Here is a 57671-nt window from a genome sequence, read left to right as displayed (position 1 = left end):
ACCGCCTGCTTCATTATTTCCCTGTTTATAACTTACAAGTCTTTCTTTAAAACTTCTACCACTCTCACCTATTTTAAAAATCTTACCTTCTATAACAAAAATATAAACAAGACCTTTTTCTTTATATCTTTTTTCATTTATTATTTCACTTATTTCAAGCCCCCCTTTTTTTTATCTCCTTTCTCTTTATTAGGTTTTTTGTTAGGTTTAATCTTACAGATAAGCTCAAAATAGTCCTTGTATTCAAAATCTTTAAAATCTACTTCATTTCTAAGTTTATCAAAGCTTTCAATTGGAATATTTTTATTTTCTAACATTATATTTTCCTCCTTTAGGTTATATCATTTTCTTTAAAAGAAAATGATATATTTACAAAGCTACCTAATTTGGCTTTATACCTAAGCTTTTTTCTAACTTTTCTATTACTCTATGAGTAGCAATTACAGAATCTGGATTTAAAGAAATAGAGTTTATACCCTCACGCACTAAAAATTCTGTTACCTCTGGGTAATCACTTGGTGCTTGTCCGCAGATTCCACAATATTTATTATGCTTCTTACACGCACTAATAGCCCTTTTAAACATTTCAAACATTGCAGGATTTCTCTCATCAAAAATAGAGCTAACCAATTCACTATCTCTATCTACGCCTAAAGTAAGTTGCGTCAAATCATTTGAGCCAATGGAGAAACCATCAAATAATGCTAAAAATTCATCTGCCAATATAACATTTACAGGAAGTTCACACATTACATATATCTCTAATCCGTCTTTTCCAGATTCTAAGCCATTTCTTCTCATAATTTCTAATACTTTTTTACCCTCTTCAGGAGTTCTTAAAAATGGCACCATAACTTTCATATTTGTTAATCCCATTTCATCTCTAACTTTTGCCAATCCTTGACATTCCCATTCAAAAGCTGTTCTATAAATATCAGAATAGTATCTATTTGCTCCACGATAGCCTAACATAGGATTTTCCTCGTGTGGTTCGTAAGCAGCTCCTCCTATCATACCTTTATATTCATTTGTTTTAAAATCACTTGTTCTAACAATTACAGGCTTTGGATAAAACGCTGATGCTATCATTCCTATACCCTCGGCTATTTTACTTGTAAAAAAATCTTTTGGATTATCATATCCACATATTATTTTTTTAATCAAATCATAGTCTTGTATATCTGTTTTACCATTTTGCATATCTACTAATGCAACGGGATGAGCCTTTATATTATTAATTGCAATTAGCTCCATTCTAGCTAAACCTACACCACTATTTGGAAGTTGAGCAAAACTAAATGCTTTCTCTGGATTCCCAACATTCATATAAATTTTTGTATGAGTTTCACCTAAATCTGAAATATCAATAATCTCTTTATCATATTCAAAGATTCCATTATATACAAATCCCTGCTCTCCTTCAGCACAAGATACAGTTGCTTTTATTCCATTTGCTAACTTCTCAGTAGAACCTGATGCACCTACAATTGCAGGAACTCCAATTTCTCTAGCAACAATAGCTGCATGACAGGTTCTACCACCTCTATTTGTTATTACAGCGGCAGCCTTTTTCATTGCAGGCTCCCAATCTGGGTCAGTATTATCTGTTACTAAAATATCACCCTCTTTAATTTCATTCATATGCTCTATATCTTGGATTATTTTTATTTTTCCATGACTTATCTTATCGCCTATTGCCATACCTTTAACTAAAGTGTGTATTTTATCCACAGGTTTTTTAAAACTAAATTTTTCTATTACATTAATATTATTTGTTTTTTGCTTTTGACTCTGAACTGTTTCTGGACGAGCTTGAACTATAAATATATCTCCACTTTTACCATCTTTTGCCCATTCCATATCCATAGGGCGATATTCTCCTGCCTCTTTGGTATAATGTTCTTCTATTAAAATAGCATATCTTGCAAGTGTTAATATATCCTCATCAGTAATTGAAAAACTATTTAGCTCCTCTATTGTAGTAGGGATATTTCTTGTTGGTTTATCACTGCCTGAAGGAGCATATACCATTTTAATATCTTTTTTACCCATTTCTTTTTTAATAATAGGTCTTTTACCTTGCTTTAATGTTGGCTTAAACACATAAAACTCATCTGGATTAACAGTCCCTCCAACGATATTTTCACCCAAACCCCAACTACTTGTTATAAATACTGCATCTTGGAATCCCGTCTCTGTATCAATACTAAACATAACGCCAGAACTTCCTATATCACTTCTTACCATTTTTTGTACACCAACACTCAAGGCAATTTTAAAATGGTCAAATCCTCTACTTGCTCTATAACTAACAGCTCTATCTGTAAAAAGTGAAGCCATACAGGATTTAACATAATGTATTAATTCTTGCTCTCCTTTAACATTTAAATATGTATCTTGTTGCCCTGCAAATGATGCATCTGGTAAATCTTCAGCAGTAGCAGAACTTCTCACAGCAACATCTGCTAAATTCATATTATATTCTTTACTTAATATCTTGTAAGCCTCAAGTATTTCATCTTTTAAATCTTTTGGAAAAGGGGTAGTAAAAATCAATTCTCTTATTTTTTTTGACCTTGCCTTTAAAACATCTATCTCTGAAGTATCTACATTATGAAGTAAATCAACTATTTTTTGCCTAATATTTCCACTATCAAGCAAATACCAATAAGCATCACTTGTAATTGCAAAACCATTTGGAACTTTAATACCAACCTCTATTAGCTCCTGAAACATCTCTCCTATACTTGCATTTTTACCACCGACAATTGAAACATCTTTATTGTTCAACTCATTAAAAAACTTAATATACTTCATAATAACTCCATATCAAAAATTTAGTAATATTATAAAACAATATATTAGTTTTTTTTACTTAAAATTATTAAAGAATTTAATTTATTTTTAAAAATATTATTCAATATAAAAATATTACTTAAGGACAATAAAAAACTTATGAAAAAAAAAATATATATCAAAACAGAATCTAAAGAGGTAGAAGCTAGCTTTTATAATGATATTAATATCAACTTATTTATTAATGATTATGTAAAAATTACATTTCTAACAATACCAAATGAAATAAAAGAGCTTGTATATGGATATTTAAATAACTTTGATATTGATAAAATTAAAATTATTAATATAAAAGAAAATGATATTTTTATAAAAATCGATATTAGCAAAGATGAATTTTTAGATAGACTAGATTCCAAAGAGATTATAAATACTTGTGAGCAAATAATATTAAATGATAAAAAAACATCAAATCACCAAATAATTATGCCATTTAATAGTAGCAGAAGTACACTACATAATAGCATACTAAAAAAATATACAAATTTCTTTAAAGATACTAGTGTATATAAAACTAGAATCTCATTTTATATAAATTATAATGAAATTAATGACATAGAATCATTTGATACAAATATTAAAAATAGTATTTATAAAGCCATTGGTAAAGCAAAACTGCATACAAAAAATGATTTATTTGACTGCATTGCTTTACTTAACTTTCGACTTGATATTGAAGTTTTAAAAATAATAATTTTACAAAAAATTACTTTTATAGTTTTTACTCAAAAACCAAGCTTTTCAGTGCTAAAGTATGCACAAAAATTTGGAATTACATTAATAGAATATGAAAATAATAATTTTTATATTCTAACGCACCAAACAAGGATTGTATAACATATAGTTCTTTAAATATAAACTTCAATTTAGTTTTGCTATTATTTTAAAAATTATAGAGGTTGGTAATATGGATTTTATCAGTATAATTATGGGAAGTAAGAGTGACTGGGAAGTAATGAGTGAATGTGTAGAAGTATTAAAAAAATTTGATTGCTTATATGAGGTTATTATTTCATCTGCCCATAGAAGCCCAGAAAGAACAAAAGATTATATAAAAGATGCACAAAATAGAGGTGCTTGTGTATTTATAGCAGCGGCAGGAATGGCTGCTCATTTAGCAGGAACAATAGCTGCTCAAACTTCCCGTCCTGTTATAGGAGTGCCTCTTAACTCAAGCCCATTAAATGGTTTAGATGCCCTACTCTCAACAGTTCAAATGCCAAGCTCAATGCCTGTAGCAACGATGGCAATAGGTAAAGCTGGAGCAATAAATGCAGCATATATGGCAATGCAAATTTTATCTCTTAAAAATGAAGAATTAGCAGGAAAACTAATAGAAGACAGAGTAATAAAATCCAAAAAAGTAGAATTAGATTCTAATGAAATTGAAATTAGGATAGTTTAGATGCGTGAAAATTGGATTAAGATAGAAGAATTTCTAACAATTACAGGGCTTAATATAGAAAATATTAAAGAGTTAATTACAAAAGGGCAAATTAGTGCAAAATATATTAATAATATATTATATGTCGATAGCGTAAGTGGAACAAATGCCCTTGTAAAAAGCACACAAAATACTTTAGTATCAAAAAATATTGATTCTGATTTTATAGAACAAAGCATAGGGACAATACTAAACTTACATGATAAAGTTGTAGAAGCAAAAGATGAAACAATAGCATCAATTAAAAATGAAAATCAATTCCTAAAAGATTCTCTCCTTAGTGTAAAAGAAAGTCAAATTGAAGATAAAAAAACAATAGAAAACCTAAAACTAGAAATAGAAAATAAAAAACAAGAATTAGAAGCAATACAAAGAAAGTATAAGCTAATGTGGGGAAAAATGCTAAATAAAAACCATTAAAATTCTAATCATATAGTTACAAAAATACCACTTATTTTGCTATAACTTCAAGTTATGCTTTAAAAATTATGTTTATATTTCATTTACTTTTAAGATTTATTTAAATCTATAACTTTATTTAAATCTATAAAGGAAATTTATTAAAATTATAAATTAAAGGACAATATAATGAAAAGAAATGCTTTTAGTATGATAGAGTTAGTATTTGTTATAGTAATACTAGGAGTTTTAGCAGCAGTAGCAGTTCCAAGATTTGTTGCTACAAGGACAGATGCACAAGTTGCAACAGCAAGAAGTGATTTAGCTTCAGTTCAAAAGGCAGTTGTTGCTAAAGTTTTTGCAGATAATATTGACCCTACAGCAAGCAAAGTTCCAGCTCCAAATGACCCAACAAAAAGTAATATGATTACTTGGAGTGAATGGTTAATTGAAGTTGGTGGATTAGATAGAAGTAGATGGAGAATTATTGGAAATGGTAGTGGGAACAATAGTATAGGTTTAACTGCAAATAATGCGATTCAATCAATTAGGAAATGTAAAAAGTCCTTCTGGAAGACAAACTTTTAAAGGCGGATGTGGGGCAATAACTAGGCATTAATGTAAATACAGGAACATTGGAGTTTCATCCACAAAATATAGGTGGAAGAAAAGGGTCATTTTGCACATTATTAAAAGATTCTTATGCTACATCTTCAAGCAATGGAAATAATATTCTTTTAGCTTCAACAGGAACTATTGATTAATTTAATTTTTAAGAATTTAAGTCCTATTATTTTTAATATTTAACTTATTATATTATAAATTTGTATTTGACAAATATTTAATTTTGAATAGAATCTTTAGTTACAAAGAATAATGCAATAACTCCAAACATAATAGAAACTAATGAGGCAATTAAAATTGATAACTTAGCTAGAGTAACTTGAGCTGGGTTAGAAAATGCAAGATTTGCCACAAAAATTGACATAGTAAATCCAACACCTCCCAAAATACCAACTGCTAAAATATGCCCATAGGTTAATCCAGATGGTCTAACTGCAACATTTAACTTCTCTCCCAAAAATGAAAACAATAATATACCAAATGGTTTTCCTATAACTAGACCTAAAATGGTTCCAAGTAAGATTCCATCTACATTAAAATTCATACTAGATTCTAAACTTATGCCTGCATTTAAAAATGCAAAAATAGGCACAATAAAATACGCACAAATAGGCTGTAATATGATCTCCATTTTTACAAGAGGATTTTGTGCATATAAAGAATATTTTGCTATTGTATCTAGCATATGAACTTGTTTGCTTGTTTCTTCAATATCAATTTTTTTATTTTCATCAGATTTAAAAAAGCTAAAGATTCCATTAAAAAAATCATAAAAAAATCCCTTTTTCTTAAAATCCTGCTTAGGTAAAGTGCTAGGCTTTTCTTTTAAAAGCACATTATTCCATTCTTCTAGCATATTTAAAATACTTATAAAATACTTTTTTCTTATATTTGAACGACCAGGTATCGCAAAAGCCAATATAACTCCTGCAATAGTTGCATGAACTCCACTATGAAAAATAGCAATCCAAAGCAAAATACCAATAAAGACATAGCTAGAGAGATATTTTGTATCCCTATAATTTAAATATATCAAGATACAAACTAAAACAATAGCTATATAAATCCAATACATATCAAAATGATTCGTATAAAGAAATGCGATAATTAAAATTGCACCTAAATCATCAAAAACAGCTAAAGTAACTAAAAATATCTTTACAACTCTAGGTATTCTTTTTCCAAGCAGTAAAATAGCACCAAGTGCAAATGCTGTATCTGTACTCATAGCTACACCAAATCCGTGTGCTGAAGGTGTATCGTGATTAAAATATAAATAAATAATAATAGGAACTGTAATTCCACCAAGTGCTGATAAAATAGAAAAACTAACTCTCTTAAATCCTGCTAACTCACCATATAAAACCTCTCTTTTCATCTCTAGCCCAACCATTAAAAAGAAAAGCGACATTAATACATCATTTACAAAGTGAATAATGCTAATTTTCACATAACTTCCTCCTACAAATGCACCAAATTCGCTATCCATTATCCTAAAATATAAATCTTTGTAACTACTATTTGCTACTATAACTGCTAAAACTACACAGAAAAATAATAAAACACCACCAAAAGATTCGTGATTAATAAAGTTATTTAAACCTCTTTGAAGCTTTTCTTTAACATATAAAGTAGTTTGTAGTGGATTTGTATTTATATAATGATTTTTTTTATTATTAGTATCCATCTATAGTCCTTGGAAGTATAAAAATAATTTAAGATTCTACCAAAAAAATATTTTTTAAACTAATTTTTAGGATTTTTTTCATAGTGTTTCAGCTCTTATTTTTAAGTAAAAAATTAAAAGGATAAAAATGGAAAAAATTGGTATTTTTTATGGAAGCACCACAGGAAAAACTCAAGAGATTGCAGAAAATATTGCATCAAAATTACAAAATTGTGATTTAATTGATGTGGCAAAGGCTTCTAAAGATGATATATCAAAATATACAAATTTAATACTTGCATCTTCAACATATGGTGATGGAGATTTACAAACAGATTGGGAAGATTTTGCTAACAATATTAATGAAGATGATTTTATTAATAAAATTGTTGCAATAGTAGGATTAGGAGACCAAGATGGATATAGCGATACATTTTGTGATAGCATAGGCATATTAGCAAATTTAGCAAAAAAAGCTACAATAATTGGAAAAACTAAAAATGAAAATTATGAATTTTCTCAATCTAAATCAATTAGTGGAGATGAATTCTTAGGACTAGCCATTGATGAAGATAATCAAAGTGATTTAACTGAATCTAGAATAGATTTATGGATAAATAATATAAAAGAAAAGTTTAAATAGCATTAAGTAAGCAAAGCTTACTTAATCAAAATTTTATACACAACCTATTTGATTCCTACCAGCTTGCTTAGCTAAATATAAACCTTCATCAGCCTTTTTTAATAAGTCAATATAAGTTTTTGTAGAATCATCTCTTTGTGCTACACCAAGAGATATGCTACCCTCCCAAACATCACTAGGAAATTCCAATCTTATTTGAGATATTTGTAGTCTGATATGCTCTGCTAATTTCATAATATAAGTAAGGTTGGTATTATTAGATAAAACTACAAATTCATCCCCACCCAATCTACAAACAAAATCATCATTTCTAACAGAATCTCTAATAGCTCTAGCAACTATTTTTAAAACTTTATCTCCACATTCATGTCCTTGAGTATCATTAATATGCTTAAATTTATCAATATCAATCATAATGCAAGTTATGGTAACTCTATCATCAAATGGTTTTTTCCATTCATTTTGAAGATATGCGACTGCTGCTCTTCTATTTCCTAACTCTGTTAGAGAGTCAGTTAAAGCCATTGCTTTGAGGGTATTATTCACTTTTTGTAATTCTTCTGTTCTAGCTTTAACTTGCTCTTCAAGGGATTTATTTAAACTCATAATTCTATGATTCATATTCGTTGTTCTTGAAAAAAGCTGATTAACTGCATATAAAAGTGGTGCAACTGTTTCATCAACTATTTCTTGCACGCTATCAAAAGCATTTTTTGGACTTTTTCCTTGCTTTATAAAATTAATTTGTTTTGCTAAAATTTTATCTGTACCTAAGATATGTATAGAAATCCAATTTGCCAAAAAATGGAATAAAAATTCTGGTCCAATTAAATCATTTTTAACAGCTTCATAAAGTTTTGCAGCTTCCTGTAAAAACATATTATGTGCGTGTTTGTGTGCATTTTGATGTCTCTCATCTACATTAAACTCACTCATATACACTTCTTCATCTCTAAAATGAACTTTTGCATATAAAGCAAGATTCTCAAAATATTTGTCTAAAATATCTACAGATAATCGTTCTTTTGAAAAAATACTCTCACCTAATTTATTAATCATATTAACAAGCATTTTATGTTGCTCATCTATTGTATCTATATTAGTTACATATGATTTATTCCACTTAAAAGTAAGCATATACTTTAATTTCCCCCACCAAAAAATATGTGAATTATATCACATATTTTATTTTTTAAAGAGAGAAATTATCAATTAGATTAAAATTCAGGTATGTATAAATTTGGTCTTTTTTATCAATTTTTTTATTAATAATATCTAAATATTCTTCTTTATTTGGAATCTTGCCCATTATAGCACATACCGCAGCTAACTCTGCACTACCCAAATATACTTTTGCACCCTTACCCATTCTATTATCAAAATTTCTTGTGCTAGTTGAAAATACTACTGAATTATCTTTTACCCTTGCTTGATTCCCCATACATAAACTACAACCCGGGGCTTCCATTCTAGCACCACTTGTTCCAAATATAGCATAATAGCCTTCTTGCATTAATTGTTTTTCATCCATTTTTGTAGGAGGAGCAACCCAAATTCTACTGTTTAACTGCCCTTCACCTTTTATTACTTCACCAAAAGCCCTAAATAGTCCTATATTTGTCATACAGCTACCTAAAAATACTTCATCGATGAGATGAGGACGATTTGTATTAGACAACACTTCACTAAGAGTAGCAACATCATCTGGGTCATTTGGACAAGCAACTATTGGTTCTGTAATTTCTTTTAAATCAATTTCAATTATTTCTTCATATTGAGCATCACTATCAGCTTCTAATAGAATTGGGTTATCAATCCAATCCTGCATTTTTTTAGCCCTTCTTTGTAATGTTTCTTTGCTTTCATATCCATTATTAATCATTGCATTAATCAATGCAATATTTGATTTTAAATATTCTATTATTGGCTCTTTATCTAACTTTATTACACAGGCAGCCGCACTTCTTTCAGCACTAGCATCACTTAATTCAAATGCTTGTTCTACCTTTAACTTCGGTAATCCCTCAATTTCTAAAATCTTACCATTAAAGATATTTTTCTTATTCTTTTTCTCAACACTTAATAATCCTTTTTTAATAGCATAATACGGTATTGCATTTACTAAATCTCTAAGTGTAATTCCCTCGTTTAATTCACCCTTAAATCTAACCAAAACAGAAGGCGGAACATTAAGAGGCATAATACCATTTACAGCAGCAAACGCTACTAATCCACTACCTGCTGGAAAACTAATACCTATTGGGAATCTAGTATGAGAATCTCCACCTGTGCCTAGGGTATCTGGAAGTGTAAATCTATTAAGCCAAGAGTGTATAACCCCATCTTTTGGACGCAAGGAAACCCCACCACGACTTGTTATAAAACTAGGTAATGTTGCTTGAAGGGAAACATCTGCATCTTTTGGATAAGCAGCAGTATGGCAAAAACTTTGCATAACAAAATCTGAGCTAAATTTTAATGCAGCCATTTCTTTAATCTCATCTCTAGTCATTGCACCAGTAGTATCTTGCGATCCAACAGTTGTAGTTATTGGCTCACAATATTCCCCTACTCTAACACCTTTTTTACCACAAGCCATACCTATTATCTTTTGCGCTAATGTATATCCATTAGTAGAATCTCTTGGAAAAATTGGTTTTGCAAATATATTTTCTTCTCCCATTTTTAAAAACTCTCTAGCTTTATTTGTTAGTTTTCTGCCTATAATTAAGTTTATTCTACCACCTGAACGGATCTCATCAAATATAGTATTTGGCTCTAAAGTAAATTTAGTAACCTCTTTACCATTACATTCTATAATTCCTTTATATGGATATATTATTAATTTATCACCTTCTTTGATATTTTCTACATTTGCAACTATAGGAAGGCATCCACTATCCTGACAAGTATTAAAAAATATTGGTGCTATGACTCCCCCTATTACAATTCCGCCACTTTTTTTATTAGGAATAAATGGTATTTCATCTCCGAAATGCCACATTATAGAATTACAAGCAGACTTTCTAGAACTTCCTGTTCCTACAACATCTCCTACATAAGCTACTTTTCCAAATTTTTTAATAGAATCTAATCTTTCTTTTGAATTTGTAATTCTATTTTTAAGCATAGCTTGTGCGTGAAGTGGTATATCACTCCTTGTAAATGCATCTCCTGCAGGACTTAAATCATCAGTATTTGTTTCTCCATCAATCTTTAATGCAACAACTTCTATCTTCTCATCTAGAGGCTTTTTATTTAAAAACCATTCTGCATTTGCCCAAGATTCTATAACTTCTCTTGCAAAACTATTATTTTTGCTTAATTCTGCGATTGTATCAAAATTATCATAAACAAAAATTAGATTTTTAAGAGCATTAGCACACTCCTTAGCAATAACAAAATCTTTATCACTTAAACCTATAATTAAAGGCTTAATATTATATCCACCGACCATAGTGCTTAAAATTTTAATTGCTTCTTGTTTAGAAATAGAATCTACTTTTATTCTATCTTCCAAAATATCTCCTAAAAATTCTGCTTTGATCTTAGCACTTTCATCAACACCCGGTGAAACACGATTAATTAATAGATCTTTAGCAAAATCTACATCTTTATTACTTTTTATCAACTCTATTATATTTTTTATCTCATCTGTATTTATTGCTAATGGAGGGACATTATCTCTTGCTCTTAATTCTTTTTGATTCAAATACTTAGCTTTAAATTCCATAAAGTTTCTCCTTAATTAATAAAATATCTGCTTAAAATTTCCTTTTACATAGTATAATATATTCTTTTTAAAATATGAATACACTAAATAAGGATTAACTATGAAAATTTATCAAAATGTAACTGAATTAATAGGTAACACACCAACACTTAAGATTAATAATATAAACACTCAAGCGAATATTTTTGTAAAATGTGAATTTATGAATCCAACAGGGTCTATAAAAGATAGAATATCTTATTCAATGATAAAAGATGCTTTAGATTCTAATAAAATTACAAAAAATACAACCATAATAGAACCTACAAGCGGAAACACAGGTATTGGACTTGCAAGCATATGTGCATCTCTTGGACTAAAGTTAATTATAACAATGCCAGAATCTATGAGTATTGAAAGAAGAAAAATAATATCAATATTTGGAGCAGAATTAGAACTAACTCCTAAAGAAAAAGGTATGAAAGGAGCGGTTGAGAGAGCAAAAGAACTGCATAATGAGATAAAGGATTCAATAATATTAGATCAATTTAGCAATCCAAGCAATCCAAATATACATAGAAATACCACAGCAAAAGAAATTTTAGAAGCACTTGGTGATATTAAAATTGATGTTTTTGTAGCTGGAGTTGGAACAGGAGGGTGCTTAAGTGGGGTTGGAGAAATATTAAAAAACAAGAATCCAAGTATAGAAATAATAGCAGTGGAGCCAAAAGATAGTCCCGTGTTAAGTGGAGGAAATCCTGGAGCTCATAAAATTCAAGGAATTGGGGCTGGATTTGTGCCAGATAACCTAAATACAACAATATATAAAGAGATAATAAAAGTAGATTCTAATGACGCATATATTGCTGCAAGAGAATTAGCGGAAAAAGAGGGATTATTAGTTGGTATTTCATCTGGAGCTAATTTTTATAGTGCAAAACTACTAGCTAAAAAATATCCAAATAAAAATATTTTAACTATTCTAAATGATACAGGTGAAAGATATCTTAGTACAGAACTATTTGACATATAGTTATTTGATATAAGGGGCTAAAGGGGCTAAAAATGAAAAATATATTTATTATAAATGTAAATTATAAAACTAGTTTAGAAGAAATTGAGAAGAATTTAGCAAGCCATAGAGAATACTTAAAAATTGGCTATGAAAAAGGTATATTATTAGCATCAGGTCCTCAAAATCCAAAAACCGGTGGTATTATAATTGGTATTTTTAATAATATTAATGAAGCTAAGGAATTTAGCCTCAATGACCCTTTTATTAAAAACAATCTAGCAGAATCTAGCATAATTGAGTTTAATCCAATTTTGCACTGCAAAGAAATACAAAACAAGATTTAATAAATATCATATATTACTATAAAACTAGAGGCTTGGTGATAAAGATAAAGAATAATAAAAAGTAATTTTTTATAAAAACTTTAAAAATATCATCAAGCTTATAATTATTTTGATTGCTATTATGAAAGTTTGGCTAATTTTAGTAGTAAGTTAAATACTAAGATATATCTTTTAAAGTATATTTAAAATATTAAATTCTTCTAACGTATATTTAAGCAATTATAAATTTAGTGATAGGAATTCTAAATAATTTTAAATTTAATTAATTTATATTTAACTAAATCAATGCTCATTCCTAACATATTTGCAGTTTGTTCAATATCTCTATGATTTTCTAAATAAGCTTCTTTAATATATTCTTTTTCTAATTCATCTAATTTTTTTGGTTTTTTTTCAATCCTAGGCTCTAAAAATAAATCATCTTTTGATATTATCTCCCCTTCACTTAAAATTGTAGCCCTCTCAATAATACTTAATAATTCCCTAATATTACCAGGCCATTTATAGCTTAATAAATATTCTTTTGCTTCTTTTGATAATATCTTGTTACCACATTTATAAGTTTTAGCAGTATTTTTTAGATGAGATTCTGCTATGTTTATAATTTCATCTTTTCTTTCTCTTAATGGAGGAATTCTAATTGGTATTGTTTGAAGACGATAAAATAAATCCTCTCTGAAATTATGGTTATAAACCTTATCTTCTATATTTGCATTTGTCGCAGAAATAAATCTAACATCAATCTTAATACTTTTTACTCCACCTAACCTTGTAATCTCTCTTTCTTGAAGCACACGAAGAAGCTTTGCTTGTAGGTTAAGTGGCATTTCACCTATTTCATCTAAAAATACACTTCCTTTATGTGCTACCTCAAATAAACCCATTTTAGAATTACTTGCATCAGTGAAAGCTCCTTTTTCATATCCAAATAATTCAGATTCTAGTAAATTTTCTGGTAAAGCTGCCATATTTATAGCAATAAATGGATAATCTTTTCTCTCTGAATTATCGTGAATAAACTTTGCAAAAACTTCCTTTCCAACACCGCTCTCACCTAATAACAATACATTTGCATCACTTTTAGCACTCTTTAAGGCTAGATTTTTAATAAATACTAGATTCTTGCCCTCCAAAACTATTTTACTTGGTTGCTTTTTAGTAGAAATCTTAGATTTAATTATTTTTTCTTTTTGTGAGCGTTTTATTGCCTCAACTAATAAATCAATATCAAGTTCTGTTTTTATAAAAAAATCTTTTACGCCAAGCCTTAAGGCTTCAATAGCTATATTTATAGAGGCATAACCTGTTATTATTATTGCCTCAAATTTTGAATCTAGTTTTTTTAAAAAATCTATACCATTCATATCTGGCATATTTATATCTGTAATTATTAAATCACAACTATCATCAATATTTTTTAAAGCATCTTTTGCATTTTTATAACTTTTAATTTTAAACTCTTTATACTCACTAAGAGATATTTCTAAGGATTTTCTTAAATTTATATCATCATCTACAATAACTATATTCATACTTTATCTCTTAATAATTTTAATATTAATTTTACCATCTTTAAAATACGCTATAACCCTTTGTGGTTTTATACTAAATGAGATTTTAGAATGTATTGCATTATTAATATACTTTACATCATCTCTAATATTATTATCAATAAATTTATTAAAACATTCTAAGATTTCATCTTTATTATCCTTTAATGCTAGATATATAGCATTAGCAGAATCTAAATCAAACTTAGAATCTATCAAATTACATTCCCCAACAACTTCATAAGACTTGCTTTTAGAAAGTGCTTTTGATACATTATATTCTTCTCCCATTAAAATATGATTCTTAACAATTGCTCTATATGAGATGATATATTCATTCCCAAAAGATAGAATAAAGCTTAAGAAAAGAAAAAATATAACCCTCATAACTCTTTATACATTAAATTCTTCTAAATCATCTAAATCTTTTTCTTCTTTTTGACATTGTGATATATGAACTACCTTATCTTTTTTATCAAGAGATATTAGCTTAACACCACTCGTATTTCTGCTTGTATCACGGATTTTATCAGCCTCTACACGAATAATTTTTCCACTACTTGTAAGAAGCATTAAATCTAAATTATTATTATTAAAACTTAATACATTTACTAAATTGCCTGTTTTTTCTGTGAGCTTCATTGCAATAACACCCTTACCAGCACGATTTGTAAGGCGATATTCTTTAGCTAGTGTTTGTTTGCCAATACCAAGCTCACTAACACTAAATATTTTATCATCATCATTTTCTAACATAATAGCACCTACAACAAAATCATCTTTGAATTTAAATTTAATTCCTGTTACTCCTCTGCTAACTCTTCCTTGTTCCCTAGTCTTTTCAAGCGGAAATCTAAGAGCATATCCTTTATATGTAGCAATTAAGACATCTTTTGTTTGTGGATTTGCAATATGTGCTGTAATTAATTCATCATCATTATCTAAATTAATTGCCTTTATACCATTTGAACGAATATTTTTATACTCACTTAGGTTTGTCCTTTTTATTACCCCTTTTTTAGTGAAAAATACCAAAGACTTGTCATCATTAAAGTCTGTTGTAGTGATAGTTGCCATAATCCTTTCACTTTGTTCTTTATTAATTAAATTTACCACAGCCTTACCAATAGCAGTTCTACTTGCCTCTGGAATTTTATACACCTTTAACCAATATAACTGACCTGTATTTGTGATAAACATTATTGTATCGTGAGTATTTGCAATGAAAAATGATTCTATAAAATCATCATCATGCGTATTGCCACTAATCTTTCCTTTGCCACCTCTATTTTGCTTTTCATAAACTTTTAGCTGAACTCGCTTTACATAACCTCTATGGCTCATTGTAACTACTACACTCTCATTTGGTATCAAATCCTCAATATCAATAGTTTCATAATCATCTTCAATTCTAGTCTTACGCTCTGTGCTAAACTTATCTTTAATTTCTTTTAACTCATCTTTAATAATTCCATTTAATTTATCTTGACTTTTTAAAATAGCACTTAAATATTCTATTTCTTGCAATAGTTGCTTATATTCAGATTCAATCTTATCTCTTTCTAATCCTGTTAATCTTTGCAATCTCATCTCTAATATTGCTTTTGCTTGTGCTTCACTAAGGGAAAAATTTTGTATTAATCCATCTTTTGCTACCTGTGTATCACTAGAACTTCTTATTAGCTTAATTACAGCATCAATATTATCTAATGCTATTTTTAAGCCCTCTAAAATATGTGCTCTAGCCCTTGCTTTTTCTAGCTCAAAAAGACTTCTTCTAATTACAATAGTTCTCCTATGATTTAAAAAAAGATGTAATAATTCTAGAAGAGTAAAGACCTTTGGCTCTTTATTATTAATTGCAAGTAATATTATCCCGAATGTAATTTCCATTGTAGTAGTTTTAAAAAGATGATTTAATACTATCTCATACATTGCATCTTTTTTAAGCTCAATTACTACACGGATACCGTCTCTATCACTCTCATCTCTAACTTCATAAACACCATCTATAACTTTTTCTTTTGCAAGATCATTAATTTGTTCTACAAGCCTAGCTTTATTTACTTGATATGGAAGTTCATCAATTACTATAATATCCCTTTGTTTTGTTTTTTCAATATGAGTTTTTGCACGAATCTTAATTTTACCCTTACCACTTTCATAAGCTTCTTTAATTCCATTTCTACCGAAAATAATTCCGCCTGTTGGAAAATCTGGTCCTACTATAAATTCCATTATATCTTCTAAATTTGCATTATTATTATCAATTAAATAAATCAATGCGTCAATTACTTCATCAATTCTATGAGTTGGTATATTTGTTGCCATACCAACAGCTATACCACTTGAACCATTAATAAGAAGATTTGGGATTCTAGTAGGCATAACTTCTGGTTCTTTTAGTGTGTCATCATAATTAGGGATAAAATCAATAGTATCTTTATCAATATCCCTCATTATTTCTTCAGCTGCTTTTGTCATTCTAGCTTCAGTATATCTCATAGCTGCGGCACTATCACCATCTATTGAACCAAAGTTCCCTTGTCCATCAACAAGCTCTAATCTCATAGAAAAATCCTGTGCCATTCTAACTAGTGCGTCATATACAGCAGTATCTCCATGTGGGTGGTATTTACCTATTACATCACCTACAATTCTTGCACTCTTTTTATAAGCAGAATTAGAAGTAACACCTAAATCATTCATAGCATAAAGAATCCTTCTATGAACAGGCTTTAAGCCATCTTTTGCATCAGGCAATGCCCTACCTACAATAACACTCATAGAATAATCTAAATAACTATCAGTAATAGAATCTTCAATATTAACATCAATAATATCTGTATTATTTAACAAATCTTCCATAATCTATTTAATAATCTCCCTTTGGATTAAATCAAAACAATAATTTTATAAAAAATTTTCTTAAACCTTTAAAAATATTTTAAATTAGCTTTGTTATACTTTAAAAATTATCAATGATAAAAAAGGAAAGTCTTGCAAAAATATAAAGTAAGAATCTATTATGAAGATACTGATTGTGGCGGAATAGTTTATCATACAAACTACATTAAATATTGCGAAAGAGCAAGAAGTGAAATATTTTTTAGCTCTAACAAAACGCCAAATATAAAAACTATTGGTTTTGTAGTTAAAAGTTTAAATGCAAATTTTATATCTAGTGCAAAACTAGGAGATTTATTAGAGATAGAAAGTAAAATCTTAAGGCTTGGTTATAGCAGTGTTATTCTAAAGCAAAACATTTTTTTAAAAAATAAACTTATTTTTGAATGTGATGTAAGATTAGCTTGTATAGATATAATAAATAAAAAAATTGTAAGAATCCCTGATGAGATTCTTAATATCTTAAAAGGTGAATATAAATGAATGAAGAAATAATATATCCAATTATTTGGGAATATTTAATATTTACAACAAACAAAGATGAATTATATGAAAATATAAAAAATAAATTTAAGAATTTAGAATATAAGTTAGAAGACTCTAAAAAAAGCAAAAATGAAAAATATAGTAGTCACAATTTTACTATTAAAGTAATAAATCAACAGCAAAGAGATGAAATTTTTAAAATTATCTCTAAAATTAATGGCGTGAAATTTATATTATAACTATTTTATATAATTTTATCTAATTTTAAAAAAACTTAAACTAGAATTTCAAGCTTAAAACTACAAAGAGCGGGAATGGCGAAATTGGTAGACGCACCAGACTTAGGATCTGGCGCCGCAAGGTGTGGAGGTTCGAGTCCTCTTTCCCGCACCACTTCTAAAATTTTATTTAATCAATATTTTTAGGAATTAATAGTTATGGAAATATCAAATCAAGCAAACCTTCCAACGAAATTTGGAAACTTTATTATTCAATCTTTTAAAGAAGATAATTTAGAACATTTAGTTATTATGACAAAAGAATTAAGTAGAACTCCATTGGTTAGAATTCATTCTGAATGCTTAACAGGAGATGTATTAGCTAGTAAAAAATGTGATTGTGGAGATGAACTACACATAGCAATGAATAGGATATCTAAAGAAAAAGGTATGATTATTTATTTACGACAAGAAGGAAGAGGTATTGGACTATTTAACAAAATAAATGCTTATGCTCTACAAGATAAAGGTTATGACACAGTTGAAGCAAATGAGGCTTTAGGATTTGCTAGTGACAATAGAGATTATAAAATAGTTGGCAAGATACTTAAACATTTTAACATTGATGAAATTTGCCTACTTACAAATAATCCTAAGAAAATAGAAGCTATATCTAAATTTGTATCTGTTAAAAGAGATAGCATAATTGCTACTCCGAATAAATATAATAAAAAATACCTAATGGTTAAAAAGCAAAAACTAGGTCATCTTTTATGAAATGAAAAATAACTATTTCATTTATAATCTAAAAGCTATTTTAAGAAGTCTCTATCCTTCATTGTTACTTCCTAAGAATAGAGAAAAACTTTTAAAATCATTAGATAAAAGAAATGACTTAGAATACATTAAAAATAGAGTTAATTATTATTGCAGATTAAATGATTTTAAAACTTTAGGAGAAGATTCTAAAGAACTTTCATTTTTACGCTTTACTATAAAGAAAACTGTGTATTTTTTTGATACTTATGAATATGCTATGTATTTTCCAAAAGATTTTAAAGCCTATTTTGCATTTGGTGATATTAATTATTTTTTAGATAAACCATCTATTACAAAATCCCGTCCAATAACAAATGGGGGGGGGTATAATAAAAATCAAAATTCTATTTTATTAAACCTTGATAAAATAAGACATTTTACTTTTATCAATGATAGATTTAATTTTGATGATAAAAAAGCTTTACTTTTTTATCGTGGTGGAATCTATCAATCACATAGAATAAAATTCTTTGAAAAATACTTCAATAATAAAATATGTGATATAGGACACACAGGCTCAAAATCTATAAACAAGCAATGGCTAAAGCCAAAAATTAGCATTGCTAAACATTTACCATATAAATTTTTATTATCATTAGAAGGCAATGATGTAGCAAGCAACCTTAAATGGGTGATGAGCTCAAACTCACTTTGTATAATGCCAAAACCAAAATTTGAAACTTGGTTTATGGAGGGAACACTAGTTCCAAATTATCATTATGCTGAAATTAATGATGATTATAGCAACTTAGAAGAAGTATTATGCTATTATAGGCAAAACCCAACAAAAGCAAAAAATATTATACAAAATGCCCAAGAATACACTAAACAATTTTTTGATAAACAAAGAGAAGATATAATTTCCATTTTAGTTTTAGAGAAATATTTTTACTATACAAAACAGCTATATAAAATTAGAATCTAAGTTTAAAATAGTAATATTTTATAAAAGGAAAATTATGAATATATTTTTTTCAAAAAACTTTATCAATACAATAAAAGCCATATATATATGGCTACTTGGGCTTAGTATAGGTATTATATTTTCAAGTGGTGCATTTATTGCTAGTGTATTATTTTATGCAAAAGATTTTGGAATAGAACTAGAGAAATTTGAAGCTGGTATCTTGATGACAGAGATATTTTCAAGAATTAATATTTTCTTGTTAATTATAGCTTTCATAATAACATTTTATGAGATTCTATCACTTAAACTTGAGAGTGGATATAAAGCCCAAAAAAGCATATTATTTATAAGCAGTTTAATTAGCGTAATTTGTATATTTTTGTTTAGTCTCTATTATACACCATATATTATAGAGCAGCAAAAGATAGGCGAAATAGCAATAAATACAAATCAATTTCTTTCAATGCACAAACAAAGTGAATGGGTGTTTAAAATATTATTTTTTACATTAAGCTTTAATTTAATTTATAGAATCTTAAAGAAATAAAATGTGGCTTACAAAATATAATGCAAGTGGAAATGATTTTTTAATTAGCATAGGATTCATTAAAAAAAATCGCTCTAAACTTGCAAAAAAGTTATGTAATAGATTTAGTGGTATTGGAGCTGATGGATTTGTAGTGTTACTTCCTAATAAAAAATTTGCATATGAATGGGAATTTTATAACTCTGATGGAAGCAATGCTAATATGTGTGGGAATGCCTCAAGGTGTGTAGCCCACTATGCTTATAATAATAAACTAGCCTCAAAAAATCATACTTTTTTAAGTGGTGCAGGTGAGATTAAGGCAAATGTGTCTAATGATATGGTTGAGATTAATTTAGGAAGGGTTGCAATTCTAAAAGAAAATATAATTGAAGATAATCTTAATTTTTCTTTATTGGATTCTGGAGTGCCTCATCTAGTTTCATTTGTAAAATCTAAAAATAATTTTAATGATTATGAAATTAACTTCTTAAGAAAACTACGATTGAAATATAATGCAAACGTAAATCTTGCATGTATTTTAGATAGAGAAAATATATCTTTATTAACTTATGAAAGAGGTGTTGAAAATATTACTCTTGCCTGTGGAACAGGTATGGGAGCAGTATATTTCCTAGCACGATATAACAATAAAATTAATAATAATGCTGTTTTAACCCCGCCAAGCAATGAAAAATTATACTTAAGAAAAATAGAAAATGAAGTATATTTTAAAGGTAAAGTGCAAAAGATTGCTGAAATTTTTATCTAAAAATTAGACTTATTTAATGGAATACTATAATTCTCTAATCTATCTAATATCCTTTTATATCCTTTAGTAAATTTATCATATATTAATGGCTGATAATTATTATAACTATCTTTAGAAGAAATGCTAGCAGGTATTATATTATGGACTATTGTAATATTATTTTCTAAAGTATCAATAGACGATAAATTAGAAATATAAGTAGAATCTAAGCTACTTTTTCCATTAAAGACAAATTCTGCTTGGTATATTATAGTATCTTTATCTTTTGGATTCTTAGCTCCACCATATATAAAATTACCTAAACTATATACTATTTTTCTACCCTTATATTCCTCTATACCTTGTAAAACATGTGGATGATGACCTATTACTAAACTAGCGCCATTATCAATAGCAAAATGTGCTAGTTCTCTTTGAATATTATTGGGGATATTTTCCCTCTCCTCTCCCCAATGAAATGTAAAGATAACAATATCAGCACCCATACTATAAAGCTTTTTAATCTCATCTCTTACTTTGTTTTTTATATTAAGATTCCACCCACGATGACCACCAAAACCAAATTTCTTTCCTTTAATTTCTATAATATTTAAATTTCCTTCACCAAAATACTCGATATTGGCACTATTTAAGGAATGCAAAGTATCTTTAAAGCCCTCAACTCCATAATCTCTAGTATGATTATTTGCAATATTTACAATCTCAATACTAGCCTCTTTTAAAATATTTGCATATTTACTAATACCTTTAAAACTAAATTGTTTTTTAAAAGCATTATTAAGATTTTTATCGCTTAGCACTCCCTCTAAATTTCCAACACTTAAATCATCTTTACTAAGAACATCAATAACACCTTTACTAAAATACTTATAATCTCCATTTACCTCATAAAATTTTTTATTAAAAGTAGCTCCTATTGCTCCTTTATAATCCCCTAATACATTATCCCCAATAAAACTAATTTTAATAGATACACTAGGCTCTTTTATCTTAATATCATTAACATTATTATCAATATAATTTTGATTTATTTTATTTTTTGTATTTTGTTGTTGAATATCATTTTGGTCTATATTACTATTTTGTCCTATATCTTGTATGGCACATCCACTAAAAATAAATATAAAGATAAATAATTGTATTCCTAAAATATTAGTTAAATAGCATTTAAATTTGAATAGTTCAATAAACATATTTTTTCCTTAATATAAGTGTGCTAAATTTTCTTTATACTAAATTATTATTCATAAGCTCTAATTTATATTTAAAGAGTGTATTTTCTAAATTATGAAGTGTTAAAATTTTAACGCTATTTTCAATTAAGGCAATAGTTTGTGCTAAATGAAACAAATCTCTACCATATACATAAATTCCAAAACCTTTTACAACAATCACATTTGTATTATTTTGCTTTAAAAAATTACATATTTCTACATCAGCTCTATCTTCCCAACTACTAAATTCCTTTGGATCATAAATTGATATTTCTCTAAATTTTTTATATCCATAATAATCTTTTGGGATAATTTTAAAATGATTAATAGAATAAGCTGTGGTAAATGGTGGCAATGTATATGCTATACATCTTGCTTCGCTTATTTCCTGATAAATATTAGAATGTATTACTGCATCAGCACTTGCCTCTTGATAACTATAATCTCTCTTGTGGGATAAGATTATAAGATTCTTTAGTGAAATATCATCAAAAATTGCATTACTTGTATTAATAATGAATTTATTTTCATTTATTTTATGAGAAATTGCCCCGTGAGATATATCAAAAAAGTTTTTTCTAAACATAGCTAAAGATACATTCTTAAGCTCTTTTATAATTTTTTCATCTACATTTTTTATCATTATGTCATTTTAACATAAATTTAGAATTTTAATTAAATAAATTTATATTATATTACAATATATATCAAAATAATTAAATAATTTATGTTAGAAAAGTTGATATTATTAGACTAATATTTATATTAAATTCTATATAAAATAGCAATATTTTTATTTGAGTGCTAATTTTTTAAAAAATATGCTATAATTAATTTTGAATTTCTTAACTTAAGGAGATATTTTGAATAAAAGGCAAAGACTATTAGACGAAATGATTGCTATTTATATCAAAGATGGTGAGCCTATTGGTTCAGAATCTTTGCGTCTTATGGTAGATATCAAAATATCATCTGCAACTATAAGAAATTACTTTAAAGTCTTGGTTGATGAGGGTGTATTATCACAACCTCATATAAGCAGTGGTAGGATCCCTACAAATAACACACTAAAGGAGTATTGGAGAAAAAAACTTTCTATAAAAAATACTTTAATTATTAATAATTTAAGCAAAATAGAATTTGCTAGTAAAAAATATGAAATTTTTTGCAATATTAGATTTAAAAAAAGTGGTATTTTAAAAAAGGTGTTAAATTTTGAAAATGAATATAGTATTTTAGTTTTTGATAATAATGAAGTGGTAGTTCCATATTCAACACATTTACATACATTTATGCAAGAATTAATCCATCAAGATATTGATGATATTAAAAACATAGCAAAGAGTGTATGTGCAAATACTTTATTTAAAAAACTAGAATATATATCAAATATAGAAGTTTTTAATTTTGGCTATGAATTTTTAAACATCACAAATGGAAGTCTAATACTAGAAATTATTAATAGTCATATTTATTATAGATTAAAAAATGGTTTTTATTTTGATTTATTTCCAGATGGCTATTTAGGTATTATACAAGATATTAAGCTTGATGATAACTATGGAAAAATATTTATCTTTGGAAAGTTACGTTGTAATTATGAAGAATTTTACAATGAAGTTGCATCTTAAAAAAAGGAGGTTAAATTGAGCGAAAAAAACGAACAAAATAATGATGAACAAAATGAAGAATTGCAAGATTCTAATGCTAATTTAGATTCTGCTAACGAAAGTTTAGATGAAGTAGAATCTAATGAAGAAATCAACAAAGATTTAAAAATAAAAGAACTAGAAGATAAATATTTGAGAGCTTATGCAGAATTTGAAAATATAAAAAAGAGATTAGAAAGAGATAAGTATCAAGCTTTAGAGTATGCAAACGAGAGTATATTAAAAGATTTTTTACCAATCTTAGATACACTAGAATCTGCACTAAAAGGTATTGATACTTCCAAAGAAGATTCTGCAATAAATAGTATTATAGATGGCATTAAACTTACCATCGATAATTTTACAAAAGTATTTAATAAGCATAGCGTAGAGGTTATATCCACTGATGGTGAATTCGATCCTAATCTTCATAATGCAATTATGCAAGTTAATGATGAAACCAAACAAGATGGAGAGATAGCACAAGTTATTCAAAAAGGTTATAAATATAAAGATAGAGTAATTCGCCCATCTATGGTTGCAATTACTAAAAATAATTAAGGAGATTAAAATGAGTAAAGTTTTAGGAATAGATTTAGGAACAACAAATTCAGCAATGAGTATTTTTGAAGGTGGAGAAGCTAAAATAATTACAAACAAAGAGGGTAAAAATACTACTCCTTCAATTGTAGCCTTTACAGATAAAGGAGAGATTCTAGTAGGTGAGAGTGCAAAGCGTCAAGCTATAACAAACCCAGAAAAAACAATTTATTCCATAAAAAGAATTATGGGACTTATGATTGATGAAGATAAAGCTAAAGAAGCACAAAAAAGGCTTCCTTATAAAATCGTTGATAGAAATGGAGCCTGTGCTATTGAGATAAATGGTAAAGTTTATACTCCTCAAGAAATTAGTGCTAAGATTTTAATGAAGCTTAAAGAAGATGCTGAAGCTTATCTTGGTGAGAGCATTGGTGAGGCAGTTATAACTGTTCCAGCATATTTTAATGATAGCCAAAGAAAAGCTACAAAAGAAGCAGGGACAATAGCAGGATTAAATGTATTAAGGATTATCAATGAGCCTACTTCTGCTGCCCTTGCCTATGGATTAGATAAGAAAAATTCAGAAAAAATAGTAGTTTATGATTTAGGGGGTGGAACATTTGATGTTACTGTCCTTGAAACAGGTGATAATGTTGTTGAGGTTTTAGCTACTGGTGGAGATGCCTTCCTTGGTGGAGATGATTTTGATAATAGAATAATTGATTGGGCAACAAATGAATTCAAAGATGAAAGTGGGATTGACATAAAAAAAGATGTTATGGCTCTACAAAGACTAAAAGATGCAGCAGAAAATGCCAAAAAAGAGTTAAGTAGTGCAAGTGAGAGTGAAATAAATCTACCATTTATTACAGCTGATGCAAGTGGTCCAAAACATTTAGTTAAAAAACTAACAAGAGCTAAATTTGAAAGTTTAATTGATGATTTGATTGAACAAACAATTAGTAAAATTGATGAGGTTATCAAAGATTCTGATTTATCAAAAGCAGATATTAGCGAAGTTGTTATGGTAGGAGGTTCTACTAGAATCCCAAAAGTCCAAGAAAGAGTAAAAGAATTTACAAATAAAGAACTAAATAAATCTGTAAATCCTGATGAAGTAGTAGCAATAGGGGCAGCTATACAAGGGGGTGTGTTAAAAGGTGATGTAAAAGATGTTCTTTTACTTGATGTAACTCCTCTTAGCTTAGGAATTGAAACTTTAGGTGGTGTAATGACAAAGGTTATTGAAAGAGGTGTAACCATACCAACCAAAAAAGCACAAGTTTTCTCAACTGCTGAAGATAATCAACCTGCTGTATCAATACATGTTCTTCAAGGTGAAAGAGAGCTTGCAAAAGATAATAAATCCTTAGGTAAATTCGATTTAACAGGAATTCCATCAGCTCCTAGAGGTGTTCCTCAAATAGAAGTAACATTTGATATTGATGCAAATGGCATATTAACTGTTAGTGCAAAAGATAAAGCAACAGGCAAATCTCAAGAAATTAAAATAACAGGAAGTAGTGGATTAAGCGATAGTGAGATTGATAAAATGGTAAAAGATGCTGAACTTCATAAAGAAGAAGATACTAAGCGAAAAGAAGTAATTGAAGTTAAAAATACTGCAGATTCTTTAATATATCAAACTCAAAAAAGTTTAGACGAGATAAAAGAAGGATTGAGCGATGATGATAGAGCAAATATAAATAAAGCAATTGAAGATTTAAAAGAAGTATTAAAAAATGATAATGCTTCTAAAGAAGAGATTGAGAGCAAAATTAAAGCTCTAAATGATGTTAGTCATAAACTAGCAGAAGCTGTATATGCAAAAAATGGTAAAGAAAATGCTAATCAAAAAGAAGAAAATAATAAAAAAGATGATGATGTAATAGATGCAGAAGTAGAATAATTTTACTTAAGAATCTAGGATTCTTAAGTAAAATAAAAATTTTTAAATTTTATACACTTCTCTTTTATGTAAACTAAAAGATACGACTTCCTTAAATCCAATATCCTTTGCAAGAGAAATTGCAAAATCTTTTTTAAAACCAACTTGACTTGGTGAGTGAGCATCAGAGCTAAATGTTATTGGAATCTCTAATTTATATGCCAACTCTAAAATGTCCCTACTTGGGTAAATCTCACAAATTGGCTTTCTAATACCAGCTGTATTGATTTCTAATACCATATCATTATCTTTTATTGCCTCTAGTGTATTATAAATATCTTTTTGTAAAGAAAAAGATGGCTTATTATTAAAAATTTTAAATAAATCAAAATGTCCTACTATATCAAAAAGCCTACTTTCAGCCATAGCAATTATAGATTGCAAATATTGTTTCCAAGCGTCATTTATATCAATTTTATTATATTCGCTTAAAAATTCTTCATTATCAAAACCCCAATTATTTAAAAAATGCACAGAACCTATTAAGTAATCAACATCACTTTCTAAAACTTTTTTTTCTATCAAGTATTCTTTTTTATAAATATAATCTACTTCAAAGCCAACTTTAACACTAATCTTATCTCTATATTTCTCTCCCAAAGCTCTAATCTCATAAATATAAGAATCTATTTCATTAACACTCATTCTATATTTTTTATCAAATTCCATAGGTGCATGACAAGCAAATCCAAATATATTAATTCCATTTTTTATTGCAGATTCTACATACTCATAACACTCACCAATGGCGTGATTGCATAATTTTGTATGGTTGTGTAAATCTATATTCATTGTAAATCCTTTTAATAAGTTATTAACTAATATTTTTAGAATTAATTATATTTTAATAAATGATTTGCATTTTTTAGTAAATAAACTATCCCAAATCTAGCAAAAAATTCACAAGCATTATTAACATTTATAATCTTATCATTACTTCCTATATAAATATCAAACTTTATACCTCTACTTTTCAAGAAATACATAGAGTTTGAATTAAATCTATATTTTAAAAGTAATTTTAAATCTTTTGCATCTGGGGTTTTAAGATAGTTAATAAATTTATTTTCAAAGCCAATATTTTTTAAAAAATACTTCATATAAACTTTACTATTTTTAGCAAATAGCCCAAGCTGTTTATGTATAAACCAATCATCTATATCATTAAAAAATGCTGGTGATAATAAAATAAGCCTATTAATTCTAGTATTGTTTTTTAGGCTAAATTCTAAAGCATTCTGTGCCCCATAGCTAAAACCCGCTATATTATAGTTTCCTTTATATTTTTCTAAAATATCACTAAAAATTTCATAATCATTTTCAAAACCAAATCCACTAAAAAATCTCAAGTAAATAATTCCCTATTTAAAATATCTTTTAATTGTTCTTTTGATATTTTTTCTTTTTCAAGGAGTATTTTTTGCACCTCTAGTAACGCATTCTTTGAGCTTGTAAAAAATAACTTTAATTCATCTTTAACATCGTTTAAAATTTCTAAAATATCACTATAATCTACTATTATTCTGCCAGCCATTGCATAAGTTTCACACATCTCTCTTGCTATTTCTTTAGCTATTGCTATATCTTCTTTACAATTTGTATAAGTTTCATTATGATACATTTCCAATACAACATTACCACTAAGAGCAACCTTTATTATATTTAATAAATCTGTTTTAGATAGGATATTTTTATCACTATTTTTAATTGCATCTCCAATCAATGATACTTTATCAAATTCTATCTCACACCAACACGCACATAATGCTTTTGCTGCTTGATAAAGAGATATAACATCTTTTTCTTTATCGCTAAAGCTTAATTGTTTTTTAACTCCACCTGAAATTTTATTATGAGAAATGAAAAAATCATCATTTGTAATAATCTTAGAATTCCTCCTTAAAGCATTAAGGGAGGCTTCATTAACAAGAGAGGCTATAGAAGCACCGCTAAAACCAACGCTATATTTTGCAATTTCATTTATATCAACGCTATGATTTTTGCCATTTAAATAAAGTTCAATGATTTTTGACCTTTCTTCTAAATCTGGTAAATCAATATAAATTCTCCTATCAAATCTACCAGAACGAAGAAGTGCGGGGTCTAAAACATCTATCCTATTAGTAGCACCAAGCACAATAACCCCGCTACTATCAAAAAAGCCATCCATCTCTGTTAAAAGTTGATTTAATGTAGCCTCTCTCTCATCACTTCTATTTCCACCTCTAGCCTTACCCACTGCATCAATTTCATCAATAAAAATAATACTAGGTGATTTTAATTTTGCTTGATAAAATAGTTCTATAACACGTTTTGCACCAACCCCAACATATATTTGTGAAAATGAACTACCACTTTGGTAAAAAAATGGAACTTTTGCTTCATTTGCTATTGCCCTTGCAATCATAGTTTTACCAACACCCGGTGGTCCTACAAGCAAAATTCCCTTTGGAAGATAAATGCCTTTTGTTTGATATTTATAAGGATTTTTTAAATAATCAATAATTTCTAATAAATCATCTTTTACTTCCTTAATGCCTGCTATATCATTGAAAGTTATAATGCTTACTTGATTATTATTGTTAATGCCAACACTAGTAGCAAGGTTATTATGGGTTTGAGATTCTTTTTTAGCTTGCTGTATAGGAAAATTATTGTTAATTTTTCTACTTCTAAATAAGGCGTTAAATAAAACTGCTATTCCCAATAAAACAACTATAATAATACCTATATCAGCCAAAATATTATTAAATGAATTGTTTGTTTTTACTTCTATTGCAATATTTTTTAACTCACTTAAATTAATTATCTCTTTTGCAATTTTATATTTTTTGTCATTTGCATTGATATAAATATAATTATTATCAATAGACATTTTATTTATGCTATTGCTAGAAATTAAATTTTGAAATTCATTAATATCAATAAGTATGCTATTATCACGAAATATTAAAATAAGACTTAATGCTATAATTAAAGCCAACCCAATTATAATAATAAAAATATTTTTAGATTTCTGCATAATTCATATCCTTATTTACTTTATAATCATTTATTCTAACCCATTTTAAAGAAAGATTTTTATCACTTTTAATACAAATCTTATTAAAAAATTGGTCTAACCCATAAAAATAATCTCTTTTTTTATTTTCAACTAAAACTTCTAATTCTCCTTTATTTTTTCTAAAATCTAAATTCTTGCTTTCAATTAAATCTCTTATTAATTTTAGCCTCTCTTTTGCTAATACCTTTGGAACATCTATTTTCATCTTACTAGATGGAGTATTAGAGCGAGGAGAATAAATAAAAGAATGAATATGAGTTAATGGAAGAATCTTTAAATTACTAAAAGCCTCATTAAAAACCTCATCTTTTTCAAATGGATGTCCTACTATAAAATCAGTGCCTATTGCAAAGCCTTTTTTTGCAATCTTATCAAATAAAATATAATCATTTTCAAAACGATTTATCCTATTCATAACTTTTAGCATATCATTGCTTGTGTGTTGTAGTGCAATATGAAGATGCTTTTCTAGGAATGAAGAATCTAGCAATTCTAAAAAATCTTCTTTAATTTGTGATGGTTCTAAACTACCTAATCTTATTCTTTTAATACCACTAATTTTTGAAATATCTATTAAAAGTTTTGGAAGTGTATCATTTGTATCTTTTCCATAACTACCAAGGTTAGTTCCGCTTAAGACAACTTCGCTAATACCACTATCTGCCAATCTCCTAATTTGTTCTAAAATCTGTTCTTTTTTATGACTCCTTGATTTTCCCCTAACTTGAGGAATAATACAATAGCTACATTTAAAATCACAACCTTCCTCAATTTTTATAAAGCCTCTACTCTTTCCTATAACCCTATCAATAATAACATCATCAACATGATTTAAATCATCACTAAAGTAAAATCTCTCTTTTTTATTTAATAAATTTGCAATATCTTGTTTTTTACTATGTCCAAATGCACCATAAACTACGCCATTTTCATAAGAATTCTTACCTAAACCCTCTAAGCCACAACCTGTAAATATAATCTTTTTATTTAGTTTTTTAACCTTAGAAATATATTCTTTTACCGCCTTATCTGCACCATTTGTAACACTACAAGAATTAATTACAATAAAGTCTGCACTATTCTCATCTAAGCTTAATTCATAATCTTTTAATGATGCAATCATTACTTGTGTATCATAGATATTTGTTCTACAACCAAATGTTTTAAAAAATACTTTATTGCTCATTTAAAACTTCACCATTAGTTAAAAATTTATCTTTTGGAATGATTGTAGTTGTAGGATATGAGATTTCAATATCATTTTCTTTTAAAAAAGATTCTACAATCTCGCCTGAAATAAGGCTATTTATCATAAGTGTTGCATAGGCATTTGTTTGAAACCATATAGATATTTTAATACCATTTGGCACAATAAAACTAAACACTCTAGGCTCTACATTCATATCTCTAATAGAATATTTAATCTTTAACATACTTAAGTTTCTCCTTGTAGATTCTGTATAACCGCTTGAATATTTTTTAGCAATATTACTAGCAATAAGGAGTGCTTTTTTATAATTACTATTAAAAGTAATTGTTATATCTATACCATCCCAAACAGTTTTCATATTTGAGTGAGAATAATTTGCAATCATAGTTGTAAAAATTAAATTATTTGGTATAAAAATTATCCTACCTGCTCTGCGATTATACTTATACGTAGTATAAGTTACATCTTCATATAGTGTAATTCTTAACATTGATATATCTATAACATCACCTACATAAGTTGTATTATCCTTTACAACTCGAATTCTATCACCTGATTTTATACTCCCTCCACCAACAATTACTATATATCCAAAAAAAGACATAAACCAATCTTTCATTGCAATAGCTAAACCAGCAGATACAAAACCAATAATAGCTATAATATAAGCTACATTTTCAATATATGCAAAAAGCAATATTAAAATAATAATACTAATATTAGCAACATTTATAACCTTATTTATCATATATCCATTATTATTATCATCTCTTTGTGCATATAGCTTTAATAAGAATTTTGTAATAAATGAAATTATAGAAATCACCGCAATAGTAACAATTATATAAAGTAATTTTAAAGATTCTTTTTTAATATCATTATTTACTTTTTTAATATCATTATTAGCATTTTTCTTAAAAATATCAATATATAGACTTGAAATTTTTTTAGCAGAATCTAGTTCTGTTATCATTTCTTTTGTATTTTGAAATTCTTGTTTTTTGCTATTGTCTCTACTTAAAAGTTTTGCTTTTATATGTAAATTTGATAAAAGATTATCTAAATCCCTATAATTATCCTCTATGATTTTTATTTGAGAATTAATATTATTTATATAAGATAATCCGCTAGAGATTAAAAATGGATTTGTAATCCTTGGAATTTCATTTACATTTTGCACTTCTATTAACTCTTTATAAGGCTCATTTTTATAATTTCTAAGTAATTCTTCTTGCTTTTTTATAGTATGATATTTTTTATCTAAAGTATGGAGTTTATTATTTATCTCTAAACTTTGTGGCAGCTTTTTTAGCTCATCAATTTTAGATTCTAAATTTATCATTTCATTATAAATAATATTATATTCATTATAATTTTTATACTTTATAATCCAAGGATTATTTTTAATATTTAACTCAATATCACTTAATTCATCTGAATAAACATTTATAAAAAAAATTAGAAATAATAAAATAATTCTCAAAAATATACCTTTTATAAAATAGAAAGCAATAACTCTTTTGATGGATTTTCTAAAATCTCCATTTTACCAATACCGTTTGGAATAATAAATCTTAACTTATCATTTTGGCTTTTCTTATCTAAATAAAAATTATTATAAAATTCATCCTTATTATTAACTTCATAGCTGATAGGAAGTCCAAATGAAAGTAATAAATTTTCAATTCTACTAGATTCTTTTTTAGTAATTCTATTTAATTCTAAAGCTAATTTATTTGCCTTAATAATCCCCATACTAATTGCCTCTCCGTGCAAATATGTTGAATAATTCCCAAGTAATTCTATAATATGACCAAAGGTATGACCATAATTTAGCCCTGCTCTAACACTATCCTCTCTCTCATCTTTACTTATAACATCTGCTTTTATTTCAATACTTCTTTGTATTGCATAAGTCAAATTATCTTTATTATTTAATAAATCTGCATTTTCTAGCCATTCAAAAAAATTTCTATCAAAACATACTGCTACTTTCACTATCTCACTAAGACCAGAAATAAATTCTCTTTTATTTAAAGTGGAAAGGAAATTTACATCAATATAAACTGCCTTTGGTTGATAAAAAAGTCCAATTAAGTTTTTACCAAAAGGTGTATTAATGCCTGTTTTACCGCCTATACTAGCATCAACTTGTGATAAAAGTGTTGTTGGGATATTTATAAAATCAATACCTCTTTGGTAGATACCAGCAGCAAATCCCGCCATATCACCAATAACTCCGCCACCAAAACCTATAATCAAGGACTTTCTATCCAACTTATGAATAAAGGCATTATTTAAAATCTCCTCAACACTCTGCATATTTTTATAAATTTCTCCATCTTTTAAAGTGCAAATAAAAACTTGCTTTGAATGAAATTTTGATAACAAACTTGAGATATGAAGTGCAGATACTCTTGGATTAGTAACTATTAAAACTTTATTATGATGAATTTCGTTTAAATTACTATCTATATTTCCCAAATAAACATTATAGCTTCTATCTTGTAAGTCAATTTTTATTATTTTCATAGCTTTTCTTTAAACATTTAAGATTCTTATTTAATTTTATAACTTTTTTTGTAACAATTTCTTTAAAATTCAAAATTATTCTATATTGGCAATAATATCTGTGGATTCTTATTGATATTTAAAGATAAATAATCTGAATTTTTATTTAAAAACCAAAAAATTCTGCGTCTAAGCAAATCAATTTCTAGTGGTATAAACTGCAATATCTTATTATTTGTTTGATACAGCCAAAGAATCGGATTTTTGGAATTTGTATGTTCTATCTGAATTTGTTTATTAAAGATTCTGCCTAGATTACGATAATAATTTGCAATATTTACATCATATTCATCATCAAGCTCAAATTCATAAAGTTTAATATCAAAATTAATCTGTGAAGCTATATCAAGAATCGTATAAGCAATATTTTGTATATGAAGTGAGTTTATAGAAACTACCACTAAGGCATCTTTAACTTCACTTAATCTAGTGTATTTACCAACCTTTAATATCGGGCTATTTGCTTTATATAAAACCTTTCTTGATTTTGCATACTTAAAAATTTCGCTAGAAACAATAATTAAACCTATCTTTTTATAAGAATCTTCTTGAATTTTTTTTGCTATACATTTATTATTATAATCAACAATAACTCTAATATCTTTATTCTCTAAGTTTTTAATTTCCCTTAAAACATCGATCTTGCTTGGATTTATAATATTGATAACTAATTTATCATTTTTAATCTTTTTATGCAACCAAAGAGAATCATTAATAATATCAAATATCTCTTTTTTATTATGCTCTCTAAAATCAATATATACATAAATATCAACTCCAAATGGAACAGGAAAGTTATTTTTATTATTACTAATTCTTTTATAAATATTATTTAAAATTTTAGGGTCACCAACAGCAAGGATATTATCATTTGGCAATATTATTGTATTAGGGTTAATTGTCATAAAACTATTTTGGCGATAGATTCCAGCAATCTTCCACCCTTTTTGTAAAATTGAACCCACACTAATATAGGCATAGGCACTACCAAATGGAATGTTAATCTGCATAATCTCTCCCTTATTTAATCCAAAGCCTCTTGCAATAATTGGGATATTTGGAACATTTTCTATCAGAGATTTTGCTGTTAAAAATATAGTAGAAATAGTATTAATACTAGAATCTTGAAGTAAATCTTTATTAATTTGAGATTTAGAATCACAAGATAGAATAATTGGAATTTCTTTCTCAACACTCCTAATAATAAAACAAACCTCTTCTCTTTGCTTTTCATCTGGTAAAACAACAAATATATTATATAGACTATAATTAATTAGAGGTGTTAAATAATACGCTGAAGTAGGCTCAAAATTATATAGTTTAAAACTATCACTAAACTTTAATGATATTATTTCTTCATCATTAGAAACAACTATATATGAATTATTGTTTTGATATTTTTCTAACAATAATTCTAAAAAAATCTTTGCTATTTTGCCTTTTGCAATGATTAAAACCTGCTTCATTAACAACCTTTTTAACTACTGAAAAATAACTTTATTATTGTATAAAAAATAAACTACAAATACAAAATTTCTTTTAAATGATATTGTTTTAAAGAATTTATAAACTTCTTTAAAGAATTTAACTATTAAAATTTTGGGGTTAAGTCTATAATACAAAGGTTATTATGCGTTATAATATTGACTTTAAAGATACATTTGATGATAGTTTGCTCTTTTGGATTGAAAGATTTATACATTCAAAAATTGTTACTCTATCATCAAGAAATGTTAAAAATAAAGCCGAACTAAACAATGTTCTAAATACACTACGATTTGGTATTAAAAATATTGAAGAACTCAAATTATTGCTAAAAAAAGTTAGAAGTATAGGTCTCATTGGAATAAATACTTATGGAAATCCACTAATAAAACTATTTTATTATTTACAAAATTTTGGATTTGCTTCAATAAAAGAAATTGATGAAGAAGTTTTAAGAGATTTTTTAGCTATTTCTTGTGCAAATCTTAGCAATGCAAGCAAAAAAAATCATCGTATAGTTTTAATTGGTTTTTTTGGTTTTATTGATAAACAAAACGAAGATGATAATGAAAAATCATATATCTTTAACATAGAATTAAAAAATATTGGAGATATTAAAGGCAAAAGTGCAGAAAAACTTCCGTCATTTATGAATGAAAATGAAGTTTCCAGATTTATATCAACTATTGATATTTTTCCCTTCTCAAAGAAAACAAAATACAGGAATCAATTAGTTATAAAATTAATATTATATACAGGAATTAGAGTTAGTGAAGCACTAAATCTAAAATATAAAGATATTAGCAATGAAAATGAATACTATGTAATACAAGTAAGAGGTAAAGGAAATAAACCTAGAGTTGTAATGATTTTAAAAAAACATATTGAATGCTTATTATCAAAATGGATAGAACAAAAAAATACATTAAATTTAAAAAGTGAATATTTATTTTGTAATTTTAAAGATAATATGCTAACACAAGCATATGTAAGCCGTATTGTAGAGAAAGTATTAAGTTATGCTGGAATTAGAAAAGAAAAAAATGGTGCTCACATGCTAAGGCATTCATTTGCAACATTATTATACCAAAAAAGCCTAGATTTGATATTAGTTCAGGAGGCTTTAGGACACTCAAGTATATCTACATCAAGAATATATACACATTTTGATAAAACACGACTAAAAAAAACTACTTCTATTATGGATAACATAAACAATACATAATAAATTTATACTAATTTTATTAACAATTTAAAAATTTTAATGTTAAAATTTTTATGTCCATTTTATTTTAAAGTTAGGGAGGCTATATGGGACAAAAAGATGATAATAATATTATTGAAAGCTATACAGGAGTAGCGGCAAACAATAAGGCTAGTAGAATACCAGCCATACTAGACTGGCTTCAAAGTGCAACAGGACTATTTCTAGCATTATTTATGATAGCTCATATGTTTTTTGTATCAACAATACTAATTAGTGAAAAAGCTATGTATAAAGTTACAAAATTCTTTGAGCTAAGTTTTTTAAGTAGCACGGGAGAAGGTTGTCCTTTAGTGGTATCTATAATAGCATTTGTAGTATTTGTAATTTTTATTCTACACGCATTTCTTGCAACTAGAAAATTTCCTATAAATTACAGACAATATTTGAGATTTAAAACACATAAAAATATGCTTCATCACGGTGATACAAATTTATGGGGAATTCAAGCATGCACTGGATTTGCAATGTTTTTCTTAGGAAGCATTCATTTATATATTATGATGACACAACCTCAAACAATAGGACCTGTTGGTTCTGCATATAGATTTGTTCATCAACATTTTTGGATTCTATATATAGTATTATTATTTGCAGTGGAACTTCACGGCTCAATAGGTTTATATAGACTTGCTGTAAAATGGGGTTGGTTTGAAGCAAATACTCCACAAGTAACACTAAAACGATTAAGGGTATTTAAAACTTGTCTTAGTGTATTTTTTATAGTGTTAGGACTTCTAACTTATGCAGCATATGTAAAAAAAGGTCTTAGTTTAGATTCAAATATTGATTATATGCACTATGAATATAAAGAATTTAAACAAACAGCACAAAAACCTATAGTAGAAGAAATAATAGAAGATTCAGAAAAAAATGTAAATGAAATAGGGGGGTCTTTATGAATATTAAATATTGTGATGCATTAATTATAGGTGGTGGGTTAGCCGGACTTAGAGCTTCTATTGAGTGCAAGAAAAAAGGCTTAAGCACAATAGTTTTAAGTCTTATACCTGTAAAAAGAAGTCACTCTGCAGCAGCTCAAGGTGGCATGCAAGCAAGTCTTGGAAATTCAAAAATGAGTGATGGTGATAATGAAGATTTACATTTTATGGATACAGTAAAAGGAAGTGATTGGGGTTGCGACCAGCAAGTCGCTAGAATGTTTGTTACTACTGCACCTAAAGCAATTAGAGAATTAGCGCAATGGGGTGTTTCTTGGAGTAGAATCCAAAAAGGCAAAAGAGAGGCTATCATCAATGCACAAAAAACAATTATAGAAGAAGAAGATTTTAGACACGGATATATTCATTCAAGAGACTTTGGTGGAACTAAAAAATGGAGGACTTGTTATACAGCTGATGCAACAGGACATTCTATGCTATATGCAGTTGCAAATGAAGCAATAAAACTAAATGTTGATATTCAAGATAGGAAAGAAGCGGTTGCTTTGATTCACGAAGATGGTGTATGTTATGGTGCTGTTGTTAGAGATTTAGTTACAGGTGAACTTATAGCATATATTTCTAAAGGAACATTAATTGCAACTGGTGGATATGGAAGAATTTATAAAGATACAACAAATGCTGTTATATGCAATGGTGTTGGTGCAGCAATAGCACTAGAAACAGGTATTGCAAAACTAGGTAACATGGAAGCTGTTCAATTCCACCCTACTCCAATAGTTCCAAGTGGAATCTTATTAACCGAAGGATGTAGAGGTGATGGTGGAATATTAAGAGATGTAGATGGTTATAGATTTATGCCAGATTATGAACCAGAAAAAAAAGAGCTTGCAAGTAGAGATGTTGTTAGTAGAAGAATGATGGAGCATATTAGAAAAGGTAAAGGTGTAAAATCACCTTATGGAGACCATATTTGGCTAGATATATCAATTCTAGGTGAAGCTCACATTCATAAAAACTTAAGAGATGTTTATGATATTTGTAAAATCTTTAATGGAATTGATGTTACCAAACAATGGGCTCCTGTTAGACCTATGCAACACTACTCAATGGGTGGAATAAAAACAAATTACAAAGGTGAATCTGAACTTAGGGGATTATTTGCAGCAGGAGAAGTTGCTTGTTGGGATTTACATGGATTTAATAGGCTTGGAGGTAATTCTGTTAGTGAAGCAGTTGTTGCAGGTATGATTGTTGGAGATTACTTTAGAGATTATTGTGAGAATAAAAAAATGACAATCAAAACAAGCTCTATTGAAAAATTCTTAAATAGAGAACAACAATACCTAGAAAAGCTAATTAATTCTAATGGAAAAGAAAATATATTTGATATTAGAAATAAAATGACTAAAATTATGGATGAAAAAGTTGGAATCTTTAGAGATGGTAAGCACTTACAAGAAGCAGTTAAAGAGTTAGAAGAATTATATAAGAAAAGTAAGCATATTGGCTTAAGCAATAAACATCTACATAATAATCCTGAACTAGAGGAAGCATATAGAGTAAATAAGATGTTAAAACTTGCTCTTTGTGTCTCTAAGGGTGCATTAAATAGAACTGAAAGCAGAGGTGCCCACACAAGAGAAGATTATCCAAAAAGAAATGATAAAGACTGGTTAAAAAGAACTCTAAGCTCGTGGGAAAATCCAGATGATGAAACACCTACTATTACATATGAAGATTTAGACATCAATACTATGGAAATTCCACCTGCATATAGAGGATATGGTGCTAAAGATAATATCATAGAACACCCACAAAGTGCAATAAGACAAGCAGAAGTTGATAGAATAACTTCTGAAATGAAAACCAAAGGTAAAGATAGATATGAAATTCAAGAAGCATTAATGAAATTTGATTTACAACCACAATATAAAGCTAAAAATCAAAGATTAGGAGATTAAAATGAGTGAAAGAGTAATAACAATAAAAGTTTTAAAATATGATCCACAAAGTGCTATTTCTAAACCTCATTTCAAGGAATATAAGTTAAAAGAAATAGATTCAATGACTATCTTTATAGCACTAAATATGATAAGAGAAACCCAAGACTCTGATTTAAGCTTTGACTTTGTATGTAGAGCAGGTATTTGTGGAAGCTGTGCTATGATGATAAATGGTGAGCCTAGACTTGCTTGTAGAACGCTAACAAAGAATTATGAGGGCGGAGTAATTACTCTAGCTCCTTTACCCGCATTTAAATTAATAAAAGATTTATCTGTAAATACAGGAGTTTGGTTTGAGGGAATGACAAAAAGGGTTGAAGGTTGGATTCACTCAAAGAGTGAAAAAAGCATTGCTGTTTTAGAAGACCCAATAGAACCAAGTGTAGCTGATGCTGTGTTTGAATTAGATAGATGTATTGAATGTGGCTGTTGTATAGCAGGATGTGCTACAAAAGTTATGAGAGATGACTTTGTGGGAGCAGCTGGATTAAATAGAGTTGCTAGATTTATGTTAGACCCACATGATAAAAGAACTGATGCAGACTTTTATGAGCTAATAGGGAATGATGATGGCATATTTGGTTGTATGTCTTTAATGGCTTGCCAAGATTATTGTCCAAAAGAACTTCCTCTTCAGAGCAAAATTGCATATTTAAGAAGAAAAATGGTATCTCAATCTTTTAAATAAATTACTAGATTCTAATCAACAATTGATTAGAATCTAAACATACTTTTAGCTTCGAACTTTAAAATTGAATTTTACTATTAACAATTTTTTTTATTTTGTTAGAATCCTAGCTATAAATTTAAAAAAGGAGAACAGAATGAAAGCAATTTATAAAGCACTAATATTTTTGATAATAGGATTATTCCTTACTTCTTGTAGTGAAAATACAAATTCATTAGAACAAATAAAAAATAGAGATAAAGTAATAGTTGGAGTATTTGGTGATAAACCACCATTTGGTTATGTTGAAAATGGTGAAAACAAAGGATTTGATATATATATTGCAAAAAGAGTAGCAAAAGAGCTTCTAGGAGATGAAAATAAAATAGAATTTATACTTGTAGAAGCACAAAATAGAGTTGAGTTTCCAAATTCAAATAGAGTTGATATTATTTTTGCAAACTTTACTAAAACGCCTGAAAGAGAAGAAAAAGTGGATTTTGCCCTTCCTTATATGAAAGTAGCACTCGGAGTGGTATCAAAAGATGGAAAAATTAAAAGTATAGATGATTTAAAAGACAAAACTTTAATTGTAAATAAAGGAACTACTGCTGATTTTTACTTTACTACAAATCACCCAGAAATAAATCTATTAAAATTTGACCAAAATACTGAAGCATTTCTTGCATTAAAAAATGGTAGAGGAGATGCATTAGCACATGATAACTTATTACTTTTTGCTTGGGCTAAAAGCAACCCTGATTTTAAAGTTGGTATTGAGCATCTAGGGAATGATGATGTAATAGCACCTGCTGTTAAAAAGGGTAATACAGAATTATTAAATAAACTAAATGAAATACTTATAAAATTAGGAAGTGAGAACTTTATAAGTAAAGCTTACGATGAGACTTTAAGTGAAGTTTATGGAAAAGATATAAATAAAGATTCTATTATTATAGAACCAAAATAATATCTAGAATCCGAAAGGATTCTAGATTTACTATCAATATTATTTTTAGTTAAAACTATATTCTCTAACAACCTCGTTAATTACAAATACCTATAATAAATACAAAGAAATAAATTCTTAAGTTATAATTCATATTAAATTTTATAAATAAAGGCATAAAATGGTAGAGCGATATGCAAGAGAAGAAATGAGCAAAAAGTGGAATAAACAATCTAAATTTAATGCGTGGCTAGAGGTTGAAAAAGCTGTAGTACGTGGTTGGAATAAATTAAAATTAATAAGTGACAAAGATTGTGAGAATATATGCAAAAATGCTAAGTTTAGTATTGAAGAGATTGAGAAAATAGAAGAAATTACAAAACACGATTTAATAGCATTTACAACCTCTGTGGCTAATTCTTTAGGAGAAGAAAGTAGATGGTTTCATTATGGTATAACAAGTAGTGATACTATTGATACAGCAGTTGCATTACAAATGAGAGATAGTTTGCTTTTGATAATAGATGATTTAAATATATTACTAAGCGAACTTAAAAATAAAGCAATGATATATAAAGATACGCTTATGGTAGGTAGAAGTCATGGAATACATGGAGAACCAATTACATTTGGACTAGTAATTGCAATTTGGTATGATGAAATTAAAAGGCACTTAAAAGCTTTGCATTCAACATTACAAATTATATCAATTGGCAAAATAAGCGGTGCTATGGGTAATATGGCACATTCACCAATAGAATTAGAAGAATTTGTTTGCAAAGAATTAGGTCTTGATGTCGCTCCTGTTAGTAATCAAGTTATTCAAAGAGATAGATATGCAAGGCTTATTACAGATATTGCCTTACTTGCTAGTAGCTGTGAAAAAATAGCAGTTGCAATTAGACATTTTCAAAGAACAGAGGTATATGAATGTGAAGAATATTTTTCACAAGGACAAAAGGGAAGTTCTGCAATGCCACATAAAAGAAATCCTGTATTGAGTGAGAATATAACAGGGCTTTGTAGAATATTACGCTCATATTCAATACCTGCAATGGAAAATGTAGCACTATGGCATGAGCGGGATATAAGCCACAGCTCTGTTGAACGATTTATATTACCTGATGCGTTTATAACGCTTGATTTTATGTTAAATCGTTTAAGTAATTTAATTAAAAATTTAGTGGTATATGAGAAAAATATGTTAAAAAATTTACAATTAACAGGTGGTCTTGTCTTTTCACAAAGAATTCTATTAGAATTGCCAAAAAAAGGTATAAGTAGGGAAGAGTCTTATACTATTGTGCAAAAAAATGCAATGAAAGTATGGGAAGATTTACAAAATGGTAAAAATGCTATTAATGAAAATGGTGAGAGTTTATATTTACAATATTTACTTCAAGATAATAATTTATTAGATAAATTAGATGAGAAATCTATTAGAGAATGTTTTGAATATAGCTATTATTTAAAAAATGTTGATAGTATTTTTAAAAGAGTTTTTGGAAAAGATTTATAATATAAAATTACATTAAATATATTAATTATTTAGAATTATTTAGTGATTAAAATATTAAATACTATAATTTTATGATTTAAAATTAGAATGGAGAAAAAATGGAACAATTAAAAGTATATGAAATAGATGAAAAATTTTTAGAAGCAAATAAATTTGCAAATATTAAAACCTCTAAAGGTGATATAAATATAGAATTATATGCTAAATATGCACCACAAGCAGTTACTAACTTTATATTTCTTGCAAATAATGGATTTTATAATGATTTAAAATTTCATAGAGTAATCCCTAATTTTATGGCACAGGGGGGTTGCCCTTTTAGCAAAGATAATAAACCCTATGTTGGCACAGGTGGTCCTGGCTGGAGGATAAAATGTGAAGTAGAAAATAACCCCAATAAGCATATAAAAGGTGCTTTAAGTATGGCTCACGCAGGTAGAGATACAGGTGGAAGTCAATTTTTTATCTGCTTTGATTCTTTTCCTCATTTAGATGGTGAACACACCGTTTTTGGTGGTATCTTAAGTGATGATAATAAGAGTATGGAAATATTAGATAGTATAAAACAAGGTGATATTATAAAAGAAATTATTATTAAAGAAAAACTTTAATCTTAGTAATATGCAAAAAGCTAAAATGATAGCTTGGGCTTTTCTTTTTATAGCAATCATTGCAGAGGTAATTGGAACTAGTTTTTTAAAACTTGAAAATATATATTTTAGATATATTATGATGAGTATTTTTATATCTTTGTCTTATTACTTTATGGGAATTGCTATAAAAAAGATTCAAGTTGGCATTGCTTATGCTGTATGGGAACTACTTGGAACTATATTAATAATATTAATATCACTATTTGTCTTTAAAGAAAGTTTAAACACTAATCAAATAATTGGGATAATTTTAGCATTAATTGGAATCTTGCTAATAAATATAGGAGAAAAAAAAGAGTGAAACTATATTTATTTATCATTATTTTTTCCGCATTACTTGATATTAGTGCTAATTTATTATTAAAAAAATCTAATGGTTTTAGAAATAAAAAATATGGGATTCTAGCAATTATACTAGCTTGTATAGCATTTTGTTTGCTTTCTTTTAGTTTAAAATATATTGAACTTAGCATTGCTTATTCTACTTGGGGTGCTATTGGAATTCTTGGAACTTGTATTGGCGGATATGTATTTTACAAAGAGAAGTTAAATTATATTGGGATTTTTGGAATAATAATTACTATTTGCTCTGTAATTATTTTAAACTTAGGATAAAATTAAATTTAATTTTTATTAATTTAATGTTAGACTATTCATTAAATAAAATTATATTTAAGGTTTCTAAATATGAAGGTTTATTTTTTTGCTACTTGTCTTGGTGGAATTGCTTATTCTGATACTTGTGTAAATGCTATTAAGTTACTTCAAAATGCTGGAGCAGAAGTTATATTTAAAAAAGATCAAACTTGCTGTGGTCAGCCTAGTTATAATTCGGGTTATTATGAAGATACAAAGAAAATAGCCCTTCATAATATATCATTATTTGATAAGCCATATCCAATCATCATTCCATCTGGCTCTTGTGCTGGAGTTATGAAAGTTGATTATTTAGAGCTTTTTGCATCTGATGGAGAATATAATAAAGTAGAAGAATTCTGCTCTCGTGTATATGAATTAAGCGATTTTTTAGTTAAAGAATTGAAAGTGCAGTATGAAGATAAAGGAGAGAAAACAAAAGTTACTTGGCATTCTAACTGCCACGCTCTTCGTGTATGTAAAAGCATTGAATCATCTAAAAAACTAATACAACAGCTAAAAAATGTAGAATTAATTGAACTAGAAAGAGAAGAAGAATGTTGCGGATTTGGAGGAACATTCTCAATAAAAGAGCCAGATATTTCAAATGCTATGGTTTTAGAAAAAATAGAAGATATAAAAAGTAGAAATGTAGAATATCTAATATCAGCTGACGCTGGTTGTCTTATGAATATAAGTGGTGCTATGAAAAAAAATGGTATCAATGTGAAACCTGTGCATTTATATGATTTTATAATTAATAGAGTCAATCTATAAATAAGGATATAAAATGAGTAATAATTTTCATTCAAGCAGTGAATATAATAATATAATCCATAATAAATTAAATGATAAACAACTAAGAAAAAACCTAAAATCTGTAATGGATACATTGAAAAAAAATAGAAAAAATACTATTGCCTCTCGCTACACAAATTGGGAAGAATTAAGAGAGCTTGGAAGAAAAGTTAAGCAAAATTCTCTATCAAATCTAGCAAACTTATTGGATAAATTTGAACAAAATGCAATTAAAAATGGATTTAAGATTCATTGGGCTAGAAATTCTAAGGAAGCAAATGAGGTTATTTTATCTTTGATGCAAAAAAATGCTTCTAATGTGATATTAAAAGGTAAATCTATGGCAAGTGAAGAAATTCATCTAAATGCTTACTTAAAAGAAAATAATATCAATGCAATAGAAACTGATTTAGGAGAGTTAATAATACAGCTTATAGATGAGCCTCCTGTTCATATTGTAGCTCCTGCAATACATAAAAATCGCTATGAAATAGGTGAGATTTTTAAAGACAAGCTTAAAGCTCCACTTGAAAATGAGCCAGAAAAACTAAATGGCATTGCAAGAGAGCACTTAAGAAAAAAATTTAAAGACTTTAAAATAGGTTTATCTGGAGTAAATTTTGCCATTGCCAATGAAGGTGCTATTTGGCTTATTGAAAATGAAGGCAATGGACGCATGAGCACAACTGCCTGTGACATACATATAGCAATTTGTGGAATTGAGAAGATAGTAGAAAGCTTTGAAGATGCTAGCATCCTAGACTTATTACTTGTGCCTAGTGCAACAGGTGCTAATATCACTTGTTATAATAATATAATCTCGCATCCTCGTCAAAAAGATGAATTAGATGGACCAAAAGAAGTCCATATAATTTTGCTTGATAATAATCGCTCTAAAATTCTAGCAGATAGTCATTATTATCGATCCCTTAGCTGTATTCGTTGTGGAACTTGTCTAAACCACTGCCCTGTTTATGATAAAATAGGCGGACACGCATATTTATCAACATATCCTGGACCTATTGGAGAGGTAATATCGCCTCAAATATTTGGATTAGATAATTGTTCTCCTATGCTAAATTTATGCTCACTTTGTGAAAGATGTTCTGAAGTTTGTCCTGTTAAAATACCACTAGCAAGTCTCATTAGAGATTTAAGAAGTGAAAAAGCAGGAGAGGGAAGAAAGGATATTATGGGTTATAATGAAGTATATAGAAGTAAGATAGAAAAAACAAGCTTTGCAATATTTACAAATTTAGCCACAAGTGGCTTCAAATGGAGGCTCTTACTAGCACAAATTAGGATATTTGGAGGTCTAGGAAAAATATTTGGAGGAATAATTCCTGGATTAAAAAATTGGTTAGCATACAGAAGCTATCCTATATTAAACTCCAATCTGCACTCTAAGATAAAAAAAATGGAAGGGGTAATTTATGAGTAAAGATGTGATTTTATCAAATGTAAAATCTGCATTGGAGCAAAATAAGCTAAAAAGTGCGTCAAAAAGCTATGTTGATTTAATAAAGCATAAAGAAAATAGCATTGTAAAAGAATATATTGAAATGCAAAATGCAAATAAAGCCATGGTAATAGAAAGCAATGATGTATCAAAAGATATAAAAAAAATTTTGGATAAATTAGATTCTAAAAAGGTTCTATACAGCCTTGATGTAGAAGATTATGTAAGCAGTATCAAAGAATATAAATTAACTGCATATAATAAAAGTGTTGATGTAATGAGAGATGAGCTTTTTAGTATAGACACTTCAATTATTAAAGCAAAATGTGGAATTGCAGATGTTGGCATCTTTGGCATAGCATCATCACCAAAAGAACCTAGACTTGCTTCATTAATCACAGAAAATTGCATTGTGATTTTAGAAAAGAAAAATATAGTCCAAAGTATTATAGATGGAGTAAATACCCTAAAGGGTAAAGAAAACTTACCTAGCAATATGATTTTTATTGCAGGTCCAAGTAGAACAGCAGACATTGAACTTAAAACTGTATTTGGTGTTCATGGACCACAACAAGTATATATTATTTTAATATGAAAATATTATTTAGCCCAAGCGAAGAAAAAAACCTAATTTATAAAGATAAAAATAATTCTTATCTTTTATTTATGCAAAGCTTGCTTTTTAATAATCTTTATAATTTTAGGAAAGATGTTTTAAATCAATATTTAGATTTTTTAATAAATGCTAATAGTAATGATATTGCAAGGATTTTAGGGAGTAAAAAGGTAAATCTAGATATATTATCTGCATGTAATAATATACCTTATGCAAATACAATAGAATCTATTTTTCTTTATAATGGTGTAGCTTTTAAAGCACTAGATATAAATACTTTACCAAAAGATTCTGTTGATTATTTATTAAATAATGTAATTATTTTTAGCAATTTATTTGGAGCAATTAGAGCAAAAGACAAGATTCCATACTATAAATTAAAACAAAATGAGAAATTTGGAAAATACAATATTTCTAGTTTTTATAATGGTTTTAAAAATGAACTTGATAAATATTTAAAAAACGAGGAAGTGCTAGATTTAAGGGCTGAAATTTATATCAAAGCATATAGTCCAAATATTCCAACTACAATAGTGGAATTTTATAAAAATAACAAAAAAGTATCTCATCACTCAAAATTATATCGTGGAATCTTACTTAGAGAAATTGCTTTAAAAAAACAATTAGATATTTGTAACTTAGATTTTAAGAACTTTAAACTATGTGATGTAAAAAAAATTGAACTAAAAACAATTCTAAAATATGAAATCATATAAAGAGGTAATTTTTGAAAAAGATATTATTTATTTTTGTGATATTATTTACACTAAATGCAGAATCTTTAACACAACAACCATTAATTGTAGAATTTGATGTATTTAAAGAGGCACAAAAAATATGCCAAGGCGGAGATTACACAAAACTTCAATGTTTAGTTAGAGAATTAAAAAATTATAGCAATAGAATCTATACTAAAATAAGTGGAACTAGGGGAAGATTTAGTGTAATATTTTATGCCCTAGATTCTGATGGTAGAATAACATACCCTCAAAATATCACTCAAAAGGTTTGCGAATTCACAGATACTTTTGGTAAAAAAAGCATTTCAAAACTTAGTGGTAATGGGTTTAATTATGTGTTAGATTATAATTTTCCTGCCTCATCATCTAATAGTAGAGCTTATATTTCCTGCCATTTTATGCAAAATAATCAAATTATATCTCAAACAACTCAACCAATTAGTGTAATACCAAATGATTTTGATATACAATTAAGCATCAAAGATGCAAGAAATTCTGATTATAATCTAAATATGATAGATTACCCAACTCCAAGCTTATCCCAAGTGGAAAATAGTAATTACACATCAAATACTCCTGATTTAATCATAAAAGCTCAAACTAATACTATAAATATCAATAATAATGCTACTGCAAGAACAATTAATGGAGATATTGATAGAGGCTTTAATGAAACACTAGTGCCAATATCAATTAAATTTAGTAGAGATAATGGATTATGTAATTCTATTAGTGAGAGTGCAAATGGAGGCTTTATATTTAAAAATGGAATGTTTTTTCAGAATAATGTAAATATAAATTTTCTTGATGTAGCAAGCGGTGAATTAGAAATTATTTTAGCTCATAAATTGGATATGAACGATAGAATGACTGGAAAATGTCTGCTCTCACCTCCGCAAAGTATAGATATAACAAATGCTGGAAAAGTTTTATGTCAAAAACAAATTGTTATTAGAAAAAGAGTTGATATAGTTCCATATTCATTCTATATATCTTTAGATAATAGTGGAAAACAAATTTATTATAATCAACATAGCTTTATTCCTGCAATAATAAACCTACCAACAATAAAGCTTAATATTTCTGCAACAAATGATAGAAATCAGCTACTTAAAAATTTTACAAAAGATTGTTATGCAAAGAATTTAAGCATAAAACTAGATGATAATAAAAATAATCTAATTTTTATTAATGAGAATATCCCAAATTCCATTATCCCAAAAGATACTTTCTTAGAAAACTCCATTTCAAAGACTATTCGCAAACTATCTAGTAGTGGAATAAAAGACAGAGATTTAACCCCACTTGATTTATTTAACTCAAATGTTATCAACCTAAATGATGCTTTTTTAAAAGTTGGTTTTGAAGATTCTAATATAAAATATCCTATTTATAATATAAAACCAAAAATAACAAATGATTGGAGAATAGCCCTAATGAGAGGTAGAATCTCTCTTATAAAAAATACAAATGAGAATACCTCTCTAATAGCAAATCCAAAAATTTATTATGAATTTTATTGTAAATCACCAACTTGTAAAATAGAAGACCTAGAGAGTGTCTTATCTCCATATACAAGATTTCCAAAGTCTAATACACAGGATTGGTATATTAATACTGCCCACCCTCAAAACTTAAAAGTTATGGAAGATAATTTATCTCTAAATGAGAATTTGAGCATATATTCCATTGGCAATATATCAAATGGAGTTCAGACAATGGCTTTACAATCAAAACAAAAGGGTAGTTTTGATATAAAAGTAAAACAAGGCTTTGGATACGATGATTTTGCTTTATTCTTATATTTTGCACCAAATTATATAAATATAAGAAATGATTTAGGTGTAAGCACTAAAGTTAATTTCTAAAAGAGTTTATAAATATGAAAAATAGATTAGTTATAAAAGTGGGTAGCTCAATAGTTTCAAATGGAGATATTTTAGTATTAGAGCAAATTGAAGCATTATGTGAATTTATAGCAAATATAAAAGATAAATTTGATGTTATTTTAGTTAGCTCTGGTGCTGTTGCAAGTGGATATACAAAGCTGCATTTAGACAAAAGTTGTATTGAAAATAAACAAGCCCTAGCTAGCATAGGACAGCCTTTATTAATGGCTGCATACAAAAAAGCTCTAAAGGACTACAATATAATACCTGCACAATTACTGTTAATAGGTTCTACTTTTGATTCTAGAAAACGCACTGCTTATGCTAAAAAAACTATTGAAATTTTACTTGAAAATAATATTTTACCAATTATTAATGAAAATGATTCTATTGCACAAGGTGAACTTGTATTTGGTGATAATGATAGATTAAGTGCTTATGTAGCACATTATTTTGATGCAGATATGCTTATAATTCTAAGTGATGTTTATGGCTATTATGATAAAAATCCACTAGAGTTTAAAGATGCAAAACTAATTAAAAATATCTCTAATATAAAAAATAAGCATTTTAATAAAGAACAAAAAACAGGTAGCAAGTTTAGCATAGGAGGGATTGTAACAAAACTTATTGCAGCAGATTTTTTATTAAAACATAATAAAAAAATGTTTCTTTGTTCAGGTTTTGATTTAAATCCAAGTTTAGATTTTTTACTATATAAAAAACATAATTTAGGAAGTTTATTTGATAAAAATAAAGGAATTGAGATTTGAGAATTATATTTTTTGGAACTCCAATATTTGCTAAAAACATATTACAAGATTTAATTCAAAAATTTGAAATAATAGCACTAATAACACAAGAAGATAAGCCCTTTGGTAGAAAAAAAGAGCTAAAAATGCCAGAGTGTAAAGAATTTATTATCTCAAATGAGCTTAAAATCCCAATATTTCAACCAACAAATGTAAAAGAAATTATTAATAATATTTATTCATTAAAACCAAATTTAATCCTTGTAGTAGCTTATGGAAAGATGTTACCAGAAGAAATTACAGCAAAATTTTATTGTATTAATATTCACGCATCTATATTGCCAAAAAGTAGGGGTGCAAGCCCTATACAAGATATGATTTTGCAAAATCAAAAATATTTTGGGGTAAGCCTAATTAAAATGAATGATAAACTTGATAGCGGAGAGATTCTATCAATAAGCTATATTAAAAATAACAGCTTTGATATAGAAGAATCTAACAAAATTCTATCTAGTATTGCCTCAAGACTAGCAATAAAAACAATAAATAGCCTAGATTCCATACAGGAATTAAAGCAAATTGAAGCTGATTGCAGCTATTGTAAGAAAATTAATAAAAAAGATGGAATTATAGATTTTAATAATGCAGAAGAAATCTATCTAAAATATCTAGCTTATAAAACTTGGCCCCAAATTTATATTACTAATGGCACAAAACTATCTTGTATAGATATTAATGAAAAAGATTCTACCAATATCAAAGGAAAAATTTTAGAAATTCATAAAGACTATATTGTTATTGCTTGCAAAAGAGGTAGCATAAAAGTAAAATATATTCAATCAGTAGGTAAAAATAAACTTCCTGCTAGTGCTTATATAAATGGTAAAAGATTAAAGGTTAATGACACTCTTGAATGAAAATAAAATATTTTACAACACTACCATCTACACAAAAATATTTGATTGAAAATATAAAATCAAAGATAATTACTAATCAAACTTGTATTGTAGCAGGACATCAAAGTGATGGTATTGGCTCAAGAGGAAATAAGTGGAGCAATGTAGAAAATGGGCTTTATTTTTCATTTAATATTTTTTTGGATTCTCTTCCTGATGATTTAGCCCCTCAATCAATGAGTATATTTTTTGCGTTTATATTTAAAGAAAATTTACAAAAACTAACATCTAAGGTATGGTTAAAATATCCTAATGATTTATATATTTCAAGCAATAAAATAGGTGGAATAATTTGTAATATAATAGGTGAATTTGCAGTATGTGGAATTGGACTAAATATAGAATCTAGTGCTTTTGGCTCACTTGAGTACAAAATAGATAAAAATATCATTTTAGAAAAATATTTTAAAAATATAAAAGATTACACTTGGAGTAAAGTTTTTGCAAAGTATTCAAAAGAATTCTACAAAAACTATGACTTCTTTTTTCATTATAAAGATAAATATTTACCACTAAGAGATTCCACCCTCCTAGAAGATGGCTCTATAAATATAAATGGAGAGATATTATATTCTATTAGATAAATTATCTTCTTCTCTTTTTATTTTCTTTCTTTAGCTCTTCTATTAATACTTGAAATGGAGAAAATACCCTCTTTAGCATATTAATTGGTGCTTTTGCTGTATCTTCTAAAAGAGATAATTCTGTTACAGGCTCATTTATACTACCCTTAATTGTAAGGTCTGTAGTAATCTTGCCATCTTCTCCTAGTAAAATATATCCAAAAATTGGAATCTTATTTAAAATAGAGCTTAAGCTTTTAATAGTAGATAATTCTAATCTAATATTTAGTTCTTCTTTTTTTAAATCAACTACACCATTTCCTGTTATATCAACAGAGCTACCATTTATATTTATATCTTCTAAAGCTATATAATCACTATCAACACCCACTCTTATATTAGCCTCATTAATTTCATATCCATTTGTGCTAAAACCGGGTAACTTAAACACAACTAGAGAAGGGATTGCATCAATAAATGAGAGAATATTTTGCAAAGAAGCCATATTTTTTACACTAGTATCAAGCATACTTACATCACCTACAAACTTATTATCTCTATAAATTCCAAATACACCAAATGTTCCACCATAAACTACATCTTTTTTAAATAGGTTATTTACAAAATCAGCATTAAAATTATTTGCCTCAACATTTATTGTCTTACCATCAAGGATTATATTTGCTATACCATTTTTATTTCTTCCATTTCCTATAAAACCATTTTGTGTAGTTTTTAACATAGCTTCATCTAAAACTACATCATAACCAAATAATCCTATAATAATATTAGAAGCATTTATTAAAATATCAACAGAATCTGAAAGATTTTTTTTATTATTACTTTTTTTAAGATTCGCAAAAATAGGAATACTAGAATCTAAAATTTCATCTATATTAATATATTTATCTTTAACTGATAAATCTACATATCCACTATCAAAATCTATTTTAATATCAATTTTATCTGCATTATTATATAAATGTATATTATTAGAATTTATTGTGCCATTAATCTGAATTGAGCTTAATCTCTCTTTATTTAAAAAGTATATTGGATATTTTAGGTTATACAAATTAGCAACCAATAAAATGTCCTTATTATCTTTATTGATATTTAATTTAACATTACCATTTTTTATATCATACATAGTTAATATAGGAGCATAAGGCAATAGTTTATTAATATCATTAATACTAATTTGTATATCTTCATTAATTAATGCAGAAATATTAAATTCATCAATATTAACCAATAAATCAGAGGTGCTAAAATCCATATTTGCCTTTAGCTCCTTATTATTAAAATTGACTATTTCATCACCACTAGCAGTAGCTATTTGTAACTTACTTGGTAAAATAATTAAATCTATTTTCTTATCTTTCGTATTAATATTTACATTTACCTTGCTTGATAAAATATTATCAATATTCACATAAGAATCTATAATGTCAATAATATTGTCTTTAATATTAATATTAGATTCTTTTATAAATAAATCCATCCCAGCAATGCTTACATTTGAATTTTTTACCTTAAAACTACCATTTGGCGTAACTTTTGTTGCTAACTTTTCAGTTGGTAACAAAATATCTAAATTAATATTTCCCTCTCCAACCCCGTCTTTTTGAAGAATCGGAATATTAATACCATAAAATTTTAAAATACCAAGTATCCTATTATCTAAAAGTATATTTTTTGAAGTAAGATTTAATGAAAGTAGAGTCTGTGGAGAAAAAAAATCGCTAATCTCGACTATACTTTTATCTACTAAAACATTATCATAAGAAGCATTTTGTGTATAAAAACTAAGCTTTCCTTTATCAAACACTACAAAAACATCATCTACATTTATATTTTCTAATTCATCTTCAAACTTTAATGAAACATTTTTAAGTGTCCCTATTGCATATAAATTTTCTACAATAACTTTATCTATATTTTTATAATCTAAATTTTGTGTGTATAAATAAGCACGATTTATAGTTATGTTATCAAAAGATGCTTTTTTAAACATCCATTCATAAACACTAGAATCTAACATCTTAATATATGGTGCTAAAATATCAACAGAATCTAAACTTGTAGAATCCAAAACAATATTTAAATACTTAAAGTTTGTTTCGCCCTGATAGCTTACTACATTATCTAGTTTATTATTTATATAACTTTCTAAGTCAAATGCGAATCTAGCTCCATCTTCTATATATAATATTTTGCCCTTAATATCTAGTTCTTCTTGCTTTATTTTTAATGTTTCGATATCAAGTAAAATATCATCACCATCATTAACTAATTTAAAGGATGCTAAAACATAAGGAATATTAACCTTAAAATAATTACCATTGAAATAAATTGATGATGTCTCATTTTGGTATATAATGCTTGATATTTCTAAATGCTCAAAAAAAGATGTAATAGTAATTATACTTCTAATAATTTTTGTAATATATTGCATACTTAATGTAGAGGTATCATCTTTTTTTGATTGTTTTAAATGGCTTAAATCAATATTATTTATTTGTAATACAAGTTTTTTGTCTAATTTTAGATATAATCCGTCAATTTTAATGTTGGCTATAGATATACTATCAATCTTTATACCATCACTAAGAATCTTAAAAATCAAAGCAAAAAGTAGAATAATAATGAGCAAAATTGCAACTTTACTATATGTCTTTTTAAATATGGTATTATTTTTTTTCATATCTATTTTCTATTATCTAAGTTTAAATGCGTCATACCCTAGCGTGATAAATGTTCCAAAAGGTAGCATTGAGGTAATTATAACACATTTTAAAAAAAATAATTTAGATATAAATAATTTTGATAAATTTATACTTAGAATCTTAGGCTCCCCGCAAAGTGGTTGGATAGAGATAAAACCGACAAATATTATAAATAATACAACCTCAAAAGGTAGTTTTTTATATCAACTCACAACTTCAAAAGCTGCATTAAAAGATTTAACACTAATTCCGGGTGAAACAATGTATTTTTTTATTGAAAACATCAGTTCTACCTTTGGTTTAAATAAACAAGAATTAATAGATGCTTATAATGAATTTACAAAATATCCTGATGGTGTTATCTATCCAAATACATATAAAATTCCTATTGGAATAGGTCCTAGATATTTAATGAGTTATTTAATAAATCAATCAATGAAAGAACATAAAAAAAATGCAATAAAAATTCTAGGAAGATATGATGAAAAACAATGGTTTAACTATATAACAATTGCCTCAATAGTGCAAAAAGAGGCAGCAAATATTCAAGAAATGCCAATTGTTGCAGCAGTAATATATAATAGACTAAAAGCAAAAATGCCTCTTCAAATGGATGGCTCACTAAATTATGGTGAATTCTCACACTCAAAAATAACACCTGAGAGAATAAGAAAAGATAAAAGTGTTTATAATACATATTTAAATAGAGGGATTCCACCCTATCCTGTTGGAAGTGCGAGTATAGATGCTATTATTGCTACAATCCGCCCTGCAAATGTTGATTACTTATATTTTGTTAGAAATAAATCTGGTTCACATAGCTTTTCAAAAAATTATAAAGAACATTTAAATAATATAAACTAGATTTTAATAATTTTAATATTAGTAAATTTAATATTGTAGAATTGTTACAGGTATAATAAAATAATTTATTAAATATGTTTAAGTAAGCTATAAAATTATTTATTAAGTCCTACAATTAAAACTATATAGTTTATCTATATATTAAATAGTTAAATATAAAAATTAAGGAGATAGAATGGGTAAGTTAGAAGCCCCAAAAGACACGCCTGTTTGGGTAGATTACAACAGATGTAAGTCATGTGATATTTGTGTTGATGTATGTCCTAGCGGAACTCTTGCTATGGTAATTGATATGAATTCAATACAAGGTAAAATTATAAATGTTATTAATCCAGAAAGTTGTATTGGTTGTAATAATTGTGAGTTATCTTGTCCAGATTTTGCAATACATGTAGCAGATAGAAAAGAATTTAAATTTGCAAAACTTACGCCAGAAGCTAAAGAGATGGCAATAAAAATTAAAAGCAATAAATATATGGCAATATAAAAATAAAGGAGGGAGTATGAGAGACATTATTTCAGAAGGAAATGAGTTAGTAGCACTTGCAGCAGTTGATTCAGGTTGTAAATTTTTTGGTGGATATCCAATCACTCCATCAAGTGAAATAGCACACCAAATGAGTGTCCTTTTACCAAAAAATGATGGGGTTTTTATACAAATGGAAGATGAAATTGGTGGTATATCAGTAGCAATTGGTGCATCTATGGGAGGTGCAAAATCACTTACTGCAAGTTCAGGTCCGGGAATCTCCCTAAAAGCAGAACAAATTGGATATGCTTTTATGGCTGAAATACCGCTTGTTATTGTAGATGTTATGCGAGGTGGTCCATCAACAGGACTTCCTACAAGGGTTTCTCAAGGTGATATTAATCAAACTAAAGCTCCTACACACGGAGATTTTCAATCTATTACAATTTGTCCGGGAAATCTTAGTGAAATATATACACAAACAGTAAGAGCTTTTAATATAGCTGAAGAATTAATGACACCCGTTTTTCTACTACTTGATGAGACTTTAGGACACATGCACGGAAAAGCAACTCTACCTAACTTAGAAGATATTAAAAAAAATATTAAAAATAGAAAAAAATTTGAAGGTGACCCAAAAGATTACAAACCGTACCAAGCAAAAGATGATGAACCTGCTGTGCTAAACCCGTTTTTCAGCGGCTATAAATATCACATTACAGGTCTCACTCATGGATATACAGGTTTTCCAACAGAAGATGAGAAACTAAGCGGTGAACTAATCAATAGATTATTTAATAAGATTAATTCAAGAGCATCTCAAATAGTAGAATATGAAGAATATATGTTAGATGATGCAGATATTCTAATAATATCTTATGGCTCTGCATCTCTATCTGTAAAAGATGCAATAAAAGAGCTTAGGGGAGAAGGAATAAAAGTTGGACTTTTTAGACCAATAACAATTTGGCCATCGCCTGAAGATAAACTAAAGGAATTAGGAAAAAAATTTAGCAATATCCTAGTAATAGAGCTAAATTTAGGGCAATATGTAAAAGAAATTGAAAGAATTATGAAAAAAGATATTAAATTCTATGGAAAAGCAAATGGTAGAGCAATCTCTCCAAGTGAAATTATTAAAGAAATAAAAAAGGGGTTATAAAATGGCATACAATTATGATACATATCTAAGAATGGATAAAATGCCTACACTTTGGTGTTGGGGTTGTGGAGATGGTATAATTTTAAAAACTGTTATTAGAGCAATAGAAAATGTAGGTTGGGATATGAATGATGTTTGTGTTGTGAGTGGTATAGGTTGTAGTGGTAGATTTTCGTCTTATCTGAATTGCAATACAGTGCATACAACACACGGAAGAACCCTAGCTTATGCAACAGGAATAAAACTAACAAATCCAAAAAAACATATAATAGTAATTTCTGGTGATGGTGATGGTATGGCTATTGGTGGAAACCATACGATACACGCTTGTAGAAGAAATATAGATATTAAGTTTATCTTAGTAAATAATTTTATATATGGTTTAACAAACTCACAAACTTCTCCAACAACACCTAGAGATTTTTGGACTGTTACTGCACAATATGGAAATATTGATTATTCATTTGACCCTTGTAAAGTAGCTGATGCTGCTGGTGCTACATTTATAGCTAGAGGAAGTGTAACAAAACCTCAAACATTAGAAAAAATTCTAATATCAGGCTTTAAACACGAAGGTTTTACTTTCTTTGATATACATAGTAACTGCCATGTAAATCTAGGTAGGAAAAACAAAATGGGAGAAGCCGTAGATATGCTAAATTGGATAGATACTAGGTTAGTAAATAAAAATGAGTATGAAAAATTATCTCCTGAAGAAAGAGAAGAAAAGTTTGTAACAGGAGTACTAAAACAAGATACCTCAAAAGAAGAGTATTGTAATGCGTATTTTAATAAAGTAGTAGCAAAAGCAAAAGGAGATAAAAAATGACAGAGCTTCGTTTTACGGGTGTAGGAGGGCAAGGCGTATTGCTTGCAGGAGAGATTTTAGCAGAAGCTAAGATTATAGACAAAGGATATGGAGTTAAAGCTGCAACCTACACAAGCCAAGTTCGTGGTGGTCCTACAAAAGTTGATATACTTCTTGATGATAAAGAAATATTATATCCATATGCTCAAAATATCGATTTCATGCTATCGACTGCACAAATTAGTTATGACCAATTTAAAATAGATTTAAAAGATAATGCTATCGTAGTAGTAGAAAGCAATCTAGTAACTCCATCAAATGATGATTATAATAAATACAAAATTTATTCAATTCCAATTATTACAATAGCAAAAGAAGAGGTTGGAAATGTTGTAACCCAATCTGTTGTAGCTCTAGCAATAACTATTACTTTGACACAATGTATTAATAGAGATATTGTATATGAAACAATGCTATCTAAAGTTCCTAAAAAAGTAGCTAATGTAAATAAGTTAGCTTTTGAGTTAGGAGAAAAATACGCAAAAGAAGCTATAAAAAACTAATTTTTAAACAAAGGCAAAGCCTTTGTTTAAATTATCTAAAATTCACACATAGCCTGCGACTTTAGCAAGTAAGTATCCCGCAAGGCAGGAGCTAAATACGCCTAGCAAGCCCGGAATAATAAAGCTATGATT

The 57671-nt window shown here is 27.7% G+C and carries 57 protein-coding genes and 1 tRNA gene; 40 read left to right on the top strand and 18 right to left on the bottom strand.

What is annotated here, in order from left to right:
• Positions 1–149 precede the first annotated feature (149 nt).
• Both CQA44_RS12545 and ppsA read right to left on the bottom strand, forming a co-directional pair.
• A complete protein-coding gene (locus CQA44_RS12545) occupies positions 150–317 on the bottom strand; it encodes a hypothetical protein (RefSeq protein ID WP_181881813.1) in 168 nt (55 codons plus the stop codon).
• 64 nt (positions 318–381) lie between these two features.
• Positions 382–2817: a pyruvate, water dikinase gene (ppsA, locus tag CQA44_RS07030; RefSeq protein ID WP_115546575.1), complete on the bottom strand. Its 2436-nt coding sequence runs from the start codon at positions 2815–2817 to the stop codon at positions 382–384.
• 138 nt (positions 2818–2955) lie between these two features.
• On the opposite strand from ppsA, the gene CQA44_RS07025 reads away from it, so the two are divergent.
• The 5 genes from CQA44_RS07025 to CQA44_RS13190 all read left to right on the top strand — a co-directional run bounded on the left by CQA44_RS07025 (position 2956) and on the right by CQA44_RS13190 (position 5463).
• On the top strand, positions 2956–3693 hold the full coding sequence (locus tag CQA44_RS07025; RefSeq protein ID WP_115546574.1) for a formate dehydrogenase accessory sulfurtransferase FdhD: 738 nt from the start codon (positions 2956–2958) through the stop codon (positions 3691–3693).
• 70 nt (positions 3694–3763) lie between these two features.
• Complete coding sequence (gene purE, locus CQA44_RS07020) at positions 3764–4261, top strand: 5-(carboxyamino)imidazole ribonucleotide mutase (protein ID WP_115546573.1); 498 nt, start codon at positions 3764–3766, stop codon at positions 4259–4261.
• The gene (locus tag CQA44_RS07015) at positions 4262–4720 is read left to right on the top strand and encodes a DUF3972 domain-containing protein (protein ID WP_115546572.1); all 459 of its coding nucleotides are present in this window, start codon (positions 4262–4264) and stop codon (positions 4718–4720) included.
• A 168-nt stretch (positions 4721–4888) separates the two neighbouring features.
• Complete coding sequence (locus CQA44_RS07010; RefSeq protein WP_181881812.1) at positions 4889–5287, top strand: type II secretion system protein; 399 nt, start codon at positions 4889–4891, stop codon at positions 5285–5287.
• Between the two features lie 47 nt (positions 5288–5334).
• Positions 5335–5463: a hypothetical protein gene (locus CQA44_RS13190; RefSeq protein WP_258864927.1), complete on the top strand. Its 129-nt coding sequence runs from the start codon at positions 5335–5337 to the stop codon at positions 5461–5463.
• Positions 5464–5540: 77 nt separating this feature from the next.
• Here CQA44_RS13190 and nhaA read toward each other — a convergent pair whose 3' ends face one another.
• Positions 5541–7010 carry a Na+/H+ antiporter NhaA gene (nhaA, locus tag CQA44_RS07005; protein WP_115546570.1) on the bottom strand — a complete coding sequence of 490 codons (1470 nt, stop codon included), beginning with the start codon at positions 7008–7010 and terminating at the stop codon, positions 5541–5543.
• A gap of 127 nt (positions 7011–7137) precedes the next feature.
• On the opposite strand from nhaA, the gene CQA44_RS07000 reads away from it, so the two are divergent.
• Positions 7138–7632: a flavodoxin gene (locus CQA44_RS07000; RefSeq protein WP_115546569.1), complete on the top strand. Its 495-nt coding sequence runs from the start codon at positions 7138–7140 to the stop codon at positions 7630–7632.
• Between the two features lie 33 nt (positions 7633–7665).
• Here CQA44_RS07000 and CQA44_RS06995 read toward each other — a convergent pair whose 3' ends face one another.
• Together CQA44_RS06995 and acnB are read right to left on the bottom strand one after the other, a co-directional pair.
• Positions 7666–8769, bottom strand: coding sequence for a GGDEF domain-containing protein (locus CQA44_RS06995; RefSeq protein ID WP_115546568.1), 1104 nt, complete (start codon positions 8767–8769; stop codon positions 7666–7668).
• Positions 8770–8824: 55 nt separating this feature from the next.
• Entirely contained in the window at positions 8825–11365 is a 2541-nt protein-coding gene (gene acnB / locus CQA44_RS06990; protein ID WP_115546567.1) for a bifunctional aconitate hydratase 2/2-methylisocitrate dehydratase, read from the bottom strand.
• A gap of 100 nt (positions 11366–11465) precedes the next feature.
• Here acnB and cysK point away from each other — a divergent pair, with 100 nt between their 5' ends.
• Positions 11466–12380 (top strand): cysteine synthase A, encoded by a 915-nt coding sequence (gene cysK / locus CQA44_RS06985; RefSeq protein WP_115546566.1) that lies wholly within the window; start codon positions 11466–11468, stop codon positions 12378–12380.
• Between the two features lie 32 nt (positions 12381–12412).
• Positions 12413–12706 (top strand): YciI family protein, encoded by a 294-nt coding sequence (locus CQA44_RS06980; RefSeq protein ID WP_115546565.1) that lies wholly within the window; start codon positions 12413–12415, stop codon positions 12704–12706.
• Positions 12707–12948: 242 nt separating this feature from the next.
• Here the strand turns inward: CQA44_RS06980 and CQA44_RS06975 are convergent, their stop codons facing one another.
• From CQA44_RS06975 to gyrA, 3 genes are read right to left on the bottom strand one after another with little or no spacing between them, the layout of a single operon-like run.
• The gene (locus CQA44_RS06975) at positions 12949–14238 is read right to left on the bottom strand and encodes a sigma-54 dependent transcriptional regulator (protein ID WP_115546564.1); all 1290 of its coding nucleotides are present in this window, start codon (positions 14236–14238) and stop codon (positions 12949–12951) included.
• 3 nt (positions 14239–14241) lie between these two features.
• Positions 14242–14643 carry a hypothetical protein gene (locus tag CQA44_RS06970; protein ID WP_115546563.1) on the bottom strand — a complete coding sequence of 134 codons (402 nt, stop codon included), beginning with the start codon at positions 14641–14643 and terminating at the stop codon, positions 14242–14244.
• A gap of 6 nt (positions 14644–14649) precedes the next feature.
• Positions 14650–17124: a DNA topoisomerase (ATP-hydrolyzing) subunit A gene (gyrA, locus tag CQA44_RS06965; protein WP_115546562.1), complete on the bottom strand. Its 2475-nt coding sequence runs from the start codon at positions 17122–17124 to the stop codon at positions 14650–14652.
• A gap of 132 nt (positions 17125–17256) precedes the next feature.
• Between gyrA and CQA44_RS06960 the strand changes: the two genes are divergently transcribed.
• From CQA44_RS06960 to dapF, 7 genes are all read left to right on the top strand, one after another.
• Entirely contained in the window at positions 17257–17646 is a 390-nt protein-coding gene (locus CQA44_RS06960) for a YbgC/FadM family acyl-CoA thioesterase (protein WP_115546561.1), read from the top strand.
• Positions 17643–17888, top strand: a complete 246-nt coding sequence (locus tag CQA44_RS06955; protein WP_115546560.1) for a DUF493 family protein — start codon at positions 17643–17645, stop codon at positions 17886–17888. The genes CQA44_RS06960 and CQA44_RS06955 overlap by 4 nt, the downstream gene beginning before the upstream one ends.
• A 69-nt stretch (positions 17889–17957) precedes the next feature.
• Positions 17958–18042: transfer RNA gene (locus CQA44_RS06950), tRNA-Leu, on the top strand.
• 44 nt (positions 18043–18086) lie between these two features.
• Positions 18087–18644, top strand: coding sequence for a GTP cyclohydrolase II (gene ribA, locus CQA44_RS06945; RefSeq protein ID WP_115546559.1), 558 nt, complete (start codon positions 18087–18089; stop codon positions 18642–18644).
• Between the two features lies 1 nt (position 18645).
• The gene (locus CQA44_RS06940; protein ID WP_115546558.1) at positions 18646–19611 is read left to right on the top strand and encodes a glycosyl transferase family 90; all 966 of its coding nucleotides are present in this window, start codon (positions 18646–18648) and stop codon (positions 19609–19611) included.
• 34 nt (positions 19612–19645) lie between these two features.
• Complete coding sequence (locus CQA44_RS06935; RefSeq protein WP_115546557.1) at positions 19646–20140, top strand: DUF4149 domain-containing protein; 495 nt, start codon at positions 19646–19648, stop codon at positions 20138–20140.
• A 1-nt stretch (position 20141) separates the two neighbouring features.
• Positions 20142–20891 carry a diaminopimelate epimerase gene (gene dapF / locus CQA44_RS06930; RefSeq protein ID WP_115546556.1) on the top strand — a complete coding sequence of 250 codons (750 nt, stop codon included), beginning with the start codon at positions 20142–20144 and terminating at the stop codon, positions 20889–20891.
• Here the strand turns inward: dapF and CQA44_RS06925 are convergent.
• Positions 20888–22084, bottom strand: coding sequence for a CapA family protein (locus CQA44_RS06925; RefSeq protein ID WP_115546555.1), 1197 nt, complete (start codon positions 22082–22084; stop codon positions 20888–20890). The two genes, dapF and CQA44_RS06925, sit on opposite strands and share 4 nt — an antisense overlap.
• A gap of 34 nt (positions 22085–22118) precedes the next feature.
• Complete coding sequence (locus CQA44_RS06920; RefSeq protein WP_115546554.1) at positions 22119–22748, bottom strand: class II aldolase and adducin N-terminal domain-containing protein; 630 nt, start codon at positions 22746–22748, stop codon at positions 22119–22121.
• A 220-nt stretch (positions 22749–22968) separates the two neighbouring features.
• On the opposite strand from CQA44_RS06920, the gene CQA44_RS06915 reads away from it, so the two are divergent.
• The 3 genes from CQA44_RS06915 to dnaK are packed head-to-tail and all read left to right on the top strand — an operon-like array spanning position 22969 to position 26206.
• Positions 22969–23736: an HrcA family transcriptional regulator gene (locus tag CQA44_RS06915; protein ID WP_115546553.1), complete on the top strand. Its 768-nt coding sequence runs from the start codon at positions 22969–22971 to the stop codon at positions 23734–23736.
• Positions 23737–23751: 15 nt separating this feature from the next.
• On the top strand, positions 23752–24315 hold the full coding sequence (grpE, locus tag CQA44_RS06910; protein ID WP_115546552.1) for a nucleotide exchange factor GrpE: 564 nt from the start codon (positions 23752–23754) through the stop codon (positions 24313–24315).
• A 10-nt stretch (positions 24316–24325) separates the two neighbouring features.
• Positions 24326–26206, top strand: coding sequence for a molecular chaperone DnaK (gene dnaK / locus CQA44_RS06905; protein ID WP_115546551.1), 1881 nt, complete (start codon positions 24326–24328; stop codon positions 26204–26206).
• A gap of 42 nt (positions 26207–26248) precedes the next feature.
• Here dnaK and CQA44_RS06900 read toward each other — a convergent pair whose 3' ends face one another.
• The 7 genes from CQA44_RS06900 to CQA44_RS06870 form a co-directional block, all read right to left on the bottom strand.
• Positions 26249–27037: a histidinol-phosphatase gene (locus tag CQA44_RS06900; RefSeq protein WP_115546550.1), complete on the bottom strand. Its 789-nt coding sequence runs from the start codon at positions 27035–27037 to the stop codon at positions 26249–26251.
• A gap of 41 nt (positions 27038–27078) precedes the next feature.
• Positions 27079–27594 carry a pimelyl-ACP methyl ester esterase BioV gene (bioV, locus tag CQA44_RS06895; protein ID WP_115546549.1) on the bottom strand — a complete coding sequence of 172 codons (516 nt, stop codon included), beginning with the start codon at positions 27592–27594 and terminating at the stop codon, positions 27079–27081.
• Entirely contained in the window at positions 27591–29267 is a 1677-nt protein-coding gene (locus CQA44_RS06890; protein WP_115546548.1) for an AAA family ATPase, read from the bottom strand. The genes bioV and CQA44_RS06890 overlap by 4 nt, the downstream gene beginning before the upstream one ends.
• A complete protein-coding gene (mtaB, locus tag CQA44_RS06885; protein ID WP_115546547.1) occupies positions 29254–30495 on the bottom strand; it encodes a tRNA (N(6)-L-threonylcarbamoyladenosine(37)-C(2))-methylthiotransferase MtaB in 1242 nt (413 codons plus the stop codon). The genes CQA44_RS06890 and mtaB overlap by 14 nt, the downstream gene beginning before the upstream one ends.
• Entirely contained in the window at positions 30485–32002 is a 1518-nt protein-coding gene (locus CQA44_RS06880; protein ID WP_115546546.1) for a mechanosensitive ion channel family protein, read from the bottom strand. The genes mtaB and CQA44_RS06880 overlap by 11 nt, the downstream gene beginning before the upstream one ends.
• An 11-nt stretch (positions 32003–32013) precedes the next feature.
• Positions 32014–33051 (bottom strand): 3-dehydroquinate synthase, encoded by a 1038-nt coding sequence (aroB, locus tag CQA44_RS06875; RefSeq protein WP_115546545.1) that lies wholly within the window; start codon positions 33049–33051, stop codon positions 32014–32016.
• Between the two features lie 80 nt (positions 33052–33131).
• Positions 33132–34556 carry a TrkA C-terminal domain-containing protein gene (locus tag CQA44_RS06870; RefSeq protein WP_115546544.1) on the bottom strand — a complete coding sequence of 475 codons (1425 nt, stop codon included), beginning with the start codon at positions 34554–34556 and terminating at the stop codon, positions 33132–33134.
• Positions 34557–34720: 164 nt separating this feature from the next.
• On the opposite strand from CQA44_RS06870, the gene CQA44_RS06865 reads away from it, so the two are divergent.
• The 17 genes from CQA44_RS06865 to CQA44_RS06785 all read left to right on the top strand — a co-directional run bounded on the left by CQA44_RS06865 (position 34721) and on the right by CQA44_RS06785 (position 50965).
• The gene (locus CQA44_RS06865; protein WP_115546543.1) at positions 34721–35800 is read left to right on the top strand and encodes a tyrosine-type recombinase/integrase; all 1080 of its coding nucleotides are present in this window, start codon (positions 34721–34723) and stop codon (positions 35798–35800) included.
• 86 nt (positions 35801–35886) lie between these two features.
• Positions 35887–36741, top strand: coding sequence for a fumarate reductase cytochrome b subunit (locus CQA44_RS06860; protein ID WP_115546542.1), 855 nt, complete (start codon positions 35887–35889; stop codon positions 36739–36741).
• A complete protein-coding gene (locus CQA44_RS06855; RefSeq protein ID WP_115546541.1) occupies positions 36738–38705 on the top strand; it encodes a fumarate reductase flavoprotein subunit in 1968 nt (655 codons plus the stop codon). The genes CQA44_RS06860 and CQA44_RS06855 overlap by 4 nt, the downstream gene beginning before the upstream one ends.
• Position 38706: 1 nt before the next feature.
• The gene (locus tag CQA44_RS06850) at positions 38707–39435 is read left to right on the top strand and encodes a fumarate reductase iron-sulfur subunit (protein ID WP_115546540.1); all 729 of its coding nucleotides are present in this window, start codon (positions 38707–38709) and stop codon (positions 39433–39435) included.
• 136 nt (positions 39436–39571) lie between these two features.
• Positions 39572–40384: a cysteine ABC transporter substrate-binding protein gene (locus CQA44_RS06845; RefSeq protein WP_115546539.1), complete on the top strand. Its 813-nt coding sequence runs from the start codon at positions 39572–39574 to the stop codon at positions 40382–40384.
• A gap of 160 nt (positions 40385–40544) precedes the next feature.
• Positions 40545–41882, top strand: a complete 1338-nt coding sequence (purB, locus tag CQA44_RS06840; protein WP_115546538.1) for an adenylosuccinate lyase — start codon at positions 40545–40547, stop codon at positions 41880–41882.
• A 98-nt stretch (positions 41883–41980) separates the two neighbouring features.
• On the top strand, positions 41981–42493 hold the full coding sequence (locus tag CQA44_RS06835) for a peptidylprolyl isomerase (protein WP_115546537.1): 513 nt from the start codon (positions 41981–41983) through the stop codon (positions 42491–42493).
• A gap of 10 nt (positions 42494–42503) precedes the next feature.
• Positions 42504–42836, top strand: a complete 333-nt coding sequence (locus CQA44_RS06830; RefSeq protein ID WP_115546536.1) for a multidrug efflux SMR transporter — start codon at positions 42504–42506, stop codon at positions 42834–42836.
• Positions 42833–43150 (top strand): SMR family transporter, encoded by a 318-nt coding sequence (locus tag CQA44_RS06825; protein WP_115546535.1) that lies wholly within the window; start codon positions 42833–42835, stop codon positions 43148–43150. The genes CQA44_RS06830 and CQA44_RS06825 overlap by 4 nt, the downstream gene beginning before the upstream one ends.
• A 72-nt stretch (positions 43151–43222) precedes the next feature.
• Positions 43223–43948, top strand: coding sequence for a (Fe-S)-binding protein (locus tag CQA44_RS06820; RefSeq protein ID WP_115546534.1), 726 nt, complete (start codon positions 43223–43225; stop codon positions 43946–43948).
• Positions 43949–43961: 13 nt separating this feature from the next.
• Positions 43962–45410 (top strand): LutB/LldF family L-lactate oxidation iron-sulfur protein, encoded by a 1449-nt coding sequence (locus CQA44_RS06815; RefSeq protein WP_115546533.1) that lies wholly within the window; start codon positions 43962–43964, stop codon positions 45408–45410.
• On the top strand, positions 45403–46023 hold the full coding sequence (locus CQA44_RS06810) for a lactate utilization protein C (RefSeq protein ID WP_115546532.1): 621 nt from the start codon (positions 45403–45405) through the stop codon (positions 46021–46023). Before CQA44_RS06815 ends, CQA44_RS06810 begins: the two co-directional genes overlap by 8 nt.
• Positions 46020–46760: a peroxide stress protein YaaA gene (yaaA, locus tag CQA44_RS06805; protein ID WP_115546531.1), complete on the top strand. Its 741-nt coding sequence runs from the start codon at positions 46020–46022 to the stop codon at positions 46758–46760. The genes CQA44_RS06810 and yaaA overlap by 4 nt, the downstream gene beginning before the upstream one ends.
• 11 nt (positions 46761–46771) lie before the next feature.
• Positions 46772–48652, top strand: coding sequence for a hypothetical protein (locus CQA44_RS06800; RefSeq protein ID WP_115546530.1), 1881 nt, complete (start codon positions 46772–46774; stop codon positions 48650–48652).
• A 14-nt stretch (positions 48653–48666) separates the two neighbouring features.
• Entirely contained in the window at positions 48667–49446 is a 780-nt protein-coding gene (gene proB, locus CQA44_RS06795; protein WP_115546529.1) for a glutamate 5-kinase, read from the top strand.
• Entirely contained in the window at positions 49443–50342 is a 900-nt protein-coding gene (locus CQA44_RS06790) for a methionyl-tRNA formyltransferase (RefSeq protein WP_115546528.1), read from the top strand. Before proB ends, CQA44_RS06790 begins: the two co-directional genes overlap by 4 nt.
• A complete protein-coding gene (locus CQA44_RS06785) occupies positions 50339–50965 on the top strand; it encodes a biotin--[acetyl-CoA-carboxylase] ligase (RefSeq protein ID WP_115546527.1) in 627 nt (208 codons plus the stop codon). Before CQA44_RS06790 ends, CQA44_RS06785 begins: the two co-directional genes overlap by 4 nt.
• 1 nt (position 50966) lies before the next feature.
• Here CQA44_RS06785 and CQA44_RS06780 read toward each other — a convergent pair whose 3' ends face one another.
• A complete protein-coding gene (locus CQA44_RS06780) occupies positions 50967–53600 on the bottom strand; it encodes an AsmA-like C-terminal domain-containing protein (RefSeq protein ID WP_181881811.1) in 2634 nt (877 codons plus the stop codon).
• Between CQA44_RS06780 and mltG the strand changes: the two genes are divergently transcribed.
• From mltG to CQA44_RS06755, 5 genes are all read left to right on the top strand, one after another.
• A complete protein-coding gene (mltG, locus tag CQA44_RS06775) occupies positions 53593–54537 on the top strand; it encodes an endolytic transglycosylase MltG (RefSeq protein WP_115546525.1) in 945 nt (314 codons plus the stop codon). The genes CQA44_RS06780 and mltG overlap by 8 nt on opposite strands.
• 175 nt (positions 54538–54712) lie before the next feature.
• Entirely contained in the window at positions 54713–55024 is a 312-nt protein-coding gene (locus CQA44_RS06770) for a 4Fe-4S dicluster domain-containing protein (protein WP_115546524.1), read from the top strand.
• A gap of 16 nt (positions 55025–55040) precedes the next feature.
• On the top strand, positions 55041–56168 hold the full coding sequence (locus CQA44_RS06765) for a 2-oxoglutarate synthase subunit alpha (RefSeq protein WP_115546523.1): 1128 nt from the start codon (positions 55041–55043) through the stop codon (positions 56166–56168).
• A gap of 1 nt (position 56169) precedes the next feature.
• Positions 56170–56997 (top strand): 2-oxoglutarate ferredoxin oxidoreductase subunit beta, encoded by an 828-nt coding sequence (locus CQA44_RS06760; RefSeq protein WP_115546522.1) that lies wholly within the window; start codon positions 56170–56172, stop codon positions 56995–56997.
• Positions 56994–57539: a 2-oxoacid:acceptor oxidoreductase family protein gene (locus CQA44_RS06755; RefSeq protein ID WP_115546521.1), complete on the top strand. Its 546-nt coding sequence runs from the start codon at positions 56994–56996 to the stop codon at positions 57537–57539. Before CQA44_RS06760 ends, CQA44_RS06755 begins: the two co-directional genes overlap by 4 nt.
• Positions 57540–57671 lie beyond the last annotated feature (132 nt).

The sequence above is a fragment of the Helicobacter sp. MIT 14-3879 genome (assembly GCF_003364125.1).
This window is presented reverse-complemented; position numbering and strand designations above follow the sequence as displayed.

Excerpts from the sequence above, each read along its gene's own strand:
- mtaB (WP_115546547.1), bottom strand. The coding sequence starts at position 30,495 with ATGAGCAATAAAGTATTTTTTAAAACATTTGGTTGTAGAACAAATATC.
- CQA44_RS12545 (WP_181881813.1), bottom strand. The coding sequence starts at position 317 with ATGTTAGAAAATAAAAATATTCCAATTGAAAGCTTTGATAAACTTAGA.
- CQA44_RS07010 (WP_181881812.1), top strand. The coding sequence starts at position 4,889 with ATGAAAAGAAATGCTTTTAGTATGATAGAGTTAGTATTTGTTATAGTA.
- CQA44_RS06870 (WP_115546544.1), bottom strand. The coding sequence starts at position 34,556 with ATGAAGCAGGTTTTAATCATTGCAAAAGGCAAAATAGCAAAGATTTTT.
- CQA44_RS06785 (WP_115546527.1), top strand. The coding sequence starts at position 50,339 with ATGAAAATAAAATATTTTACAACACTACCATCTACACAAAAATATTTG.
- CQA44_RS06980 (WP_115546565.1), top strand. The coding sequence starts at position 12,413 with ATGAAAAATATATTTATTATAAATGTAAATTATAAAACTAGTTTAGAA.
- ribA (WP_115546559.1), top strand. The coding sequence starts at position 18,087 with ATGGAAATATCAAATCAAGCAAACCTTCCAACGAAATTTGGAAACTTT.
- CQA44_RS06810 (WP_115546532.1), top strand. The coding sequence starts at position 45,403 with ATGAGTAAAGATGTGATTTTATCAAATGTAAAATCTGCATTGGAGCAA.
- CQA44_RS06890 (WP_115546548.1), bottom strand. The coding sequence starts at position 29,267 with ATGCAGAAATCTAAAAATATTTTTATTATTATAATTGGGTTGGCTTTA.
- dnaK (WP_115546551.1), top strand. The coding sequence starts at position 24,326 with ATGAGTAAAGTTTTAGGAATAGATTTAGGAACAACAAATTCAGCAATG.
- gyrA (WP_115546562.1), bottom strand. The coding sequence starts at position 17,124 with ATGGAAGATTTGTTAAATAATACAGATATTATTGATGTTAATATTGAA.
- yaaA (WP_115546531.1), top strand. The coding sequence starts at position 46,020 with ATGAAAATATTATTTAGCCCAAGCGAAGAAAAAAACCTAATTTATAAA.
- CQA44_RS06770 (WP_115546524.1), top strand. The coding sequence starts at position 54,713 with ATGGGTAAGTTAGAAGCCCCAAAAGACACGCCTGTTTGGGTAGATTAC.
- CQA44_RS06830 (WP_115546536.1), top strand. The coding sequence starts at position 42,504 with ATGCAAAAAGCTAAAATGATAGCTTGGGCTTTTCTTTTTATAGCAATC.
- CQA44_RS06855 (WP_115546541.1), top strand. The coding sequence starts at position 36,738 with ATGAATATTAAATATTGTGATGCATTAATTATAGGTGGTGGGTTAGCC.
- cysK (WP_115546566.1), top strand. The coding sequence starts at position 11,466 with ATGAAAATTTATCAAAATGTAACTGAATTAATAGGTAACACACCAACA.
- CQA44_RS06845 (WP_115546539.1), top strand. The coding sequence starts at position 39,572 with ATGAAAGCAATTTATAAAGCACTAATATTTTTGATAATAGGATTATTC.
- dapF (WP_115546556.1), top strand. The coding sequence starts at position 20,142 with ATGTGGCTTACAAAATATAATGCAAGTGGAAATGATTTTTTAATTAGC.
- CQA44_RS07000 (WP_115546569.1), top strand. The coding sequence starts at position 7,138 with ATGGAAAAAATTGGTATTTTTTATGGAAGCACCACAGGAAAAACTCAA.
- CQA44_RS06955 (WP_115546560.1), top strand. The coding sequence starts at position 17,643 with ATGAATGAAGAAATAATATATCCAATTATTTGGGAATATTTAATATTT.
- CQA44_RS06935 (WP_115546557.1), top strand. The coding sequence starts at position 19,646 with ATGAATATATTTTTTTCAAAAAACTTTATCAATACAATAAAAGCCATA.
- CQA44_RS07025 (WP_115546574.1), top strand. The coding sequence starts at position 2,956 with ATGAAAAAAAAAATATATATCAAAACAGAATCTAAAGAGGTAGAAGCT.
- CQA44_RS06850 (WP_115546540.1), top strand. The coding sequence starts at position 38,707 with ATGAGTGAAAGAGTAATAACAATAAAAGTTTTAAAATATGATCCACAA.
- CQA44_RS06820 (WP_115546534.1), top strand. The coding sequence starts at position 43,223 with ATGAAGGTTTATTTTTTTGCTACTTGTCTTGGTGGAATTGCTTATTCT.
- CQA44_RS06815 (WP_115546533.1), top strand. The coding sequence starts at position 43,962 with ATGAGTAATAATTTTCATTCAAGCAGTGAATATAATAATATAATCCAT.
- CQA44_RS06865 (WP_115546543.1), top strand. The coding sequence starts at position 34,721 with ATGCGTTATAATATTGACTTTAAAGATACATTTGATGATAGTTTGCTC.
- CQA44_RS06920 (WP_115546554.1), bottom strand. The coding sequence starts at position 22,748 with ATGATAAAAAATGTAGATGAAAAAATTATAAAAGAGCTTAAGAATGTA.
- proB (WP_115546529.1), top strand. The coding sequence starts at position 48,667 with ATGAAAAATAGATTAGTTATAAAAGTGGGTAGCTCAATAGTTTCAAAT.
- purB (WP_115546538.1), top strand. The coding sequence starts at position 40,545 with ATGGTAGAGCGATATGCAAGAGAAGAAATGAGCAAAAAGTGGAATAAA.
- CQA44_RS06975 (WP_115546564.1), bottom strand. The coding sequence starts at position 14,238 with ATGAATATAGTTATTGTAGATGATGATATAAATTTAAGAAAATCCTTA.
- acnB (WP_115546567.1), bottom strand. The coding sequence starts at position 11,365 with ATGGAATTTAAAGCTAAGTATTTGAATCAAAAAGAATTAAGAGCAAGA.
- CQA44_RS06995 (WP_115546568.1), bottom strand. The coding sequence starts at position 8,769 with ATGCTTACTTTTAAGTGGAATAAATCATATGTAACTAATATAGATACA.
- purE (WP_115546573.1), top strand. The coding sequence starts at position 3,764 with ATGGATTTTATCAGTATAATTATGGGAAGTAAGAGTGACTGGGAAGTA.
- CQA44_RS06970 (WP_115546563.1), bottom strand. The coding sequence starts at position 14,643 with ATGAGGGTTATATTTTTTCTTTTCTTAAGCTTTATTCTATCTTTTGGG.
- CQA44_RS07015 (WP_115546572.1), top strand. The coding sequence starts at position 4,262 with ATGCGTGAAAATTGGATTAAGATAGAAGAATTTCTAACAATTACAGGG.
- CQA44_RS06940 (WP_115546558.1), top strand. The coding sequence starts at position 18,646 with ATGAAAAATAACTATTTCATTTATAATCTAAAAGCTATTTTAAGAAGT.
- CQA44_RS06900 (WP_115546550.1), bottom strand. The coding sequence starts at position 27,037 with ATGAATATAGATTTACACAACCATACAAAATTATGCAATCACGCCATT.
- mltG (WP_115546525.1), top strand. The coding sequence starts at position 53,593 with ATGAGCAAAATTGCAACTTTACTATATGTCTTTTTAAATATGGTATTA.
- CQA44_RS06760 (WP_115546522.1), top strand. The coding sequence starts at position 56,170 with ATGGCATACAATTATGATACATATCTAAGAATGGATAAAATGCCTACA.
- CQA44_RS06860 (WP_115546542.1), top strand. The coding sequence starts at position 35,887 with ATGGGACAAAAAGATGATAATAATATTATTGAAAGCTATACAGGAGTA.
- nhaA (WP_115546570.1), bottom strand. The coding sequence starts at position 7,010 with ATGGATACTAATAATAAAAAAAATCATTATATAAATACAAATCCACTA.
- ppsA (WP_115546575.1), bottom strand. The coding sequence starts at position 2,817 with ATGAAGTATATTAAGTTTTTTAATGAGTTGAACAATAAAGATGTTTCA.
- aroB (WP_115546545.1), bottom strand. The coding sequence starts at position 33,051 with ATGAAAATAATAAAAATTGACTTACAAGATAGAAGCTATAATGTTTAT.
- CQA44_RS06765 (WP_115546523.1), top strand. The coding sequence starts at position 55,041 with ATGAGAGACATTATTTCAGAAGGAAATGAGTTAGTAGCACTTGCAGCA.
- CQA44_RS06755 (WP_115546521.1), top strand. The coding sequence starts at position 56,994 with ATGACAGAGCTTCGTTTTACGGGTGTAGGAGGGCAAGGCGTATTGCTT.
- CQA44_RS06925 (WP_115546555.1), bottom strand. The coding sequence starts at position 22,084 with ATGTTTATTGAACTATTCAAATTTAAATGCTATTTAACTAATATTTTA.
- CQA44_RS06835 (WP_115546537.1), top strand. The coding sequence starts at position 41,981 with ATGGAACAATTAAAAGTATATGAAATAGATGAAAAATTTTTAGAAGCA.